The organism is Roseateles sp. P1_C1_2, from assembly GCF_056406535.1.
In genome coordinates, this window is the sequence record NZ_JBFUAB010000036.1 from 1 (window position 1) to 47,095 (window position 47,095).

A 47,095-nucleotide genomic window follows, 5' to 3' on the forward strand; every position below is an offset into this window, starting at 1 on the left:
GATGACCACGGCCGGCCGGGCACGCGGGCCGGCAAGGTCGGCGGCGAGCTTGAGGCTCTGGGCCTGCTTGGTCACATAGTGCACGCGGTCGGTCAGGCTGCGCGCCTCGCTGGCAGAGATGCGCAGCAGCCGCGCGTGCTTGATTGTCAGCTCGGTGGCCAGCTCAGCCATCGGACTGTCCAGCCAGATGGGCACGTCCAGCGGCAGCTCGCCGGCGTTGCGCAGGCGCTGCAACAGCAGCAGCAGGGCCTGGGCGCGGCCGACGGCAAAGCTGGGCAGCAGCACCGAGCCACCGCGCTTGAGTGTGTTGCGCAGGATCTGGGCCAGGCGGGCCTGGGCATCCTGGGCGGGGTGCAGGCGATTGCCGTAGGTGGACTCGATGAGCACCACGTCGGCGGCGGCCGGCACCTGGGGCACCGGCATCAGCAGGTCGCCCACGCGGCCGATGTCGCCCGAGAACAGCAGGGAGCGGCCGCCGTGGCTGACATGGATGCTGCTGGCGCCGAGCAGATGGCCGGCCGGCGTGAAGCGCACCTCGGTGGCGCCCAGCTTGAGCTTGCCGTCGCGGGGCAGCGGGGCGAACTGCTTGAGCGTGGCCTCGGCCTCGCGCACGCTGTACAGCGGCAGCGCCTTGTCGTGGCGGCTGCTGCCGTCCCGGTTGGCGCGGCGTGCGTCCTCCTCCTGCAGGTGGGCGCTGTCGCGCAGCATCACGTCGCAGAGGTCGCGCGTGGCGCTGGTCGCGTAGATCGGGCCGTGAAAGCCCTGGCGCCGCAGCGCGGGCAGGTAGCCGCAGTGGTCGAGGTGGGCATGGGACAGCAGCACGGCGTCCAGCTGTGCGGCAGGGGCTCCGAGCGCCGCCCAGTTGCGCTCGCGCAGCGCCTTGTAGCCCTGGAACAGGCCGGCATCCAGCAGCAGGCGCTGGTCGCCCAGCGTCAGCAGGTGGCGCGAGCCGGTGACGGTGTCGGCGGCGCCGAGGAAGGTCAGCTTCATGGGGCCCCCAGGGTTTGCATGGTGCCGGATTCCAGCACCTGCACGGCCGGGCCGGCTTGCGCCAGCGCAAGCCGCAGCGCGCGGGCGACGCGGTCGGCGGCGATGGGGCGCCAGGTCTTGGGGATCAGGCCGGCAACGGGGCGGACGAGGCGCAGCGTCCAGGCTTCGGCGTTGCGGCGCGGCTGGTCGAGCGCTTCGCGGTGGCCGTCCAGCAGAGAGGGCCGGGCGATGACGAGGCGCTCGAAACCCAGCGCGATCAGCGCGTCCTCGGCTTCGCCCTTGACGCGGTTGTAGAAGACCGCGGAGCGGGCATCGGCACCCAGCGCCGAGACGAGGCCGCAATGCGTGGCCCCGCGCTCGCGAGCGGCGCGCGCGACGGCGACGACGGCGTCGAAATCCACCGCGCGGAAGGCCGCCTGCGAGCCGGCCTGGCCCATCGTCGTGCCCAGCGCGATGAAGACGCGGTCGGGGGCGGGCAGGGCGGCGACGGATTCGGGGCGCGTGTAGTCCACGGTCATCGCGCCGGCCTGTGGCTTGCGCACCAGCGCGATGGCGTCGGGCAGCTCGGATCGCAGGGCGCGGCCGACGAGGCCGGTGGCACCGGCAATCCAGATGGTTTTCATTCAGTCCTCCAGCAGGGCGGCCAGGGCCGCCGCGTCCAGCGGGCTGGCCTGTTCATGGCCCTCCAGCATGCCTTCGGCCAGGCCACGCTTGTCGCGGTGCAGCTCGATGATGCGCTCCTCCACCGAGCCGGCCGTCACCAGCCGGTAGACGGTGACGGGCCGCGCCTGGCCCATGCGGTGGGCGCGGCCTGCGGCCTGGTCCTCGGCGGCAGGGTTCCACCACGGGTCGACGATCAGCACGTAGTCGGCCATGGTCAGGTTCAAACCGAACCCGCCGGCCTTCAGGCTGATGAGGAAGACCTCGCCCTCGCCATGCTGGAAGGCCGTGACACGCTTGGTGCGCTCGGCCTGCGGCGTGCTGCCGTCCAGGCGCTGGTGGTGCACGGCCATCTGCGTCAGGCGCTCACCCAGCAGGTCGAGGTAGTCGGTGAACTGGCTGAACACCAGCGCCTTGTGGCCGCCGTCCAGCAGCTCGCGAACGATGCGCTCGAACTCGGCCATCTTGGCTCCCACCAGGCCCAGCTCGGGTGCCACGAGGCGGGGGTCGCAGGCGGCGCGGCGCAGGCGCATCAGCTCGGCCAGCACCTGCATGGGCGCGGCGCGTTCGTTGCCGGCCGCTGCCGCTGCAACTGCAGCCTGGGCGTCGCGGCGCAGGGCTTCCAGGAAGTGGCGCTCCGGCTCGCTGGGCTCGACGCGGTGGACGATCTCGGTGCGCGGCGGCAGGTCCTGCAGCACCTGCGCTTTCGTGCGACGCAGCAGGAAGGGCGCAACGATGCGGCGCAGCCGGGCCCGGGCGGCGCCGTCCTTCTGGCGTTCGATGGGGCCGGCGAAGCGCTCGTTGAACTGCTGCGCCGAGCCCAGCAGCCCGGGGTTGACGAGATTCATGATGGACCACAGGTCGGCCAGCCGGTTCTCCACCGGCGTGCCGGACAAGGCCAGGCGGAAATCGGCATCGAACTCGGCCACCGACCTGGCGCGCTTGGTGGCGGCGTTCTTCAGCGCCTGGGCTTCGTCCAGCACCAGCGTGTGCCAGCGTCGCGCGGCGAAGGCCTCGGCGTCGATCTGCGCCAGCGCGTAACTGGCGACGATGACGTCACCCGGGCCGGCCGCGGCCAGCAGCGCGGCGCGGTCGGCCACGTCGCCGTAGCCTTGGGGCCTCAGCGACGGCGCGAACGTGGCGCACTCGGCCAGCCAGTTGCCGCAGACCGACGTGGGCGCGATGACCAGCGCCGGGCCGTCGTCGGCGCGGTCGATCAGCAGCGCCAGCGTCTGCACGGTCTTGCCCAGGCCCATGTCGTCGGCCAGCACGGCGCCGAAGCCGGCGGCGGCCAGGCGGCGCATCCAGGCATGGCCCTCGGCTTGGTAGCTGCGCAGCTCAGCCCGCAGCGCGGCGGGCGGGCGGGGTTGCAGCGCGCTGGCGTCGGTGAGGCGCTGAAGGCGGTCGCGCCACGGCTTGTCGCCGCGCAATTGCGTGCCGGTCAGGCCCTGTTCCAGCCAGGCCGCACCGGCGTGAGGGATCTGCAGCGCGTCCTTTTTGACGACGGCGAGCGAGTCCAGGTCGCGCAGTTGTTGGCGCAGCTGTTCGGACAGCGCCAGATAGTGGCCCTCGGCCATGCGCACAAAGCGGCTGCGGCTGTCGCGGGCGAGGGCCAGCAGCTGCTGCAGTGTCAGCACGCGGTTGTTGTCGATGGTGGCGGTGCCCGTCAGGCCCAACCAGTCTCGGCCGCTGCTGACGTCGACCTGCAAGGCTGGTGAGTCCAGCGGCTGTACGGTGACGGGCTTGCCCTTGGGCCAGTCCAGGCCAGCGATCGCGTCCAACGAGGGCAGGCGCTCCAGGGCGGCCAGGGCCTGCTCGGGGTCGAGCAGCTGCCAGGGCTGGTCGGCGGGGTGCTCGGGGTCGAGGAAGGGCAGGGCGTCGATGACAGCCTGACGATGTTGCGCTTCGGCGGCCAGGTCGCGGTCGGTTGTCAGGCTCAGGCCTTCGTGCAGGCACATCAGCCGCTCGCGGCCCTGGCCGGGCGTGACGGCGGGGCCGAACGTGCCGAAGGGCTGGGCCACCAGCTGCAGCAGCAGGCCGTCGCGGTCGGGTGTGAGGCGGGCGCGCAGGCGACTGCTGCCGTTCACGCGCTGGCCGGCTTCGGCGTCGCTGTGCAGCTGGAAGTGGCCGGCCAGCACCTGCAGCGCCGCGCCCAGCTCGGCCGTCGCGTGGGCCGGCACGCGCCAGCCTTGTGCCACCAGCTCGGCCACGCGGCGCTGCGTGGGCGTGATGCGGATCAGCCGCGCCCGGCCCGGGCCGGTGCGCTCCACGCGCTGGGTGTTGCGGCGCTCCTGCTCCAGTTCGGCCTGGGCGCCGAAACGGTCGCCGGTGGGTGCAGGCTCGGTGGTCGCCAGCGGCGGGTGGATATGGAATTCGAAGGCCGARTCAGCGGCCAGGCCGACGCGCTTGACCTCCAGCTCCGGCAGCTCTTCGCTCAGCTCGACCCATTGGCCGGGTGCGTCGGCGAACATCAGGTGCGGGTGGCCAACAAGGGCGACGAGGGCTTGCGTCACATCCAGGCRCAGGTCGCGCGCGCCGGCCCAGGCGTCGCGCTCGATGTGGCGCAGCACGAGGTTGTCGCGGTTGCGTGGCGCGCCTTTGCTCTTCAGCCTGGACAGCGTCACGTCCTTGAACTTGACGACGCCGCGCGCGCTGACGGTCATCTCCAGCGGTTCCAGCGTGCGCACGCGGCCAGCGGCGTCCAGTGCCAGTTGCCAGGCCAGGTCGGGCTGGGTGCCGGGGCCGCCGGCGGGCTTGCCGTCCTGGCTCAGCGCGGTGATGGCGGCAAGGGCGTCCTGCCAGGCTTCGCGCGGGCGACCGTAGGGGTTGGCGATGAGCGTGGGTTCGGCGCCGCCCAGTTCCAGCCGCAGCCGCGCGGCGCCCAGCACTTCGGCCAGCAAAGCCTGGGCGGAGCCGAGAACGTCTGCGACCTGCTGCGCCTGCCGAGTCGTCCAGCCGGTGGCGGGCTTGTCCAGCCAGGCCAGCAGCACGAGGCGGTCGACCGGCCTCGCGTCGCCGCCGGCCTGCGGCGCGAAGGCGGCTTCCAGCAGCGGGTCGTGCCCCAGCCGGCTGCCAATGGCGTGCACCCACAGGCCCCAGGCGTCGTAGACGCCGGGCGAGCGGCTGCCGGATTCGGCGATGGCGTATTTGCGGGCGCGCTCCCAGGCCACGGCGTCGTCCTGGGCCAGCAGGCTCAGCAGGTAGAGACGGGCGATGTCCAGGGGCAGCGCGCCGCGGCGGCTGCGGGTGGTGGTGTGAAGCGCCTTGATGGCGGCTTCGAAGCCGGCGCTGGCATCGCGCCACTGGCCGGCGGCGAAGGCGCAAGTGGCGGCCAGCACGGTGATGACAGGGCCGGTGAGGCCGTCGAGGTGGCCTTGAGCGCCTTCGAGGTCCAGCGCCAGCATCGCGGCCTCGGCCAGGCGGCCGCGCATGGCTGGCGTGGGTTTGGCGGCTTGCTGGCCGAGCCAGCCGAGCATGTCGGCGCGCAGCGAGTGGCCTGCTGGCAGCGTGCCCATCAGGTGAGTGAAGAGTTCGTCGCGCAGCTCGGCGTCGACCTGGGCGAGCGCCTGCGGCAGCCAGGGCTGGACGAGGGCCAGCGCGGCCTGGGTCGGCTCGTTCAACTTGTGCAGCGGGCCGGCCAGGTGGCCGTGGAACTCGTCGGCCGGCATGCCCGAGAACAGCATCAGCCGCAGCACCGCGTGCAGCTCCTGCTCGCTGCGGACGCTGATCCAGCCGATGGGGTCCTGCCAGTCGCCGTGCCCGTTGCCGAGCAGGTGCACGCGCTGGCGCCACAGCCGCTCCGCGTGGGGTTGCGCCAACAGGTGCTGCAGGCGCGCGGCGTGGTCTTGCACCTCGACGCTGACGCCGCGACCCGGCGATGCGTGGGCAATGCCTAGCGCCACCAACTGCTGCAGACCTTCGCGCACGTCCAGTTGTTGGAAGGACTCGCCGTTGGCGCGCTCCTTGCCGGTCATCTGCAGCCACTGCACGACATGGGTGACGGGCACGAGGCTGCCGAGCAGCAGCAGMGCGTCCAGCAGGGTCTGCAGGTCGGCCTTGAGCGTGGCGGAGGATGCGCGGTCTGGCATGGCGCGGGATTAGATCAGCGCAAAAAGAGAAACGGCCCGCACTGGGCGGGCCGCTTAGGCAACGCGTTGAAGCTCAGCGCTTCGGCTGGGTCAGGCGCGGGCCGTTGTTGTGGCGCGGCGCGCTGCCGTCACCGCGGCTGGGCTGGCTGGAGGCCGAACGCGGTGCGTGCTGCGAATGCGGCTTGGCAGCGGGCTTGGCACCGCCAACACCGGTGTGGCCGGCCGGCTTGGCGCCGCCATGACCGGCGTGTGCGCCACCCGGCTTGCCGCTCGGGCGACCGCCGTCGCGCGAACCGCCACGGCTGTCGCCACCGCGGCCAGCACCGCCGCCACCGCCACCAGGGCGACCACCACCGCCGCCACGGCCACCGCGGCCATTGGCGCCAGCCGGCGGGTTGGGGTTGCGGCCCCGGCTGCCGTTCGGGTTCAGCACGGTGCGGCCCAGCACGATGGGCTCGGCGCGCTCATTGGGATCAGGCGCGAAGCCGGCCACGATCTCGCGCGGGATCTCGCGCTTGATGAGGCGCTCGATATCCTTCAGGAAACCGTTCTCGTCGACACAGACCAGGCTGACCGCCTCGCCCTGGGCGCCGGCGCGGCCGGTGCGGCCGATGCGGTGCACGTAGTCTTCGGCCACGTTGGGCAGCTCGAAGTTGACGACGTGGGGCAGCTGGTCGATGTCGATGCCGCGGGCGGCGATGTCGGTCGCCACCAGGCAGGTCAGGTCACCGGCCTTGAAGTCGGCCAGCGCCTTGGTGCGCGCACCCTGGCTCTTGTTGCCGTGGATGGCCATGGCGCTGATGCCCTGGTCGTTCAGGTAGTCGGTCAGGCGGTTGGCGCCGTGCTTCATGCGCGTGAAGACCAGCACCTGGTGCCAGTCACCCGACTTGATCAGGTGGGCCAGCAGTTCCTTCTTGCGCTCGCGGCCGACCGGGTGGACCTTCTGCGCGATGGCGTCATTGGTCTGGTTGCGGCGGGCGACCTCGATGAGCGCCGGGGCGTTGAGCAGGCGGTCAGCAAGGTTCTTGATGTCGTCGCTGAAGGTGGCGCTGAACAGCAGCGACTGCTTCTTGGCGGGCAGCAGGGCCAGCACCTTCTTGATGTCGTGCACGAAGCCCATGTCGAGCATGCGGTCGGCTTCGTCGAGCACCAGGATCTGCACTTGCGACAGGTCCAGCGTGCCTTGCTGAGCGTGGTCGAGCAGGCGGCCGGGCGTGGCGACGAGGATGTCGACGCCGTCGCGCAGCTTGTTGATCTGCGGCTGCATGCCGACGCCGCCGAACATGACCATGCTCTTCAGCGGCAGGTATTTGCCGTAGGTCTGCACGCTTTCCTCGACCTGGGCGGCCAGTTCGCGGGTGGGCGTCAGCACGAGGGCGCGGATGGCGATCTTGCCGCGCTTGTTCAGCAGCTTCTCGCCGGTGGCGAGGCGGTGCAGCATGGGCAGCGTGAAGCCGGCGGTCTTGCCGGTGCCGGTCTGGGCGCCGGCCATCAGGTCACCGCCGTTCAAGACGGCGGGAATCGCCTGGGCCTGGATGGGGGTGGGGGTGGTGTAGCCAGCGTCTGCAATGGCCTTCAGCAGCGGAGCTGCCAGGCCGAGGGTGTCGAAACTCATCGAATCCTAAGGGGGGAGGGCACGCCAACAATCACCGGGGCTCGCCGTGCCGCCGGGGAGGCGACACCAGTCTTCGGGCAAGCCAGGCCGCGTGCGGGGGCTCTAGAAAAATGAAACGCCGCGCAAGACTGTCAGCGCGGCGTTGGCTCGCATTCTAGCGGGTGAACTATTTACGGACCGTGACCCAATCCATACTGGCCCAGTTATTGGGGGAATGCGGGATGCTGACCTCCTTGCGCATGGCCCAGGGAATGACCTGGCGGTGCAGGGGAATGATGTTGACCTGGTCGCGGTAGGCCTGCAGGGCGGCCTTGACGGCGATTTCGCGCTTCTTGGGGTCGGTCTCGATGGTGGAGGCGGCGGCCAGCGCGTCGGCCTCGTTGTTGACGATGCCGCCATAGTTGGCCACGCCCACGCCCTGCTCGCCGCGGTTGCGCAGCACCGGGGTCAGCATGATGTCGGCGTCCGTCGAGCCGCCGCCCCAGCCGGTCAGGAAGAGGCTGGTGTCGAACTTTTCGACCTTGGGGAAATACAGGGTGCGCGGCATGGCGTTGACCTTGACCCTGACCTTGACCTGGGCCCACATGCTGGCCAGCGCGATGCAGATGCGCTCGTCGTTGATGTAGCGGTTGTTGGGGCAGTCCATGGTGATGTCGAAGCCGTCGGGGTAGCCGGCCTCGGCCAGCAGCTTCCTGGCCAGCGCGGCGTCATAGGGCAGGCGGGTTTCGAGCTTGGGGTCGTTGTAGGCGCCGCGCGGCGACGAGGTCAGGCCGCCGGTGGGTGCCGAATAGCCGCTCATCAGCTTGGTCTTGATGGCCTCGATGTCGATGGCGTGATACAGCGCCTTCCTGACGCGCAGGTCCTTCAGCGGGTTCTTGTCACCCGGCGCCTGGCCGTAGAGCAGCTTGTCGCGGCTCTGGTCCATGCCGATGTAGACGATGCGGTTCTCCTGGCCGTCGACGACCTTGAGGTCGGGCATGCTGCGCAGCCGGGCCACGTCGCGGGGCGGCGGGTCGAGGACGAAATCGATCTCACCGGTGATCAGGGCCGCCGTGCGCGTCGCATCGTTGCCGATGGGCACATAGATGAACTCCTGCAGATTGCCTTCGAACTTGTTCCACCAGTTCGGATTGCGCTTGAAGACCGTCTTCACGCCGGGCTGGCGGCTCACCAGCATGAAGGGGCCGGTGCCGTTGGCGTTCTGGCTGGCGTAGGACTCTTCCTGCTGCTTGAAGTTCAGCGGCCGTGTGACGCGGTGCTCCTCGCACCATTTGCGGCTCATGATGAACAGGTTGACCAGCAGCTCGGGGACGATGGGGTTGGGCTTGTCCAGCGTGAAGACGACGGTCAGCGGATCGATGGCCTTGGGCATGCCGACGGCGTTGGCATAGACGCGCTGTGGCGCGTTGTCGTCGCGCAGGCGCTGCATCGAGAACACGACGTCGTCGGCCGTGAAGGGCGTGCCATCGTGGAACTTGACGCCGGGGCGCAGCTTGAAGCGCCAGATCAGCGGTGTGACCTGGGTCCACTCGGTGGCCAGCGCGGGCATGACGCTCATGTCCTTCTGGCGGCGGGTCAGCGACTCGTAGACCTGGTTGTTCAGGCTGTTGGTCATGACCTCGTTCTGCGAATGCGGATCGGTGGTCTGCATGTCGCCCTGGCTGGACCAGCGCAGGGTCTGGGCCGGTGCGGCGAGGGCCGTCAGCAGCGGCAGCGAGAACAGCAACGTGGAACGCAGAAACGACATGGCCACCTCATCGGCTTCGATGGGTGGCCAGTCTAGGGGCAGCGGCCGGGTGGCCGCGCGAGTTCAGGCGCGACGGCGCTTGACCAGGGCGACGCCGCCCAGGCCCAGCAGCAGCAGCGCGGCGCTGGTGGGTTCGGGCACGGCGGCCGTCAGCGTCACGTTGTCGAGGATGGCGCCCTGGTTGTCGCCGCCGGCATTGGCGAAGCTCAGGGTGTACAGGCCGGTGCTCGCCGGCGTGAAGGCCAGCGACATCGTCTGGTAGGCGGCGGCGGGGCTGCTGTCCGTCAGGCTGTAGTTCAGCGAGGCGCTGCCCAGCGTGACGACGCCGGTCTCGGTGCCGGCACCGCGGCGGTTGCCCGCGATGTCGAAGCTCAGCGTGTAGGTCGTGCCGCTGTTCAGGTTGAAGCTGCGGCTGAGCACGCCGGCCAGGCCGGTGCTGCCGTCCAGGTCGACGCACTGCCCGCTGCCGCCGCAGAGGCTGCCGAACAGGCCGCCGCCGATGACGTCCACGGTGCCGCCGGGGTTGGTGACCGTCCAGCCCGTGGGCGCGGTGTTCAGGCCGAGGGTGGCGGTTTCGAAACTGTCACTGAATACCGTCTGCGCCTGGGTGGCGGCAGAGAGCAGGGCGAAAGCAAGGGCGGCAAGGGTTTTCATGGGTGGCATTGTGCAGATCCCGTGCGGCGCCCCCATCCCGCGAGCACGGGGGGCGGGCCCCGTCATGTGCAGTCCTCACGGTCAGGTTCGCGCTGCGGCGACAATCACGCCTTTCGCGGCAACCCGCCGCGCATCACCTCCGCATTGAGAGCCATGGCCCAGTACGTCTTCTCCATGAACCGCGTCAACAAGACGGTTCCCCCCAAGCGCCACATCCTGAAAGACATCTCGCTGTCCTTCTTCCCGGGCGCCAAGATCGGCGTGCTGGGTGTGAACGGCTCGGGCAAGTCGACCATCCTGAAGATCATGGCCGGCGTCGACAAGGAGTACGAGGGCGAGGCCGTGCCGATGCCCGGCATCAAGATCGGCTACCTGGAGCAGGAGCCGCGCCTGAACCCCGACCAGACCGTGCGCGAGGCCGTGGAAGAGGGCATCGGCGGCGTGCTGGCCGCCAAGAAGCGCCTGGACGAGGTCTATGCAGCCTATGCCGAGCCGGATGCCGACTTCGACGCGCTGGCCGCCGAGCAGGGCGAGCTGGAGGCCGTCATCGCCGCCGCCGGCTCCGAGAACACCGACCTGCAGCTGGAACTGGCCGCCGACGCGCTGAACCTGCCGCCTTGGGACGCCGTCATCGGCGTGCTGTCCGGCGGCGAGAAGCGCCGCGTGGCGCTGTGCCGCCTGCTGCTGAGCAAGCCCGACATGCTGCTGCTCGACGAACCCACCAACCACTTGGACGCGGAATCGGTCGAGTGGCTGGAGCAGTTCCTGCAGCGCTTCCCCGGCACCGTCGTGGCCATCACCCACGATCGCTACTTCCTGGACAACGCCGCCGAGTGGATTCTCGAACTCGACCGCGGCCACGGCATCCCCTGGAAGGGCAACTACTCCGACTGGCTGGACCAGAAGGAAAAGCGCCTGGAGACCGAGCAGAAGTCCGAAGACGCGCGCATGAAGGCGATGAAGGAGGAACTCAAGTGGGTTCGCTCCAATGCCAAGGGCCGCCAGGCCAAGAGCAAGGCGCGTCTGGCCCGCTTCGAGGAACTCTCGGACGTCGAATACCAGCAGCGCAACGTGACGAACGAAATCTTCATCCCCGTGGCCGAGCGCCTGGGCAATGAAGTCATCGAGTTCGAGAACGTCAGCAAGAGCTTCGGCGACCGTGTGCTGATCGACAACCTGTCGTTCAAGGTGCCGGCCGGCGCCATCGTCGGCATCATCGGCCCCAACGGCGCCGGCAAGTCGACGCTGTTCCGCATGCTGCAGGGCGTGGAGCAGCCGGACAGTGGCACCGTCAAGATCGGCAAGACAGCCAAGATGGCCTTTGTCGACCAGAGCCGCGAGAGCATGGAAGCCGACAAGACGGTGTGGCAGGACGTCTCCGGCGGCCTGGACAACATCATCGTCGGCAAGTTCATCATGCCCAGCCGCGCCTATCTGGGCCGCTTCAACTTCAAGGGCAACGACCAGCAGAAGCTCGTCGGTGCGCTGTCCGGCGGTGAACGCGGCCGCCTGCACCTGGCCAAGACGCTGGCCCAGGGCGGCAATGTGCTGATGCTGGACGAACCGTCCAACGACCTGGACGTCGAAACCCTGCGCGCGCTTGAAGAAGCGCTGCTGGAGTTTGCCGGCTCGGCCATGGTCATCAGCCATGACCGCTGGTTCCTGGACCGCATCTGTACCCACATCCTGGCCTGCGAAGGCAACTCGCAGTGGTTCTTCTACGACGGCAACTTCCACGAGTACGAGGCCGACAAGAAGAAGCGCCTGGGCGAGGAAGGCGCGCGCCCGAAGCGCATGCGCTTCAAGCCGATCAAGTAAGACCCTGTCGAGAAGCTGACCGGTTCACTAAAAACAAAACCGGTCCTGCTTATCGACACAGTTCTTTACCCCACCCCCAAAGATGCCACACAGGCCGCCTGGAAGATGACCTCACTCACTCTTCTTCCAGGAGACCTCTGATGAAGTCCTTCCAGATCCAGAACCTGTTGCGCGTTGGTACGGTGGCTGCGGCGCTGGCCCTTGGCGGTGTGGCCGCCCAAGCTCAGCCCGGCCACGGTCCCGGCCACCACGGCGGCGCCGCCATGATGGCGCCCGGCGGCCTGTTCGGCGGCCATATGGAGCATCTGCTCGACCTGGTCAATGCGACGGACTCGCAGCGCAGCCAGATCGAAGCCATCTTCAAGGCGGCCCGCCAGGATCTTTCCGGCCAGCGCGAAGCCGGCATGAAGCTGCACCAGCAGATGGCCACGCTCTACACGGCCACCAATGTCGACGCCGCCGCCATCGAAGCTGTGCGCGTGCAGATCAGTGCCCAGCACGAGGCCGCCTCCAAGCGCCTGAGCCAGGCCAGCATCGACGCCGCCCGCGTGTTGACACCCGAGCAGCGTGCCAAGATCGCGGAAGTCATGAAGAAGCGCCAGGCCCGCATGGCTTCGCGTCACGCCGGCTGATTGGCCCTAGACGAGGAGTTCTGCGATGCTTGAGCCTCGTTCCACCGGCGCGGAAGCGCGCCGGATTCCTTTTTCTTCCCTCGCCCCGGTGATGAGTAGCGCCCGACTGCTGTTGATCGATGACGATGCCCGCCTGACCGGCATGGTGGGCGACTACCTCCGCTCCGCCGGCTTCGAGGTCAGCACGGCCGGCAGCCTGGCCCAGGCCCGCGAGGCCCTGGCCCACGGCCGCTTCGAGCTGCTGGTGCTGGACCTGATGCTGCCCGACGGCGACGGACTGGACTTCTGCCGCTGGCTGCGCGGCGACCCACGCTGGCGCCACCAGCCGGTGCTGATGCTGTCGGCCCGCGGCGAGCCCATGGACCGCATCCTCGGCCTGGAACTGGGCGCTGACGACTACCTCGCCAAGCCCTTCGAGCCCCGCGAGCTGCAGGCCCGCATCAAGGCGCTGCTGCGTCGCCTGGAGCCCAAGCTGGATGGCGACGAGGTGCTGCGCTTCGGCCGCCTGGAGATCGACCTCGCGGCCCGCGTGGCGCGGCTGGACGGCAAGATCTGCGACCTGACCAGCCACCAGTTCGACCTCCTCGTCGTGCTGGCGCAAAGCCCGGGCCGCGTGCTGAGCCGTGACCAGATCATGGATGCGCTGAAGGGCCACCCACTGGAGGCCTTCGACCGCTCCATCGACGTGCACATCTCACGCATCCGCGCCGTCATCGAAGACGACCCCAAGAACCCCCGTCGCGTGCTGACCGTGCGTGGAGCCGGCTATGTCTTTGCCCGCAAGCAAGACGCCGACGCGGACGCCGCCTGAACGCCCCGGCTTGAAGTCACTCTACGTCCGCATCTACCTGACGCTGGTGGCGCTGCTGCTGGCGTTCGCCTTCGGCTCGGCCTGGCTGTTCCAGCGCCACATCGAACAGGAGCGTGGCAATGTCGAGTCGGCGGCCGGTGAGAGGCTGAACGCGATGGCCGGGCTGCTCAAGCTCGCCCTGCCACCGGCCACGGCACCGCGCGCGGAGCAGGCGGCTGCCTTCGCCGACTGGGGCCAGCGCCTGCGCATGCCCATCGCGCTCGAAGACGTGGATGGCAAGCGCATCGCGACGACGCAGATGTTCCAGCGCCGTGCCGACGACCCCGGCGCCATCATCGTCAGCGCCAATCTCGGCGATGGTCGCAGCCTGGAGATGGTGCGCAGCGTGCGCCCGCCTGGCAGCCCGCAGGGCGGAGCTTCGGCAGCCTCCGGTGCGGGTGGTCCCGGCGCCCGACCGCCGCGCGTGGACGAAGGCCCGTGGACCGGCCCCTGGCTGCACCGCCCCGTGTCGCCGGGCGCGCCGGCCGTGTCGACGCTGGCCGTGGTGCTGGTGCTGCTCTTCATCGGTGTCGCGGCCGGTGCCTATCCCGTCGTGCGCCGCCTGACGCGGCGGCTCGAAGCGCTCAAGCGCGGCGTCGAGAAATTCGGCTCCGGCCAGCTGGGCCACCGCGTCGACGACGGCGGCCGGGACGAGGTGGCGGCCCTGGCCACCAGTTTCAACCAGGCGGCCGACCGCATCGAGACGCTGCTGCGCTCCCACCAGACCCTGCTGGCCAATGCCAGCCACGAACTGCGCTCGCCGCTGGCGCGGCTGAAGATGGCTTTCGCGATGTTGGACGATGCCGCGCCGGCCCAGCGCGAGCGTCTGGCGCACGAGATCGACGTCAACATCGCCGAGCTGGATGCCCTCGTCGAGGAGGTGTTGCTGGCCAGCCGGCTGGAGGCTGGCAGTGCGGTCGGCGAAACCCATCCGGTCGAGCTGCTCGCCCTGGGCGCCGAAGAGGCCGCCCGCGCCGAGGCAGCCTTCGAGCCCGAGACCGACGCGGCCCGCATCGAGGGCCAGGAGCGCCTGCTGCGCCGGGCGCTGCGCAATCTGCTCGACAACGCGCGCCGCTATGGCGGCCCCGACGTGGAGTTGGCGCTGCGACCGGTGGCCGGTGGCTATGAGTACGTCGTCGCCGACCGCGGTCCCGGCGTGCCGGCCGACCTGCGCGAGCGCATCTTCGAGCCCTTCTATCGGCTGCCCGGTCATGCCGAGATGGCGGGTGGCGTCGGCCTGGGGCTGAGCCTCGTCAAGCAGATTGCCGAACGCCATGGCGGCAGCGTGCGCTGCCTGGCGCGCGACGGTGGCGGCAGTCGCTTCGTGGTGTTCCTGCCTGCGGCCAAGTCCTAACGGTTCTCGTCGAAGACCCTGTGCAGTAGCAGGCTGAGCAGCAGGGCCGCGGCGATCAGTCCCGCGGTGGCCGCTTGCCAGAAGCCGACCGCGCCGGCGCCATCGGCACCGAAGGCCAGGAAGTAGCCGCCGCCAATGCCCAGGCCCCAAAGTGCCACGACGTAGATGATCATCGGCAGCGTCGCGACCTGGTAGGCGCGCAGCACATAGGCGGCCACCGTCTGCAGCGCATCGCCGAGGTGGAAGAACCACACCCAGACCAGCAGCGGCAGGGCGGCCGCGGCTGCTGCGGAATTGTTGGTGTACAGGGCGACGATGGGTTCCCGCGCCAGCGCGACGACGGCGCCGACGGCCGCGGCAGTCAACGCGGCCAGCGTCATCGCATGCCGGCCGACGGTGCGTGCCTCATGCTTCTCTTGGGCGCCCAGATGCTGGGCTACCAGCGTGCCGGCCGCGGTGGCCAGGGCCAGCGCGATCATGAACATCATCGCGACGAGGTTGACGGCGATCTGGTGGCCGGCCACGGGCGTTGCGCCCAGACGCGCGATGAAGAAGGCCATGAAGGTGAAGCCCGTCACCTCGACGAGGATGGAGCCGCCCATGGGCAGGCCCAGCTTCACCAGCGCCGCGAGTTCGCCCCAATGCGGCCGGGTCTGCCACAGGTGCGGGATCCTGAACGGCAGGTAGAAGGCGTCGCGTCTGAGCAGCAGCAGGGCGACGATGGCCTGGCCGATCAGCGCGATGGCCGTGGCGACGCCGCAGCCCGCGACGCCCATGGCCGGGATCGGCCCCCAGCCGAAGACGAGCACCGCGTTCAGCGGTACCTTGGCGGCCAGGCCGGTCAGCTGCATGGCCATGACGGCCTTGGGACGGCTGACGGCGGTGGAGAAGCCGCGGAAGGCAGTGAAGAGCAGGGCGGCCGGCAGCGCGAAGGCTTCGGGCCGTGTGTAGGCCCGCACCTTGTCGGCCTGGGCGGCATCGAGCTGGGCCAGTGCGGTGAACGGGTCGGGGAACCACAGCGCCAGGCAGCCCGGGATGCAGAGCAGCACGGCCAGCCATTGCGCCTGCACGAAGCTGCTGCCGGCGCCGGGCAGATCCTGGGCGCCAAACTGCCGCCCGGCGATCGGCCCGACCGCGAGGATGATGCCCATCAGCCCGACGAAGATGGTCACATAGGCCGCCGAGCCGACAGCGAACGCGGCCAGATCCTCGGGGCTGACGCGGCCCATCATCAGCGTGTCGATGGTGCTGAACATCATCACGGCGATCTGGCCGACGAGCACGGGCCAGGCCAGCGGGACGAGGCGGCGGGCGCTGTCGATGAAGCGGATGCGGGTCATCGGCCTGCTCTTTCGGCGTAGCGATTGAAGCGCCAGGCCGTGCCTTCTTGCGTGATGCGGTGCCAGACGACGCGCTTCTCGAAAGGGTCGAGGGCCGGCCAGTGCTGCACTTCGTCGAATGTCCTGCCGCAGCCTTTGCAGATGGCGTCGCCCTGGGCCGTCGAGCAGATGGCGATGCAGGGCGAGTCCGCCGTCGTCGCGTACCAGGCCAGCCAGGCGTCGAGGGCCTCGGGCTTCAGCGAGTCGGTGTCGAGTTCGGTCGCACGGCTCCAGGCCAGCAGGGCATAGGCCTCGGCCAGCGCGCGCACCTCCGGTGCGGCGCTGATGCCATCGGGCGAGGGCACGCGCTCGCGCCACCAGTTGATGGCGGCCTCGAGGTCGGTGACATGAATGGTCGAACTCAAGCCACCAGCCCCATCGCACCGCGCACCTCGCGCAGTGTCTTGCGCGCCACGGCACGGGCGCGTTCGGTGCCGACTTCCAGCGTCCACTGCACCTGCTGCGGGTCCAGGGCCGCAGCGCGTTCCCGCCAGGGCGCCTGTTCCTTCTGGATGGCCTCGATCAGGGGTTGTTTGCAGTCCAGGCAGCCGATGGCCGCCGTGCGGCAGCCGGTGTCGCAGGCGGCGCGGGTCGCGTCGTCGCTGTAGATCTGGTGCAGGGGCCAGACGGGGCAGCGCGCCGGGTCGCCGGCGTCGCTGCGGCGCACGCGCTGTGGGTCGGTCGGCATGGTGCGGATCTTGGTGGCGACCGCCTCGGGCTCGTCGCGCATCGCGATGGCGTTGTCCAGGCTCTTGCTCATCTTCTGGCCGTCCAGGCCCGGTACGCGGRCCGTCTCGGTCAGCAGGGCCTGCGGTTCGACAAAGATGGGCGCGTCGGGCGCATAGAGGCGGTTGAAGCGCCGGCCGACCTCGCGGGTCACCTCGACGTGGGCGGCCTGGTCCTCGCCGACCGGCACGCCGGCGGGCTTGTAGAGCAGGATGTCGGCCGCCTGCAGCAGCGGATAGCCGAGGAAGCCATAGGTGGCCAGTTCGGGGTCGGCGGCCACCTGGTCCTTGTAGCTGGGCATGCGCGCCAGCCAGGAGGACGGCGTGCACATGGCCAGCAGCGTGAACAGCTCGGCATGCTCGGGCATGCGGCTTTGCAGGAAGAGGGTGCAGCGCTCGGGGTCGATGCCGGCGGCCAGCCAGTCGGTGACCATCTCGTAGACATGGCGGGTCAGCGTCTCGCCACTGGGGCGCTGGGTGGTCAGCGCATGCCAGTCGGCGACGAAGAAAAAGCCGTCGTGCGTGTCCTGCAGCCGCACCCAGTTCTTGATGGCGCCGTGGTAGTGGCCGAGGTGCAGGGCACCGGTCGGGCGCATGCCCGACAGGATGCGTGGGCGGGTGGGGGAGGGTGTCGTCGACATGGGGCGCGGATTGTCGTTCAAGGGCCGACAGGCCGGCCGGCCCCTAAACTGCCGCCCCATGAAGAGGCTGGTGATTTTGATTTCGGGGCGGGGTTCCAACATGGAGGCCATCGTCAAGGCCTGCAAGGCCGAGGGGTGGCCGGCCGAAGTGGCGGCCGTCATCAGCAACCGGCCGGATGCCGGCGGGCTGCAGTTCGCTGCCTCTCATGGCATTGCGACAGCCGTCGTCGACCACAAGGCCTATGCCAGCCGCGAGGATTTCGACGCCGAGCTGGCCCGCGTCATCGATGGCTTTGCGCCCGATCTCGTCGTGCTGGCCGGCTTCATGCGCATCCTGACACCCGGCTTCACAGGCCGCTATGCGCGTCGCATGCTCAACATCCACCCTTCGCTGCTGCCTGCCTTCACCGGCCTGCATACACACGAGCGGGCGCTGGAGATGGGTTGCAAGATCGCTGGCGCGACGGTGCATTTCGTGACGGCCGAACTGGACCATGGCGCCATCGTCATGCAGGCCGTGGTGCCGGTGCTGCCGGGCGACGACGCCAAGGCCTTGTCCGCCCGCGTGCTGACGGCCGAGCACCGCATCTATCCGGAGTCGGTGCGCTGGTTCGTCGAAGAAGCGCTGGTGTGGGACGGCGAGCGCGTCGCCCACCGCGACGGCGCCGCTCAGCAGCTCTTCGTCAGCTGATCAGTCCGGCCAGGATATTGATCGACAGCGCCAGCACGCCGGTGTTGAAGACAAAGGCGAGCAGGGCCTGGACGAGCACCAGGCGCCGCATGGCGCGCGAACTGACGCAGACGTCCGATGTCTGCGAGGTGGCAGCGACCGTGATCGAGAAATAGAGGAAGTCGCCGTAGTCCGGCGGCTCCTTCTCGTCGCCCGGGAACTCCAGCCCATGTTCGCCCTTGCCTTTGCTGTGATAGCGGCTGGCGTAGGCGATGCCGAACTCCACCGGCAGCAGCAGCCACGAGCCGGCCACGGTCGTCAGCGCGAGCAGCACATAGCGCGGGTCGTGATGCTGTTTTGCGGCCTGCAACTCCAGCGTGATGGCCGCGAGGCTGGCCAATGCGCCGAGCACGGCCAGCGCCAACATCGGTATGACGCCTTCGTTCAGGCGCCGGGCGCTGGCTTGCACGTCCACGGTGCCCGCGCGGCCCAGCATCATCCAGAACGCCAGCGGCAGGTAGATCCAGACAACCAGGTTCCAGCCGATCAGCAGCCGGGTCTGCAGGCTGGTCACGTCGGGCCAGGCCGCAGCCAGCGCGCTGCCCACGAGGATCGCCGTCAGCAGGCGAGGGCGCAGGCGCAACTGGTTCCAGAGCTTCATGCAGGGACGTTGGGATAATGGGGCGATGCATCCTAATGCCCTGCTGGAGCTGTGCGCCGAGCTGATCGCCGCCGTCAACAAGCTCGACGCGCCGGCCGACTCGACCGTTTCGGCCTTTTTCCGTCAACACAAGAACCTCGGCCAGCGCGAACGTGCCAGCCTGGCCGAGACCGTCTATGCGCTGCTGCGCGAGCGGATCAAGTTCCAGAACCTGGCCCAGAGCGGCAGCGGCTCCATGCACCGCCGCCTGGCCATGCTGGCTTGGCGCGGCAATGCCGCGTTCCTGCGCGGGGCTCTCAGCCCGGCCGAGCAGCATTGGCTGGAACAGGTTCAGGCCATCGATCCGATGAGCCTGGCGTCCAAGCTGCGCCACAACATGCCGGAATGGCTGGCGGAGCCGCTGCTGGCCCGGTTGGGCGAAGAAGAGTTCTGGAAGCTCGCCACGGCCTTGAACGAGGCCGCGCCGCTGGATCTGCGTGTCAACACGCTGAAGCTCAAGCGCGAGGAGGCGCAGGCCCAGCTCAAGGCCGCCGGCATCGAAGCCACGCCGACGCCGTATTCGCCCTGGGGTCTGCGCATAGACGGCAAGCCGGCCCTGAACAAGCTGGAGCTGTTCACCAACGGTTCGATTGAGGTTCAGGACGAGGGCAGCCAGCTGCTGGCCCTGCTGCTGGCACCCAAGCGCGGCGAGATGGTGGTGGATTTCTGCGCCGGTGCGGGTGGCAAGACGCTGGCCCTGGGGGCGGCCATGCGCAACACCGGGCGGCTCTACGCCTTCGACGTTTCTGGTCACCGACTCACGGCGCTCAAGCCGCGCCTGGCGCGCAGTGGCCTGTCCAATGTCTATCCGGCCCAGATCGCCCATGAGCGCGACGACCGCATCAAGCGCCTGGCCGGCAAGATCGATCGCGTGCTGGTGGACGCGCCCTGTTCGGGCCTGGGCACTCTGCGCCGCAACCCGGACCTGAAGTGGCGCCAGTCGCCCCAGGCGGTGACGGAACTGCAGGCCAAGCAGCGCGCCATCCTGGCCAGCGCGGCCCGGCTGGTGAAGCCGGGCGGCCGTCTGGTCTACGCGACCTGCAGCCTGCTGGACGCCGAGAACGAGGTCATCGCGGCCGAATTCGCCGCCGCTCACCCGGACTTCAAGCCGCTGGCGGCGGATGAGGCGCTGGTCAAGGCCCAGGTCGAGCGCGCCGATGAACTCGTGGAAAACGGCGCACTCCGGCTGTGGCCYCACCAACACGCCACRGACGGGTTTTTCGCCGTCGCTTGGGAAAGATCGGCTTGATGCGGGTCAAAGAACGCGTCGATTCGCACGGCACCGCCTGAATACGGTGCGACAAACCCCTTGAATTTGGGGGCTCTCCCCTACAATTGACATTCCTTTGCATGGCCGCTGTGGCCGAGGTCTTGGACGCATGAATGACATCCTGAACGCGCTGATCGACTGGGTAGGCTCCGGCCTGCTGGGCCTCAGCGTCTGGCAATTGGTGATCTATACGCTGGTTGTGACCCACATCACGATCGCTTCGGTCACGATCTTCCTGCATCGTGCTCAGGCTCACCGGGCCCTGGATCTCGGGCCCATCCCGTCGCATTTCTTCCGTTTCTGGCTCTGGCTGACGACCGGCATGGTCACCCGCGAATGGGTCGCCATCCATCGCAAGCACCACGCCAAGTGCGAAACCGAGGAAGACCCCCACAGCCCGCAGACCCGCGGCCTGAAGAAGGTGCTGGCCGAAGGCGCTGAGCTTTATCGCGCCGAGGCCAAGAACGCCGAGACGATCGCCAAGTACAGCCGCGGCACGCCCGAGGACTGGATCGAACGCAATCTGTACACCAAGTACAGCTGGCAGGGCGTGGCGCTGATGCTGATCATCAACGTGGCCTTGTTCGGTGCCGCAGGCGCCACGATCTGGGCGATCCAGATGATCTGGATTCCCATCTGGGCGGCCGGCGTCATCAACGGCATCGGCCACTACTGGGGCTATCGCAATTTCGAAGCGCCGGACGCGTCGACCAATCTGACGCCCTGGACGCTGATCGTGGGCGGCGAAGAGCTGCACAACAACCACCACACCTACCCGACGTCGGCCAAGTTCTCGGTCAAGCCCTACGAATTCGACATCGGCTGGATGTATATCCGCGGCCTGGAAATGCTGGGCATGGCCAAGGTCCGCAAGACGGCGCCCAAGCTGAGCCTGGGTGAAATCAAGCCGGCCGACGCCCGTACGCTGGAGGCCTTGATCGCCAACCGCTACGAAGTCATGGCCAGCTATGCCCGCGACCTGAAGGCGGCCTGCGCCGCTGAACTGGCCAAGGTCAAGGCCGAGGGCGGCAAGCACAGCGAGCGCTTCACCCAGTTCAAACTGGCCAAGCGCTGGCTGCACCGCGACGAAGACCGCATCCCGGTCGCTGTCCATGGTGAGCTGGCCAACGTCCGCGCCGCCAGCCCGGTCATCGACAAGCTGGTGACCATGCGTGAAGAGTTGCGCCAGATGTGGACCCGCACGAATGTGTCGGCCGAGCAGCTCGTTGCCGACCTGCAGGCCTGGTGCCGCCGCGCCGAGGAAAGCGGCATTGCCGAACTGCAGGCTTTTTCGATGCGCCTGCGTGCCGCCCACGCCTGAGCGAGCGTTTCTCAGAGTAAAGGGCGCCCCTACGGGCGCCCTTTTTCTTGGCCTGGCCTAGACTCGAGGCATGCAGTCACTGAATTAGGAGGCTTGCCATGAAGACTCGTTGGATCGCCCTGGCCGTGATGGCGCTTGCATCCGCTGCCGCACATGCCGATGTGCAGGTGAACTTCATCAACCCCGAGAAGTTCTCGGACACCAAGGACAACAACGGCTTTCGCCAGCCGGATGTGCTGAAGGACATCGAGGCCCATCTGGTGGCTCAGGCCGGGAAGTTCCTGCCGGGGCGCAATATCCGCTTCGACGTGTCGGACGTCGACCTGGCCGGCGAGGTGGAGCCTTTCGTCTGGCGCGGCCAGTGGCTGCGCGTGATGCGCACGGTGACATCGCCCTCCATCGAACTCAGCTGGGAAGTCCGCGAGGGTGACAAGGTCATCCAGCAGGGCAAGAGCCGTCTGCGCGACATGAACTATCAGGATGGCTTCAACGCCTATTACAGCGGTGACTCGCTGCGCTACGAGAAGCGCATGATCGACCGCTGGATGCAGCGCGAGTTCAGCCCCGCCGTAGCCGCTGCCGCCAGCCGCTGACTTCGTCCGGCGCCCCCAAAAGAACAAACCCGCCAGCGTTGCCGCTTGGCGGGTTTTGTCTTGCTGCGTGGACTGGGCGGACAGGCCGCCCGGCATCACTTCAGCTTGATTTCCTTGTACAGGACATGCTTGCGCACCTTGGGATCGAATTTCATGAATTCGAGCTTTTCGGGCGTGGTCTTCTTGTTCTTGTTCGTGGTGTAGAAGTGGCCGGTGCCCGCAGTGGACTCCAGCTTGATCTTCTCGCGGCCGCCTTTGGATGCCATGGTCGTATTCCTTCAGTGGGTCAGTGAGCGACGATCAGAGAGCGCCCTTGGCGCGCAGATCGGCGACGACTTGGTCGATGCCGACCTTGTCGATCAAACGCAGAGCGGCATTGGTGATGCGCAAACGCACCCAACGGTTTTCCGATTCCACCCAGAAACGGCGGTATTGCAGGTTCGGCAGGAACCGACGCTTGGTTTTGTTGTTGGCGTGGGAAACATTGTTCCCGACYATGGGCTTCTTGCCCGTGACTTGACAGACGCGTGCCATGACGCTTCTCCGGTTTGACTTCGCTGACCAGCTTCCCAAGTTCCTCGGGAAGCCCTTTGACCGCAAATGCCTGCTAAATCCTCAACCAGAACGATGTTCGTGGTTTCGGATGCGATCCATACGGCAGGCAAGCCCGCGAGTGTAGCGGAAAACCCGCGGACCCGGAAGGGGCTTGGCTCAGGCTTCCTGGTCGAGGAAGCGCTGGGCGTCCAGCGCCGCCATGCAGCCCGTGCCGGCGCTGGTGATGGCCTGGCGGTAGATGTGGTCCTGCACGTCGCCGGCGGCGAAGACGCCCGGCACGCTGGTCATGGTCGCGAAGCCGTTCAAGCCGCTCTTGGTGATGATGTAGCCGTCCTTCATCTCCAACTGGCCCTTGAAGATGTCGGTGTTGGGCTGGTGGCCGATGGCGATGAAGCAGCCGTGCACCGGGATGTCGGCCTTGGCACCATCCAGCGTGCTGAGGGTGCGCACGCCGGTCACGCCCGAGGCGTCGCCCAGCACCTCGTCGAGTTGCTGGAAGAGGTGCAGCACGATCTTGCCGGCGGCGACCTTCTCATGCAGCTTGTCGACCAGGATGGGCTCGGCGCGGAACTTGTCGCGGCGGTGGATCAGGTGGACGGTGCTGGCGATGTTGGACAGGTAGAGCGCCTCCTCGACAGCCGTGTTGCCGCCGCCGACGACGCAGACTTCCTGGCCGCGGTAGAAAAAGCCGTCGCAGGTGGCGCAACCACTGACCCCGCGGCCCATGAAGGCCTGTTCGGAGTCCAGGCCGAGGTATTTGGCCGAGGCGCCGGTGGCGATGATGAGGGCGTCACAGGTGTAGACGCCGCTGTCGCCCGTTAGCGTGAAGGGGCGCCTGGAGAAGTCGACCGCGTTGATGTGGTCGAAGACGATCTGGGTCTGGAAGCGCTCAGCGTGCTCCTGGAAGCGCTGCATCAGCTCAGGCCCCTGCACGCCCATCACATCGGCCGGCCAGTTGTCGACCTCGGTCGTCGTCATGAGCTGACCCCCTTGGGCCATGCCGGTGATCAGCGTAGGCTTGAGATTGGCGCGTGCGGCATAGATGGCGGCGGTGTAGCCGGCAGGGCCGGAGCCGAGGATGAGCAGGCCGTGGTGTTGGGTCGTAGCGGTCATGGGAGGGAAGGTGAGGGTGGGCTGGCGGCTCGCAAGGTCGTCTTAGGGGTAAAAACCCCGGCCTTACCCCATGCGGGGAAGCCTGCCGCGTGTGCACAATGCACGCCATTTTAGGCAGGCGCATTTATTGCCGCTGGCCTGGAGCCCAAACCTGGAGACTGCATATGGCGATGATTTCCAACCTCGACCTGATCCGCCGTGTTCCGCTGTTCTCGATGCTGACCACCGATCAGGCCCAGTCCATCGCTGACAGCGTCGTCAAGCGCCGCTTCAAGCGTGGCGAGTTGATTGTCGAGCAGGGCACCAAATCCAACGCCCTCTTCATCCTGCTGAACGGCCGCGCCCGCGTGCTGACGGCCGACCACCGTGGCCGCGAGGTCATCCTGGCCGTGCTGCAGTCGGGCGACTATGTCGGCGAGATGAGCCTGATCGACAACGAACCCCATTCGGCCACGGTGCGTGCCGAGGTCCAGACCGACATGCTCGTGCTGGGTCGCCTGGAGTTCGCGCGCTGCCTGCCCGAGAGCAGCAGCCTGTCCTACGGCATCCTGCGTGGCCTGGTGGCGCGCCTGCGCAATGCCGACCGTCAGATCGAGTCGCTGGCACTGCTGGACGTCTATGGCCGCGTCGCGCGCACGCTGCTGGACATGTCCGAGGACGAGAAGGGCATCAAGCTGATCCGTGGCAAGGTCTCGCGCCAGGACATGGCCAAGGTGGTGGGGGCCTCCCGCGAGATGGTCAGCCGGGTCATGAAGGACCTGGAAGAGCGCGGCGTCATTGAAACGCTTGAGAACGGTTCGGTGGTCATCAAGGAACGGCTGACCCACGATTGACGGCGACAATGCGGGGATGAGTTTTCCCCTCGGTTCCCTGCTGGGCGGTGACGATGCCGCCGGCGAACCCGCCGCACCCGCCAAACCCACCCGCCGCCAGGCGCCCAAGCGCGAGGCGGCACCGCCGTCGACCGCTTCACGGCTGCTGCGCACGCCGCTGTGGCTGGCCTTGACGGCCCTGGTCCTCGCCCTGCTCGTGCTGGCACTGGCCACGCATGACCTGCGCGACGCCGCCTTCAGTACCAGCGGCCAGCGCGACCTCGTCGGCAATCGTGTCGGCAGTTTTGGCGCCTGGGTGTCGGACGGCCTGCTCTTCCTGTTCGRCTTCTCGGCCTGGTGGTTGCCTGTCCTCGCCGTGCGGGCCTGGTTGCGCGGCCTGGCTGGCCTGCTGCGCCACGACGCGCCGGAGGCCATGCGCTGGAGCCGGCGCCTGCGCGGGTGGGCCGGCGTGCTGCTGCTGGTCGGGGCCAGTTGCGCGTTGGAGTGGAGTCGGCTTTACGCCGTCGAGGCTCGGCTGCCCGGTCATGCCGGCGGCCTGCTCGGCTACGCCCTGGGTCCGCTGGGCATGAAGGGCCTGGGCTTTGCCGGCTCTGGCGTCGTCTGGATCGTGCTGTTGCTGACGGGCATGTCCTGGGCACTGCGCTTCTCCTGGGGCCAACTCGCGGAGTCGATCGGCGAGCGCATCGAGCAGTTGCGCGAGCAGCACCTCGAAAAGCGCGAAATCAAGGCCGACCAGAAGGCCGGCGAACAGGCGGTGAAGGAGCGCGAGCAGGAGGTCGAGGTCGAGCGCCAGATCGAGCGCCAGGTCGAGGCTGAACATGCACCGCTGGTCATCGAGGCGCCCGTCGTCGAAGTGCCGCAATCCACCCGCGTCGCCAAGGAGCGCCAGCAGACGCTGTTCGTCGATGCCGGCGACGCCAAGCTGCCCCAGGTCGACCTGCTGGACGCCGCACCCGGCCGCCAGGAGACGGTGACACCCGAGTCGCTGGAGATGACCAGCCGCCTCATCGAGAAGAAGCTGCGCGATTTCGGCGTGGAGGTGCATGTCGTCGCCGCATCGCCGGGCCCGGTCATCACGCGCTACGAGATCGAGCCCGCCACCGGCGTGAAGGGCTCGCAGATCGTCGGCCTGGCCAAGGACCTGGCGCGCTCGCTGAGCCTGGTGTCCATCCGCGTCGTCGAGACCATCCCCGGCAAGAACTACATGGCCCTGGAGCTGCCGAACGCGCGCCGCCAGACCATCCGGTTGTCCGAGATCCTCGGTTCGCAGGTCTACGCAGACGCGTCGTCTCAGCTGACCATGGGTCTGGGCAAGGACATCATCGGCCTGCCCATCGTGGCCGACCTGGCCAAGATGCCGCACTGCCTGGTGGCCGGCACGACCGGTTCGGGCAAATCGGTGGGCATCAACGCGATGATCCTCAGCCTGCTCTACAAGGCCGAGGCCCGCGATGTGCGCCTCATCCTCATCGACCCCAAGATGCTGGAAATGAGCGTCTACGAAGGCATCCCGCACTTGCTGGCGCCCGTCGTGACCGACATGAAGCAGGCCGGCAATGCGCTGAACTGGTGCGTCGGCGAGATGGAGAGGCGCTACAAGCTCATGTCCAAGATGGGCGTGCGCAATCTGGCCGGCTACAACAAGAAGATCGACGAAGCCAAGGCCAACGGCATCAGCATCCCGAATCCCTTCGCGCTGAACAATGAGGAGCCGGAGCCGCTGGAGCGCCTGCCCTTCATCGTCGTCGTCATCGACGAGCTGGCCGACCTGATGATGGTCGTCGGCAAGAAGATCGAGGAGCTGATCGCCCGTCTGGCGCAGAAGGCGCGCGCGGCCGGCATCCACCTGATCCTGGCCACGCAGCGCCCGTCGGTGGACGTCATCACCGGCCTCATCAAAGCCAACATCCCGACCCGCCTGTCCTTCCAGGTCAGCTCCAAGATCGACAGCCGCACCATCCTCGACCAGATGGGCGCCGAGGCGCTCTTGGGCATGGGCGACATGCTCTACATGCCCTCGGGCACCGGCCTGCCCATCCGCGTGCACGGCGCCTTTGTCAGCGACGACGAGGTGCACCGCGTTGTGGAGTACATCAAGTCCCAGGGTGAGCCCAACTACATCGAAGGCATCCTCGAAGGCGGCGTGCTCGACGGCATCGACGGCGAAGCGCCGGCGCCGGGTGAAGCCAGCGGTGAGCAAGACCCCATGTACGACCAAGCCGTGGCCATCGTCCTACAACATCGCAAGGCGTCGATCTCGCTGGTGCAGCGCCATCTGCGCATAGGCTACAACCGCGCCGCCCGGTTGCTGGAGCAGATGGAGAACTCGGGGCTTGTCGGCGCGCTGGCTGCCAATGGCAGCCGCGAATTGATCATTCCCAAGCGAGACGAATGAAGAACTTTCTGCTTTCCCTGACCCTGCTGATGGCCGGTGCGGCCCACGCCGATGCCGTTGACGCGCTGCGCGATTTCGGTCGCGAGGTGAAGAGCGGCAAGGCCAACTTCACGCAGACCGTCACATCACCCGACGGCAAGCGCAAGAAGGTCTCGTCGGGCAGCTTCGAGTTCGAGCGGCCCAATCGCTTTCGATTCGCCTACGCCAAGCCCTTCGAGCAGGTCATCGTGGCCGATGGCCAGAAGGTCTGGATCTATGACGCCGACCTCAACCAGGCCAGCTCGCGCAAGCTGACCGACGCGCTGGGCGCGACACCCGCGGCCCTGCTTGCAGGCAGCAATCTCGAACGCGACTTCACGCTGAAGGCCCAAGCGAGCGATGGCGGCCTGGACTGGGTGCAGGCCCTGCCCAAGCAAGCCGAATCGACCATCCAGGCCCTCAAGCTCGGTTTCAAGGGCAAGGAGCTGGCGGCGATGGAAATCGTCGACGGCTTCGGCCAGCGTTCGCGGCTGGACTTCAGCGCCGTGCAGGCCAATGTGCCGGTCGCGGCGGACCGTTTCCAGTTCAAGCTGCCGGCCGGGGCTGACCTGATCGAGCAGTGACCGGACTGTGAGTACAGCGTCTCTCTTCGACGCCGACCCGCCCGCACAACCGCTGGCCGAGCGCCTGCGCCCTAAGACGCTGGACGAGGTCATCGGCCAGCGCCATCTGCTCGGGCCTGGCATGCCGCTGCGTGCGTCGTTTGAAGCTGGCAGGCTGCAGAGCATGATCCTGTGGGGCCCGCCCGGCGTCGGCAAGACGACGCTGGCGCGTCTCGTGGCCGGTGCCTTCGACGCGCAGTTCATCGCCATTTCGGCCGTGCTGGGTGGCGTGAAGGACATCCGCGAGGCGGTGGACCGCGCCCAGATTGCAGCCCAGCAGGGCCGGCGCACGGTGGTCTTCGTTGACGAGGTGCACCGCTTCAACAAGGCCCAGCAGGACGCCTTCCTGCCGCATGTCGAGTCGGGCCTGTTCACCTTCATCGGCGCGACGACCGAGAACCCCAGCTTCGAAGTCAACTCGGCGCTGCTGTCGCGCGCACAGGTGCAGGTGCTGAAGAGCCTGGACGCGGGCGAGTTGCAGGAGCTGATCGAGCGCGGTGCCAGGGAGCTGGGTGTCGAGCCGCCGACCCAGCCAGCCGCTGACCGCCTCATCGGTTATGCCGACGGCGATGCGCGCCGGCTGCTGAACGCCCTCGAATCCGCCGCTGCGCTCGCCAATGGCCAGCTCATCGATGAGGCTCTGCTAGAGCGGACGCTCGGCGAGCAACTGCGCCGCTACGACAAGGGCGGCGACCAGTTCTACGACGTCATCAGCGCCCTGCACAAATCCGTTCGCGGCAGCAGCCCGGACGGCGCGCTGTACTGGTTCGTGCGCATGGTGGACGGCGGCGTCGATGCCCGCTACATCGCGCGCCGGCTCATCCGCATGGCCAGCGAAGACATCGGCCTGGCCGACCCGCGTGCACTGCGCATCACGTTGGACGCGGCGGACACCTACGAACGCCTGGGCACGCCCGAAGGCGAGCTGGCCTTGGCCGAGGCGGTCGTCTACCTCGCCATCGCGCCCAAATCCAACGCGGTCTACAAGGCCTTCAACGCGGTCAAGGCCTTCATCAAGCAGGATCAGACTCGCCCGGTGCCCGAGCACCTGCGCAATGCGCCGACGCGGCTGATGAAGGACCTGGGCTATGGCAAGGCCTATCGCTATGCCCACGACGAGCCCAATGGCTATGCGGCCGGCGAGCAATACCTGCCCGATGGGCTGGAGGACCAGCGCTGGTACGAGCCCGTGCCGCGTGGCCTGGAGCTGCGCATCGCCGACAAGCTGGCCGAACTGCGTCGCCTCGATGATGAAGCCTGAGGAAACGCTGAACAAGTTCCTCGCGGCGCGCGCATCCTGGCTGCGGGCGCATCGCGGCGTTGCAAATCCTCGCCATAGCCGTGGCTATGACTGCGGTTTGCGCCTTGCGCTGCATCCCGCACCCAGGCGCGCGCACTCGCGGGAACTCATTCAACGTTTCCTTAGCGCGGCGCTGCTCGCGCTGTGCGCGTTCGCAGCGCAGGCGGCCGACGGGCCGACGCTGACGCGGGTGCGCGACACCGGCGTCATCGTCATCGGCTACCGGCCGGCCTCCCTGCCTTTCTCCTACCTCGACGCCCAGTTGCGCCCCACCGGCTACACGGTCGAGCTCTGCGACCGCATCGTTGCGGCCGTCCGAACCAAGCTGCAGCTGCCGGACCTGGAGGTGCGCCGCGTCGAGGTGGCATCCGCCACGCGCATGCCCCTGGTCATCAACGGCACGCTGGACCTGGAGTGCGGCATCACGACGCACACCGCCGAGCGGGCGCGCCAGCAGGCCTTCTCGCTGACCATCTTCATCGCCGAGACCCGGCTGATGACGCGCGCCGCCGAGCGCGTGCAGGGCCTGGCCGACCTGCGCGGACTGCCTGTCGCGTCGACCATCGGCACCACCAGCATCCAGCATCTGGCCAAGGTCAACGACCAGCAGGGTCTGGGCATCCGCATCCTCGGCGGCCTGGACGACCCCGAGGGCTTCCAACTGCTGCGCAGCGGCCGCGCCTCGGCCTTCCTGATGGACGACGTGCTGCTGCGCGCGCTGCTGGCCCAGCAGGGCCCGGGCGCCGACGACTACCGCATCTCCGATCAGGCCTTGACCGTCGAGCCCTATGCCATCGGCCTGCGCAAGAACGATCCGCAGTTCAAGGCGCTGGTGGACGAGGTGCTCGTCGGCCTCTACCGCAGCGGCGAGATCCACGCGATCTACCGCCGCTGGTTCGAGTCGCCGCTGCCGTCGCAGGGGCTGAACCTGAAGCTGCCGATGAGTGCGGCCTTCCGCCGCGTCATTGCGAACCCGACGGATTCGCCGGATCCCGACAAATACCGCTAGCGGAAGTCGTCCAGCACGATGCCGTGCCGGTTCAGCTTGTCGTACAGCGTCTTGCGCGGGGTGCCGAGCAGCTCCATGGCGGCGGGCACTTTGCCGTGGCAGCGGCGCAAGGCCTGCTCGATCAGCGTTTTCTCGACCAGGTCCATCTGCCGCGCCAGGTTCAGCGCCGGCATGGCCTGCAGCGCAGCCTGTGGGTCGAGGTCGTCCAGGGCCAGCACGAAGCGGTCGGCCGCGTTGCGGATCTCGCGCACATTGCCCGGCCAGTCGTGGGCCATCAGTTCGCGCAGCTTCTCTGGCGTCATTTCGGGACCGGGACGTTCGTAGCGCGCGCAGGCCTGGGCGACAAAGTGCTCGAACAGCAGCGGGATGTCCTCGCGGCGCTCGCGCAGCGGCGGCAGTTGCAGCGTCGCGATGTTGAGGCGGTAGTAAAGGTCGCTGCGGAACTCGTTCTTGGCGGCCTGCTCCTTCAAATCCGACTTGCTGGCGGCGATGAAGCGCACGTTGACCGGCAGCTCCTGGTTGGAGCCCAGGCGCTCGATGCGCCTCTCCTGCAGCACGCGCAACAGCTTGATCTGCAGCGCGATGGGCATGGTCTCGATCTCGTCCAGCAGCAGCGTGCCGCCGTTGGCATGCTCGATCTTGCCGATGCGGCGCTTGGCTGCACTCGTGAAGGAGCCAGGCTCGTGGCCGAACAGCTCGCTCTCGAACAGCGCCTCGGGCAGGCCGCCGCAGTTGATGGCGACGAAGTGGCGATCGCGGCGCGCGCTCTGGTCGTGCAGGCAGCGTGCCACCAGCTCCTTGCCGGTGCCGGTCTCGCCGACGATCAGCACATCGGCCGAGGTGCCGGCCAGATTCAGCACCTGGCGGCGCAGCTGCTGCATGGCCGAAGACTGTCCCAGCAGCGCGGCCTCGATGCCGCTGGCGCGCTGCAGCTGGGTGCGCAGCTCGTCGGCCGAGTGGCGCAGCGTGCGCAGGTCCAGGGCGCGGCGGGCCACGTCCAGCAGGCGCTCGGGCGCGAAGGGCTTCTCGATGAAGTCGTAGGCGCCGGCGCGCATGGACTGCACGGCCATGGTCACGTCGCCGTGGGCCGTGATGAGGATGGTGGGAATGCTGGCGTCGGTGGCCTGCACATGGGCCAGCAGGGCACGGCCGTCCATGCCGGGCAGGCGCACGTCGGTGATGACGATGATGGGCGCGCCGGGCTGGATGTGGGGCAGGGCCTCCTCGGCCGTGCGGCAGGGCTGCACAGTGAAACCCTCCAGTTCCAGCGTCTGCGTGAGGCTGACCCGCACCGGCAGGTCGTCCTCGACGAACACGACCTTGTAGCCCTCAAACATCTTCAGACTCCCATGTTTCCACGGCGAGGTCGAACTCGAAACTCATGCCGTGCTCCAGGCGTTGGGCGCGCAGCGTGCCGCCGAACTCATTCACGATCTTGGCCGAAATCACCAGGCCCAGTCCCAGGCCTTCGCCGGCGGGCTTGGTGGTGAAGAAGGGCTCGAAGAGATGCGGCAGCTGCTCGTCGCCGACGCCGGCGCCGCTGTCCTGCACCTGCACGAGCACACGCCGCCCGCCGTCCTGTGCGGTGGCCCGCACAAGCAGACGGCGCTCGGTCTCCTGCTGCATCGCATCGATGGCATTGCCGAACAGGTTGACCAGCACCTGCTCCAGCCGGTTGGCTTCGGCGCGCACGCGCAGGCCGGCGGGCACGTCGATCTCGGTTTGCAGGTCCATCGCCCGGCTGCGGTGCTCCAGCAGCAGCAGGGCGTTGCGCACGCTGTCGAGCAGCGCCACGGCGCCCGTGACCTGTTCATCGGCCTTGCGCGCAAAGCTCTTCAGCTGGCGCGTGATCTGACTCATGCGCTCGACCATGTCGTCCATCAGCTGCAGATTGGTCGCCACCGCGTCCTGGCGGCCGGCTTCCAGCAAGCGGATCGAGTTGCGCGCCAGCGCGCGCAAGGCGGTCAGCGGCTGGTTGACTTCGTGCGACAGCCCGGCCGACATCTGACCCAGCACGGCAAGCTTGCTGGCCTGCAGCAACTCGCCTTCGGTCTGCAGGCGCTGGGCGATCTGGGTCTTCAGCGCGTCATTGGTCTGGCGCAGCTCGGCGGTGCGGCTGTCCACCAGCTGCTCGAGCAGGGCGTGGGCCTGCTGCAGCTCGGTCTGCGCCCGGGTGAGCTGGCGCAGCGCGCGCCGGCGCGACGACAGATAGAGGACGAGCAGGCCGATGCTGGCGCCAAAGGCCGCGCCGCCCCAGGCCGCGAGCTGGGCGCGCTGGCGCACTTCGGTCAGGTCGGACAAGGCGACCAGGCGCAGGCCCAGCGGCACGATCTGGCGCTGCTGGGCCAGCATGGGTTTGGCGCCGTAGGCTCCTGGCAGGGGCAGCTTCACCTGCTGGCCCTGGTGCACCTCCAACGAGGCGGGCAGCTCCAGGTCGGGCCCGATGGCCTGCGGATAGCGCGCGCTGGCTTGCAGGGCCTGGCGGCGCGAGGGATCGGCGTGGCCCAGCACAGCGTACTTCCAGGCCTGCACCGAGCTCATGATGACGACGTCCTGGTCGTCGGCGATGAGGATGCGTTCGTTCTGCGAGCGCAGCCCGAGGTCGATCCAGGTCGCCTCCAGCGGCGCGAGGTTGAAGCGCACGACGATGACGCCACTGTCCCGGCTGGCCTGGCGCAGCGGGTGCAGCAGATAGAAGTCCGTGCTGCCGGTGTTGGCGTCGGCGGCGAAGAAATGCGTGCGTCCCTGGGCCAGGGCCTCGGCCAGGCGGGCCGGCGGCGTCAGCGTCTCGCTGGCCGACAAGACCTGGCCCTTGGCATCGGCAACGAAGAGCTGGTGGGTGCCGGCACGCACATTGACGCGGGCCAGCATCTGGCTGGCGGCGCGCCGGGCCGCGGCGTCATCGGGCGCCTGCACCAGCGCCTGCAGCGTCGGCGCGATGGCCAGCAGGCTGGGCAGGGAGGCGTGGCGGCCCAGCTCGGCGGCGAGGTTGGAGGCATAGAGCTCCAGCCTCTCGGTGCTGAGCGCCGACAGCTGCTCGCGGCCGCTGCGTTCACTGAGACGGTGCGCCAGCGCGAAGCCGAGCACCATCAGCAGGCCCGTCAGGAAGAGATGGAAGCCCGGCCGGCTCAGCAGGCGGAGGAGGCGCAGCGCGCGCGGACGAAGGGAGGCAGGCACAACCATGGCAGGGGCCGTGTAGTTTGCCCATGCGGCGGGCTGCACGACAGGCCCGGCGGCAGTTTTTTCGACGCTGGCGGAGAACCGCTCGCGAGCGCTGCGGTTTGTGCGGATTTCCGCCCAGTTTTAGCGGGCCGACACTCGTGAAATCTGACCAGGCCCGCCCCCGTGGGGCGGAGCTAACGGTCGGCCGTTTCATACCGTCGGTGAATACCCTTGAAACGCCTTCATTGGCACGAGGGTTGCGATTTAACGCAGGTCGCGTAGCGCATGCTGCGCCCAACAATTATTCCAGGAGCCCTCATGGAGACTCTGATTCAACAGATCATCAACGGCCTGGTGCTGGGGAGCATGTATGCCCTCGTCGCACTCGGCTACACGATGGTCTACGGCATCATCAACCTCATCAATTTCGCCCACGGCGAGATCCTGATGGTGGGCGCCATGGTCAGCTGGACGCTGGTCACGCTGCTGGCGGATTCCGGCATCCCCGGCTGGCTGCTGATGCTGATCGGCCTGGCCGCTGCCATCGTCGTCTGCGCCACCCTGAACTTTGCGGTCGAGAAGATTGCCTACCGGCCGTTGCGCAATGCACCGCGCCTGGCGCCGCTGATCACCGCCATGGGCATGTCGCTGCTGCTGCAGGTGCTGGCGATGATCATCTGGAAGCCGAATCCCAAGCCCTTCCCGCTGCTGCTGCCGACGACGCCCTTCGACCTGGGCGGCCCCGTCATTACCGTCACGCAGTGCCTGATCCTGGGCCTGACGGTCTGCATCCTGGCCGGCCTGATGTACCTCGTGAACTACACCCGCCTGGGCCGCGCGATGCGCGCCACCGCCGAGAACCCGCGCGTGGCCGGCCTGATGGGTGTGAAGCCCGACTTCATCATCTCCACCACCTTCGTCATCGGTGCCGCGCTCGCGGCAGTGGCCGGCCTGATGTGGGCGGCCAACTACGGCACCGTGCAGCACACCATGGGCTTCATGCCCGGCCTGAAGGCCTTCACGGCCGCCGTGCTGGGTGGCATCGGCAACCTGGCCGGCGCCGTCGTGGGAGGCGTGCTGCTTGGGCTGATCGAGGCCATCGGTGCGGGCTACCTCGGTGACCTCACCGGCGGCGTGCTGGGGAGCCATTACGCCGACATCTTTGCCTTCGTCGCCCTCATCCTCGTGCTGACGCTGCGCCCCTCGGGCCTGCTCGGCGAGCGTGTGGCCGATCGCGCCTGAAGGGAGCCAAGACATGGACACCAAGAAAATCTTCACCTTCCTCGCGGCCGCCATCGGCCTGCTGGTTGTGCCGTTGTTCGCACAGCAGCTGGGCAACGGCCCGGTCCGCATCATCGACCTGGCCCTGTTGTATGTGCTGCTGGCGCTGGGCCTGAACATCGTCGTCGGCTACGCCGGCCTGCTGGACCTGGGCTACGTCGCTTTCTACGCGGTCGGCGCCTATATGTTCGCGCTGATGTCCAGCCCGCACCTGAGCGAGAACTTCGAGGCCATCCAGGCCGCCTTCCCGACGGGCCTGCACTCGCCGCTGTGGCTGGTCATCCCCGCCGGCGCGGCACTCGCGGCCTTCTTCGGGGTGATGCTGGGGGCGCCGACGCTGAAGCTGCGCGGCGACTACCTCGCCATCGTCACGCTGGGCTTCGGCGAAATCATCCGCGTCTTCCTGAACAACCTCGAGTACCCGGTCAACATCACCAACGGCCCGCGCGGCATCGGCCAGATCGACTCCTTCCACGTCTTCGGCGTGGACCTGGGCAAGTCCTGGGAGGTGTTCGGCTTCACGCTGCCGTCGGTGACGCTGTACTACTACCTCTTCCTGGCCCTCGTGGTGGGCGGGGTGGTGGTCTGCTACCGCCTGGAAAACTCCCGTATCGGCCGCGCCTGGATGGCCATCCGCGAGGACGAGATCGCCGCCAAGGCCATGGGCATCAACACCCGCAACCTGAAGCTGCTGGCCTTCGGCATGGGCGCCACCTTCGGCGGCGTGTCGGGCGCGATGTTCGCGAGCTTCCAGGGCTTCGTGTCGCCCGAGTCCTTCAGCCTGCAGGAGTCGGTCATGATCGTCGCCATGGTCGTGCTGGGCGGCATCGGCCACATCCCTGGCGTCATCCTCGGCGCGCTGATGCTGTCGGCCCTGCCCGAGGTGCTGCGCTATGTCGCCGGCCCGCTGCAGCAGATGACCGACGGGCGCCTCGACGCCTCCATCCTGCGCCAGCTGCTGGTGGCCCTGGCCATGATCGGCATCATGCTCGCCCGCCCGCGCGGCCTGTGGCCATCGCCCGAGCACGGCAAGGTCGCACCGCCGGCCGCGAAGTAAGGGAGGACGCACAACATGACCACCCACGACAACATCGTTCTCAACGTCAGCGGCGCGTCCAAGCGCTTCGGCGGCGTGCAGGCCCTGTCCGACGTCGGCATCCAGATCCAGCGCGGCCAGGTCTACGGCCTGATCGGCCCCAACGGCGCCGGCAAGACGACCTTCTTCAACGTCATCACGGGCCTGTACGTGCCGGACGGCGGCAGTTTCGCGCTGGGCGGCACGCCCTATCAGCCCCAAGCCGTGCACCAGGTCGCCAAGGCCGGCATCGCGCGCACCTTCCAGAACATCCGCCTCTTTGCCGACATGACGGCCATCGAGAACGTGATGGTCGGCCGCCACATCCGCACCAAGTCCGGCCTGATCGGCGCGGTCTTCCGCACGCCGAAGTTCAAGGCCGAGGAGGCCGCCATCAAGGCACGTGCCCAGGAGCTGCTGGACTATGTCGGCATTGGCGAGTATTCGGACTACAAGGCGCGCACGCTGAGCTATGGCGACCAGCGCCGCCTGGAGATCGCCCGGGCCCTGGCCACTGACCCGCAGCTGATCGCGCTGGACGAGCCCGCCGCCGGCATGAACGCGACCGAGAAGGTCGTGCTGCGCGAGCTGATCGACCGCATCCGCAATGACGGCCGCACCATCCTGCTCATCGAGCACGATGTGAAGCTGGTCATGGGCCTGTGCGACCGCGTGACGGTGCTGGACTACGGCAAGCAGATCGCCGAAGGCACGCCCTACGACGTGCAGCGCAACGAGAAGGTGATCGAGGCCTACCTCGGCGCCGGCCACAAGAACCATTGAGAGGGACGAACAACATGGCACAAACCCTTCTCAAAGTCAGCGGCCTCAAGGTCGCCTACGGCGGCATCCAGGCCGTCAAGGGCGTCAACTTCGAGGTGCGCGAGGGCGAACTCGTGTCGCTGATCGGCGCCAACGGCGCCGGCAAGACGACGACCATGAAGGCCATCACCGGCCTGCAGCCCATTGCTGCTGGCAGCGTGGAATATCTCGGCAAGGCCATCAAGGGCCAGGGCGCCTGGGACCTGGCCAAGCAGGGCCTGGTCATGGTGCCGGAAGGCCGTGGCACCTTCACGCGCATGACCATCACCGAGAACCTGCAGATGGGCGCCTACAACCGCAGGGATGGCGAGGTGCAGGCCGACATGGACAAGGTCTTCACGCTGTTCCCGCGCCTGAAGGAGCGCGCCAAGCAACTGGCCGGCACCATGTCCGGCGGCGAGCAGCAGATGCTGGCCATGGGCCGCGCGCTGATGGCCCGCCCCAAGGTGCTGCTGCTGGACGAACCGTCCATGGGCCTGTCGCCCATCATGGTGGACAAGATCTTCGAGGTGGTGAACGACATCCACCAGCAGGGCGTGACGGTGCTGCTTGTCGAGCAGAACGCCAGCCGCGCGCTGCAGCTCGCCAACCGCGGCTATGTGATGGAGTCGGGCGAAGTGACGATGGAGGGTGAGGGCAGTGCCCTGCTGAACGACCCGAAAGTCCGCGCAGCCTACCTCGGCGAGTAAGCGGCTAGTTCGCCAAAGAAAAACGCCCGGCACTGTCGGGCGTTTGTTTTGGTGGACCGCGCTTAGAGGCTGGCCACCACGCTCACATCCGTCACGCCGGCCGCGACACGAACGGTCTTGACGCTGGCGACCGGGCTTGCCGGTGCCGTGCCGCCGACCTGGCGCGCCATCTTCTTGAAGGTGCAGAGCAGCTCGGTCTTGCTCAGCGACACGACGGCATAGCCCTGGGCGTCGCTGTCGACGTGCTTGATCCAGGGGTTGTTGACCGTCGGCGGCACGCCCGTCGTCGAGTTGGCGAAGGGGTTGAGGCGCTTGACGATTTCCGAGGCTGGCACGAAGTTGGCCGGGATGCCCAGGGCCGTGGCCAGCGACTGCTGGATCAGGCCGTAGAGCGTCATCGCGGCGACCGACTTGGCGGCGCCGGCCAGGCCGGCGATGGTGCCCGCGACGATGGTGCCCATATTGCCGTTCTGGGTCTCGTCGAAGGTGTTGATGATGGCTCTGGACAGTGTGGCCGTCGGCGCGAAGGCCGCGGCCGGCACCTTGCCCGCGAGGATGGCGCCCTGCACGGCAGCCTGGATGGCGGCCGTGTTGCTCAGGTCGGTCACGCCCGCGGCGATGGCGACGGCCGCGCTCAGCATCTGGATGGCGATGCCCTCGGCTTCGGCCTCGCTCGTGGCCACCAGCGGCTTCAGCGCCGCGAACGCCGGCTGGGTGGCCGCGCTGTAGAAGTAGCTGAAGTTGGAGTTGCTGGACACGCCGGCCGTGACGAGGTCGACCATCGCCGGCACAGGCGTGGCGGCGTCGTAGTCGGCCATGACCACGCCGGCATAGAAGGCGTGGATGTCACCGGTGACGGCCACGACGTTCTTCACGCCCTTGGCGAGCAGCTGGCCCATCAGGTATTTGCGCTCGGCGTTGAAGCCGTCCCACTGGTCGGCGTTCAGCACGAACTTGGCCTTGAAGGCGGCCGGCGCGGTCGGGATCTTGTTGCCGTCCATGCCCATGCGCAGCAGCGAGACCTCGTTGCCCCAGACCTTCCACTGGGCGGTCGACGTCGTCATCGTCTGCACCCACCACTGGCGCTGGGCGCCACCGAGCACGCTGACCAGGGCCAGCGGATCGGGCAGGCCGGCACCGGCCGCCAGCTTGGCGGCCTCGACGCCGGCCAGCGTGGCCTGCGGCACCAGATAGCGCGCGCCGATGGAGCCGACGGCCTGGCCCGTCAGCGGGCTGGGGGCGGCTTCGGGAATCAGGTGGTCGGCGCGGTAGAGGCGCTGGTCGGTCATGACCAGGTGCATCAGCTTGCCGAACTTGAGGTCGCGGTAGATGCGGATGCCGGTGATGCCCTGGCCAGGGTCCAGCGTGAAGCTGATGTCGGCCGGCATGTTCTCGAACCAGGCCTGGTTGGCCGACATGCGGCGCGAGGTCTGGGCCGTGTTGTCGCCGACCTGGGTGGTCGCGTTGAAGGTGCCGTTGTCGTAGGTCTCGCGGTCCTGCCAGCAGTCGTCGCTGAACTCGTGGTCGTCCCAGACGGCGACGAAGGCGAAGCGCTCGTGCAGGTTCTGCAGGCGGCGGTCGGTGCGGTAGCGCTTGTAGAGGTAGCGGTAGTCGGCCAGCGTCGTCGCGTACTTGCCGCCCGTGGGCAGGGTCGTGCCGGCGGGCAGGGCCAGCGCGGTGTGGGCGCTTTCGACGCCACCCGCTTGGTAGTCGGCGCCGACGGCCTCGTAGATGTAGTCGCCGAGGTGGACGACGAAGTCGATGTTCTCCTGGGCCAGCGTGTCCATGCCGGCCCAGTGGTTCACGCTCCAGTCCTGGCAGGACACGAAGGCGAAGTTCAGCGCGCTGATGTCGGCGTCGGCGGCCGGGGCCGTCTTGAAGCGGCCGATGCGCGAGACGCTGCTGCCGGCGGTGAACTGGTAGTAGTAGACCGTGGCCGGCTGCAGGCCGCTGATGCGGTGGCGCAGCGTGTGGTCGTAGAACTCGTAGACCGGCACGTCCGCGGTGGCGTCGGCGGTGCCCGTCAGCGCCGACGTGGTGCCCAGCAGTGCGGCATTGCCGGCGGCGCTGCTGATCTTCAACGTCACGTTGTAGCTGCCGCCACCCGTGGCGCTGGTCACGTCATCGGCGCTGCTGGGCACCACGCGGGCCCACAGCACCGCGCCATCGGGCTTGGGGTCGCCCGAGGCGACCGACTGCGGGAACTTGAACGTGCCGCTGGCGGCGGCCGTCGTCGGCAGCGGCGTGCTGCTGCCGGGGAAGGTGGCGGGCAGGGGCTCGATGGGGGCCCCGGCATCGCCGCCACCGCCGCAGCCGACGAGGCTGGACAGGGCGGTGGAGGCGGTGATCAGGGCGCCCGCTTGAGCGGCGCTGCGGCGAAGAAAACTGCGGCGATCCATGATGTTCGCCTCCTCAGAACTTGTAGTTGAACTGGACACCGAAGATGGTGGCCTTGGTGGTGTAGTTGCCGCGCGCGGTTGCGTAGGAGCAGTTGCACGGCGTCTCGCCCTCGGCGTCATCGGTCGCGTTCATCGCGGCGTCCTTCAGCTTCACCTTGCCGAAGGAGAAGTCGACGCTGGCGCTGTCCGTCACGGCCAGGTTGGCTCCCAGGGCGACCCAGGTGCGGTGGGCATCGGGCAGGGCCGGGCTGCGCGTGGCCGAGGGCACCGGCGACAGGTCCTTGCTGTAGCCGGCCCGCAGCAGCAGCGACGGCAGGGCCTGCCAATGCGCGCCGACGGACACCTTGGTGCTGTCCTTCCAGTGCTCGGGCGTGATGGAGTCGGCCGTCGAGTTGGCGAAATCGATGCGTAACTGCTGCAGGCGCGAGTCGCGCGTCCAGGTGAAATCGGCCATCACGGCGATGGTCGGCGTCAGCTGCTGGAAGCCGTGCAGCGAGACAGACTCGGGCGTGCGCACGGCAAGGCTGACGTCGGAGTCGTTGTGGTCCAGCGCCGACGTGCCGTTGTAGGGCTTGCCGGTGATCGCGGCGAGCACTTCGGGCGGCAGGTTGCTCGGCTGCGTCCAGTCGGCCGTCCCCTTGAGCTTGTGACTGACGCTGCTGCGGTAGGCCAGGCCCACGCGCGTGCCGGCGGCCGGCTCCCACAGCGCGGACAGGTTGAAGCCCAGGCCCCAGTCCTTGCCCTCGACGGCGATAGAGCCGTCATAAGCGCTGTTGCCGAAGATGACAGCCGCCTGCTGCTGCAGCTGCAGGGCCAGGCCCGGCGCGCCGGCCGCGGCGGCCTGTTGTGCGGCACCGAGCAGGCCCTTGGCATAGGCCGAGGCGTAGGGCACAGCGCGCTTGAGCTTGCCTTCCATGTATTGCAGGTTGATGCCGCCGGCCAGCGACAGCTCGGGCGTGGCCTTCCACGCGATATTCGGGTTCAGCGCGAAGGACTTCAGTTCGACCTTCTGCAGGTTGTAGCGGCCGCCCCAGTCATCGCGGTACTCGAGCTTGGTGCCCCAGGGCACGAAGAAGCCGACGCCGTAGGCCAGCGTGTCGGAAGCCCTGTAGGAGGCATACATATGGGGCACGACGGCGGCCTTGGCGAAGCTCATCGTGTCACCGGTGGTGCCGGTCGGGCGCGACTGCAGGCCGGTGCCGGGCAGGGAGATGTAGGAGCCCTGGTCGGTGAACTTGGTCTTGGGGTCGACGTAGTCGATGACGCCGGAGAAGTTCCAGCCCGACAGCCGCGTCATGCCGGCGGGGTTGGCGAACAGCGTGCTGGCGTCGGCGGCCTCGGCGCCGTTGGCATTGGCTGTGCCTTCGGCAGCGGCGCTCTGGGTGCCGAAGCGGTAGCCGGCGGCCTCGGCCGTCAGGGCCAGTGGCAGCAGCGCCATGGCGACCAGCAACGGGCGCAGCGCGCCCGCGGGACGTGGGGTCTTCATGATGTATTTGTCTCCGTAATCGTGCGTAACCGATGCGAATTGTGCGCATCGGTCGTGTCACGTCGAGGACAAAACCGGTCGAGACAAACCCTGGACTGGGGAGAGCTCTCTAGGTGTTGGCTGGGCGCAACCGCCCAGCCAACTTAGGGGCTGGACTCAGGCCAGACGCACGAGCTTGGAGCGCGCCCAGTCATCGGCCACGCGAGCGGGCGTCGAGTCGGCAGTCTGCACGCGCTGCAGCAGCTCTTCGACGCGCTCGGCGATCTTGCTGACCTCGGCCATCACGGCGGTCTCTTCGCCCTCGTTGCGGTACTCGCGGGCCACGCTGATGATGCCGCCGGCATTCACCAGGTAGTCGGGCAGGTAGCAGATGCCGCGGCGCTGCAGCGCGTCGCCGTCGTCCGGCGTGGCGAGCTGGTTGTTGGCCGCGCCGGCGATCAGCTTGGCGCGCAGCGTCGGCACCGTCTTCTCGTTCAGCGAGGCGCCCRGTGCGCAGGGGGCCAGCACGTCGACGTCGGCAGCCAGGATGTCCGCCACGCTGGCGGCTGTGGCGCCGAACTGCGCCACCGCGCGCTCGACCTTGGCGGCGTCCACGTCAGCCACGACCAGCTTGGCGCCGGCCTTGTGCAGGAACTCGGCCAGATGCCAGCCCACCGCGCCCAGGCCCTGCAGCGCGACGCGCACGCCTTCCAGCGAATTGCGGCCCAGCACGAGGCGGGCACCGGCCTGGATGGAGACGAACACGCCCCAGGCCGTCTTGGGGCTGGGGTCGCCACCGAAGGCGGCTTCGCGCGGGATGCCGCTGACGAAGGGCGTCACGGCCTGCATGCCACGCATGTCGGCGGTCGTGGTGCCGACGTCTTCAGCCGTGATGTAGGCGCCTTGCAGCGACTGCACGGCGCGGCCGAAGGCGGCGAACAGGGCCGGGCGGTCGAAGGCGCCCTCGGGCTTCAGGATGACGGCCTTGCCGCCGCCGAAGGGCAGGTCGGCCAGCGCGTTCTTCAGGCTCATGCCCTGGGACAGGCGCAGCGCGTCGTTCAGCGCCGCGGCTTCGGATTCGTAGTGCCACAGGCGGCAGCCGCCGAAGGCGGGGCCGCGGGCGGTGCTGTGCACGGCGAGGATGGCCTTGAGGCCGGTGGCCGGGTCGGTGGCGAGCAGCACGCGCTCATGGGCAGCTTGCTCGGGCAGGCCGAAGAGGGAGGTCGGGTTCATGCGTTGGGCGCTTTTGGCGCGGCAGTGAGGGAGGGCAGCCACGCTTTTGGCGCAGCCGGCGGCGATTTTAAGGGGCCACCGCGCCGCGGCCTCGGCAGGCCCGCAGCGCGGTTAACCTTCGCACCCGTGACGACATAGGCGCGGATGACAGCGCCAAGGGGAGTTGGACGTGCGGGCCCTGTTGATCGACGACGAGGATCTGGTGCTGGAGGGGCTGGAGGCTTTCCTCCAGGTGAGCATGCCCGACCTCAGCCTGGACAAGACGGCTGAGCTGGCGGTGGCCGTCGAGCTGGCCGCGAACGTGCCCTATGAGCTGACGCTGCTGGACTGGCATCTGACGGGGGCGGACGGGCGGCCACAGGACGGCCGGGCGGTGATCGAAGCCCTGCGCGCGGCCGGGTCGCGGGCGCCCATCCTGGTGGTGTCGGGCGGTGACCCGACGCCCTGGCCGCAGCGGGTGTTTGACCTGGGGCTCGCCGGCTTCGTGCCCAAGCGCGCCAGTGGCGCCACGCTGCTGGAGGCCATCAGGATTGCCCTGGGCGGCGGCGTTTTCCTGCTGGACCGGGCCTTGCAACAGCGCGCGCATGTGGCGACCGTGCCGCCGCAGGACACGCCGCCCTCTGCCGATGACGTGGTCGCCCTGCAACTGCGCTTCCCCGCGCTGACCGAACGCCAGGCCGAGGTGTTTCGCGTCATGTTGCGCGGCGCCAGCAACAAGGAGATCGCCCGCGAACTCGACATTGGCGTCAACACCGTGCACACCCATGTGCGCGGCGTGCTGGCCGCCGTGGGGGCGCAAAGGCGCGGCGAGGCGGTGTTCCGTGTCGTCGGTGGCGGCCAGGCATGACGCCTGAAACGGCGCAGTCGGCGCTGGCGCGCCGGCTGGTCATGGCGCGCGCGCAGGTGCTGCGGGCGCAGTGGCCCATCACGCTGGCGCATGCCCTTGTGGCCTGGGTGCTGTGGCGCGATGGCCTGGCGACTGCCGCGGCCGCCTGGTTCGTGGTCATGACGGGCGTCAACCTCGCGCGCAGCTGGCAGTTGCCCAAGCTGTCCGCCGTCACCGAGGAGGAAGCGCAGCGGGTCAGCCGCATTGCTTTCAACTGGCTGGTGGCCATCGGCCTGCTGCGACCGGTCCCGGTGCTGCTGACGCTGCTGGGTCATGACGCGCAAGGCCTCTACCTGATCACCATGGTCATGCTGGGCCTGACGGTGGGCGGCGCACCCAATCTGGCGGGCCTGATGCACCTCTACGACGTCTGGGCGGCGCCGCTGTTCCTGGCCTTCTGCGGCGTCTGGCTGGCGCGCGCTGATGTCGAAGGCATTGCGATCGCGCTGCTGCTGGCCATGTTCTTCTTCGTGCTGCGTTCCTATGTGCGGGACTACGGCGCCGTGCTGGCCCGCGAGATGACCTGGGCCGAACAGCTGCGCGTGGAGCGCGACCGGGCCGAGGAGGCCATCGTGGCCCGGGGGCGCTTCTTCGCCGCGGCCAGCCACGATTTGCGCCAGCCCATCGCCGTGATGCGCTGGTATGGCGAGGCCGTCGAGGAGCACGCCCGGCAGCTGGATCATGCGGGGCTGAATCAGATTGGTGAGGGCATCGCCCGGGCGATGGCGCGCGCCGATCCGCTGCTGGCGCAGTACCTGGAGATCTCGCGGCTGGAGGCGCATGAGGCGGCCTTGCCGCTGAGCGCCGTCGACCTGAGGGCGCTGTTGCAGCAGACGGCCGAGGCCTGGGCGCCCCAGGCCCGCGAGCGCGGCTTGGCCGTGGTGGTCGATGCGCCCGAGGTCGCGACCCTCGCCTTGGGCAACGAGGCCGCGCTGCGGCGCATCCTCGACAACCTGGTGGCCAACGCGATCAAGTTCACGCCGGCCGGCACGGTGACGCTGGCGGCCGAGGCCGGAGCGCCCGGGCGCTGGCATGTCAGCGTCAGTGATACCGGCATCGGCATCGCCCCTGCCGACCAGCATCAGGTCTTCGACGACTTCTTCCAGATCGGCAATGCCGCGCGTGCCGGCGACAAGGGCGTGGGCCTGGGGCTGTCCATCGCGCGGCGCCATGCCGAGCGCCTCGGCAGTTCATTGCGGTTGAGCAGCATGCCGGGCCAGGGCAGCCGCTTCGAGTTCGAGCTGGCGGCGGCCGGTGGCGGGTCGGGGCGCGTCGCGGCGGTTGCCGAGGATGCGTCGGACCGCTTGCCGGCCGCGCTGAAGTTCCTCGTCGTCGATGACGATGTCGATGTCCAGCAGGCCTTGAAGGCGCGCCTGGAGGCCAGGGGTTCGACGGTGCGGACGGCTTCAGCCTCGGGCGAGGCGCTGAGCGTCTGGCGCGGCGGCTATCGGCCGGACCTCGTGCTCGCCGACTACCGTCTCGGTGACGAGAAAACCGGCGCCGAGCTGATCGCCGCGCTGCGCGCCGAAGGCTGCGAGGCGCCCGCCCTCATCATCACCGGCGATACCGCGCCGGACCGCCTGGCCGCGCTCGCCCGCAGCGGGCTGGAGGTGCTGCACAAGCCGGTCAACGACGCCTTGCTGGTGCAGACCGTGCAGCGGCTGCTGGCCAAGGCGCCCGCCTGACGGCTCAGGGCCCCTGGAAACCGCCACTGCGCAGCGTGAGGACCAGGGTGTCGCGCCAGCCGCGCTCGCCGGCGACCAGCGGCTGGATGGGCGTGGTCTCGTGGATGACGCGGGCGTCGTCCAGCAGCAGCGTCGTCCAGGGCTGGGTCATCGTGAAGCGCTGGCCCGCCGGGCCGTCGGCGTCGAAGACGCGCGATTCGCCACCCTTGATGCCGTGGCGGCCGACGAAGAGCACGGCCACCAGGTCGACGCCGTCGCGGTGGGCTCCCTCGGGCGTCGGGCGGCCGATGCCGTCGCTGGTGTCGATGCGAAACGGATGGGCCTCGATGAACCAGGGCTGCTCGCCCTTCAGGGCCGAGGCGGTCCTGGCCAGGCCCAGCAGCAGCGCGGTCCATGCGGGTGAATTGACCATCTCCTGGGCCAGCGGCACGAACCAGCGCTGGATGCCGCCGTGCAGGGCGTTGTAGTCCAGCGGCTGCCAGTGGGCGCGATGGGGTTGAAGAGTCAGCGTGCCGCCGTCGGCGACGAAGCAGCCGTGGCGGCGGAAGCGGTAGCGGCCGCCGTCGCGCAGATAGCCATCGGGCGGCAGGTCGTCCCAGCAGGGCTTGAGGGCATCGAGATCGGTCGCCGATGCACCGAGCACGCTCAGCGAGCTCGGCGCCAGCACGGCCTCGCCGTCGCGCCTCAGCGCGTCGACGACCTCAGCGGCAGCGGTCCATGGCGGCTCGAACATCAGTGCTTGTCTGCTTCAGAGGTGAAGGCATCCGCATAGAACTCCTCGTCAGGCAGCTTGCACTGCGCGACGAAGTCCTTGTGAGCGGACTCGACCATGATGGGCACGCCGCAGGCATAGACCTGGTGGCCGGAGAGATCGGGCTGGTCCTGCATGACGGCACGGTGGACGAAGCCGGTGCGGCCCGTCCAACCGGCATCGGGCTCCGACAGCACGGGCACATAAGTCAGCTGTGGCCACTCGGTGGCGGCCTGCGCGGCCCAGTCGTTCAGGTAGAGGTCGGCCTGCTTGCGCGCGCCCCAGTACAGCACCATGGGCCGGGTCGACTCGATGTGGCGGGCACGCTCGATGATGGCCTTGATGGGCGCGAAGCCCGTGCCGCTGGCCAGCAGCACGATGGGTTTTTCGCTGTCCTCGCGCAGGAAGAAGCTGCCGAAGGGGCCTTCCATGCGCAGGATGTCCTTCTCCTTCAGCGCGCCGAAGACGTGGTCGGTGAACTTGCCGCCGGGCATGTGGCGGATGTGCAGTTCGATCTGGCCGGGCAGGCTGTGCGGCGCATTGGCCATCGAGTAGCTGCGGCGCGAACCGTCGCGCAGGATGAATTCGACGTACTGGCCGGCGCGGAACTGGAAGTTCTGGTTGGCGGCGAGTTGCATCGTCAGCACGGCGACGTCGGCAGCGGGGCGCAGGATGGTGGTCACGCGGCTGGGCAGCTTCAGCACCGGGAACTCGCCGGCGCCGGGGACCGTGCGGGCTTCGATGGTGCAGTCGGTCTGGGGGCGGGCGCAGCAGGTCAGCACGAAGCCCGCGGCCTCTTCCTCAGCCGACAGCGCCTTGGGCTGGTGGTTGCCGTGGATGACGGCGCCCTCCAGCAGCTTGCTCTTGCAGGAGCCGCAGGCGCCGTCCTTGCAGCCATAGGGCAGGCCGACGCCATTGCGGATGGCCGCGGCGAGCAGGGTGTCGTCGCCCTCGGTCTGGTAGACGCGGCCGGCGGGCTGGATGGTGATCTGATGGGACATGAGCTTCCGAAAAGGCAGCGGCCCCGCACGAGATGCCCGGGGCCGTAGACTGCGCCGCATTTTGCCCGAGGCATGAAATCCCGACTCTTGATCATTGGTTGCGGCGACGTCGGCCTGCGTGTGGTGAAGCTGTTGGCCGGTCGCTGGCGGGTGTTCGCGCTGACGTCCAGCCCGTCGCGGGCCGATGCCTTGCGCGCTGCGGGTGCCGTGCCGCTGGTCGGCAATCTGGACGAGCCGGCGACCTTGGCCCGCCTGGCCGGGCTGGCCGATCTCGTGCTTCACCTCGCACCACCGGCTCGCGATGGCGAGGCGGACGCGCGCACCCGAAATCTGCTGTCGGCCCTGGGGCGCCGGCCACCGGCTGCCCTGGTCTACGCCAGCACGACCGGCGTCTACGGCGATTGCGCCGGCGCCTTGATCGACGAGACGCGGGCCCTCGAGCCGTCGACCGACCGCGCCCGCCGCCGCGTCGACGCCGAGGCCCAGCTGCGCGCCTTCGGCCGCCGCCACGGCACGCGCGTCAGCCTGCTGCGCATCCCCGGCATCTACGCCCGCGACCGCGAGGGTGGTCATCCCCGTGAGCGCCTGGCGCGTGGCACGCCGGTGCTGCGGCGCGAGGACGATGTCTTCACCAACCACATCCACGCCGACGACCTGGCCCATGCCTGCCTGCTCGCGCTGCTGCGCGGCCTGCCTCAGCGCGCCGTCAATGTCTGCGATGACAGCCAGCTGCTGATGGGCGACTACTTCGATCTGGCCGCCGACCTGACCGGTCTGCCGCGACCTGTGCGCATCAGCCGCGCCGAAGCGGCCGAAAGGATGTCGGCCATGCAGCTGAGCTTCTGGAGCGAATCGCGCCGCCTGGGCAACTCGCGCCTCAAGCGCGAACTGCGGCTGCGGCTGCGCTACCCGACGCCGAAGGAAGGCCTATAGGGCCCGTTAGCGTCACGGCAGTGGGTCGCGAAGGCCGTCCGCCAGGGGGCAATCAAGGCGCAGCGCGACGCCCGCATTGATATGCGGGCTAGCGGTGCAACGCGGAGTGGCTCCTGGCGGATGGCCTTCCCTTCGGGTTGTGGCCAGAAAGCCCGCGCGC

40 protein-coding genes are annotated in these 47,095 nt (G+C 68.5%); 20 read left to right on the top strand and 20 right to left on the bottom strand.

Annotation, left to right across the window (positions count from 1 at the left end; translation table 11 throughout):
• The 6 genes from AC1D2H_RS28140 to AC1D2H_RS28165 form a co-directional block, all read right to left on the bottom strand.
• The coding region (locus AC1D2H_RS28140) for an MBL fold metallo-hydrolase (RefSeq protein ID WP_478013173.1) at positions 1 to 990 on the bottom strand (990 nt) is incomplete at its 3' end.
• Positions 987 to 1,613 carry a Rossmann-fold NAD(P)-binding domain-containing protein gene (locus tag AC1D2H_RS28145; RefSeq protein ID WP_477932154.1) on the bottom strand — a complete coding sequence of 209 codons (627 nt, stop codon included), beginning with the start codon at positions 1,611 to 1,613 and terminating at the stop codon, positions 987 to 989. The genes AC1D2H_RS28140 and AC1D2H_RS28145, both read right to left, overlap by 4 nt.
• On the bottom strand, positions 1,614 to 5,738 hold the full coding sequence (locus AC1D2H_RS28150; RefSeq protein WP_478013174.1) for a DEAD/DEAH box helicase: 4,125 nt from the start codon (positions 5,736 to 5,738) through the stop codon (positions 1,614 to 1,616).
• A gap of 73 nt (positions 5,739 to 5,811) precedes the next feature.
• Positions 5,812 to 7,353 (bottom strand): DEAD/DEAH box helicase, encoded by a 1,542-nt coding sequence (locus AC1D2H_RS28155; RefSeq protein ID WP_478013175.1) that lies wholly within the window; start codon positions 7,351 to 7,353, stop codon positions 5,812 to 5,814.
• 166 nt (positions 7,354 to 7,519) lie between these two features.
• A complete protein-coding gene (locus AC1D2H_RS28160; protein ID WP_477932160.1) occupies positions 7,520 to 9,100 on the bottom strand; it encodes an ABC transporter substrate-binding protein in 1,581 nt (526 codons plus the stop codon).
• Between the two features lie 63 nt (positions 9,101 to 9,163).
• Complete coding sequence (locus AC1D2H_RS28165; RefSeq protein ID WP_477932162.1) at positions 9,164 to 9,754, bottom strand: DUF642 domain-containing protein; 591 nt, start codon at positions 9,752 to 9,754, stop codon at positions 9,164 to 9,166.
• Between the two features lie 153 nt (positions 9,755 to 9,907).
• Here AC1D2H_RS28165 and ettA point away from each other — a divergent pair, with 153 nt between their 5' ends.
• The 4 genes from ettA (at position 9,908) to AC1D2H_RS28185 (ending at position 14,408) form a co-directional block, all read left to right on the top strand.
• Positions 9,908 to 11,572: an energy-dependent translational throttle protein EttA gene (ettA, locus tag AC1D2H_RS28170; protein ID WP_477932164.1), complete on the top strand. Its 1,665-nt coding sequence runs from the start codon at positions 9,908 to 9,910 to the stop codon at positions 11,570 to 11,572.
• A 140-nt stretch (positions 11,573 to 11,712) separates the two neighbouring features.
• Positions 11,713 to 12,204, top strand: coding sequence for a Spy/CpxP family protein refolding chaperone (locus AC1D2H_RS28175; RefSeq protein WP_477932166.1), 492 nt, complete (start codon positions 11,713 to 11,715; stop codon positions 12,202 to 12,204).
• A 91-nt stretch (positions 12,205 to 12,295) separates the two neighbouring features.
• Positions 12,296 to 13,015, top strand: a complete 720-nt coding sequence (locus AC1D2H_RS28180) for a response regulator (protein ID WP_477932168.1) — start codon at positions 12,296 to 12,298, stop codon at positions 13,013 to 13,015.
• Between the two features lie 10 nt (positions 13,016 to 13,025).
• Positions 13,026 to 14,408, top strand: a complete 1,383-nt coding sequence (locus AC1D2H_RS28185; RefSeq protein WP_477932170.1) for a sensor histidine kinase — start codon at positions 13,026 to 13,028, stop codon at positions 14,406 to 14,408.
• Here the strand turns inward: AC1D2H_RS28185 and AC1D2H_RS28190 are convergent.
• From AC1D2H_RS28190 to trpS, 3 genes are read right to left on the bottom strand one after another with little or no spacing between them, the layout of a single operon-like run.
• The gene (locus tag AC1D2H_RS28190; protein WP_478013176.1) at positions 14,405 to 15,748 is read right to left on the bottom strand and encodes an MATE family efflux transporter; all 1,344 of its coding nucleotides are present in this window, start codon (positions 15,746 to 15,748) and stop codon (positions 14,405 to 14,407) included. The genes AC1D2H_RS28185 and AC1D2H_RS28190 overlap by 4 nt on opposite strands.
• Positions 15,745 to 16,152: a DUF3717 domain-containing protein gene (locus AC1D2H_RS28195; RefSeq protein ID WP_478013177.1), complete on the bottom strand. Its 408-nt coding sequence runs from the start codon at positions 16,150 to 16,152 to the stop codon at positions 15,745 to 15,747. Before AC1D2H_RS28195 ends, AC1D2H_RS28190 begins: the two co-directional genes overlap by 4 nt.
• Positions 16,149 to 17,153 (bottom strand): tryptophan--tRNA ligase, encoded by a 1,005-nt coding sequence (gene trpS, locus AC1D2H_RS28200; RefSeq protein WP_478013178.1) that lies wholly within the window; start codon positions 17,151 to 17,153, stop codon positions 16,149 to 16,151. Before trpS ends, AC1D2H_RS28195 begins: the two co-directional genes overlap by 4 nt.
• Positions 17,154 to 17,211: 58 nt before the next feature.
• On the opposite strand from trpS, the gene purN reads away from it, so the two are divergent.
• Entirely contained in the window at positions 17,212 to 17,844 is a 633-nt protein-coding gene (gene purN / locus AC1D2H_RS28205; RefSeq protein WP_478013179.1) for a phosphoribosylglycinamide formyltransferase, read from the top strand.
• Here the strand turns inward: purN and AC1D2H_RS28210 are convergent.
• Positions 17,837 to 18,484, bottom strand: a complete 648-nt coding sequence (locus AC1D2H_RS28210) for a DUF1345 domain-containing protein (RefSeq protein ID WP_477932180.1) — start codon at positions 18,482 to 18,484, stop codon at positions 17,837 to 17,839. The two genes, purN and AC1D2H_RS28210, sit on opposite strands and share 8 nt — an antisense overlap.
• A 25-nt stretch (positions 18,485 to 18,509) precedes the next feature.
• On the opposite strand from AC1D2H_RS28210, the gene AC1D2H_RS28215 reads away from it, so the two are divergent.
• From AC1D2H_RS28215 to AC1D2H_RS28225, 3 genes are all read left to right on the top strand, one after another.
• Positions 18,510 to 19,772, top strand: coding sequence for an RsmB/NOP family class I SAM-dependent RNA methyltransferase (locus AC1D2H_RS28215; protein ID WP_478013180.1), 1,263 nt, complete (start codon positions 18,510 to 18,512; stop codon positions 19,770 to 19,772).
• A 130-nt stretch (positions 19,773 to 19,902) separates the two neighbouring features.
• Complete coding sequence (locus AC1D2H_RS28220) at positions 19,903 to 21,114, top strand: DesA family fatty acid desaturase (protein WP_478013181.1); 1,212 nt, start codon at positions 19,903 to 19,905, stop codon at positions 21,112 to 21,114.
• Between the two features lie 98 nt (positions 21,115 to 21,212).
• A complete protein-coding gene (locus AC1D2H_RS28225; RefSeq protein ID WP_478013182.1) occupies positions 21,213 to 21,707 on the top strand; it encodes a DUF3016 domain-containing protein in 495 nt (164 codons plus the stop codon).
• Between the two features lie 95 nt (positions 21,708 to 21,802).
• Here AC1D2H_RS28225 and rpmG read toward each other — a convergent pair whose 3' ends face one another.
• From rpmG to trxB, 3 genes are all read right to left on the bottom strand, one after another.
• Complete coding sequence (gene rpmG / locus AC1D2H_RS28230; protein ID WP_056274272.1) at positions 21,803 to 21,973, bottom strand: 50S ribosomal protein L33; 171 nt, start codon at positions 21,971 to 21,973, stop codon at positions 21,803 to 21,805.
• A 34-nt stretch (positions 21,974 to 22,007) separates the two neighbouring features.
• The gene (rpmB, locus tag AC1D2H_RS28235; protein WP_478013183.1) at positions 22,008 to 22,241 is read right to left on the bottom strand and encodes a 50S ribosomal protein L28; all 234 of its coding nucleotides are present in this window, start codon (positions 22,239 to 22,241) and stop codon (positions 22,008 to 22,010) included.
• Between the two features lie 177 nt (positions 22,242 to 22,418).
• Positions 22,419 to 23,375 carry a thioredoxin-disulfide reductase gene (trxB, locus tag AC1D2H_RS28240; RefSeq protein WP_478013184.1) on the bottom strand — a complete coding sequence of 319 codons (957 nt, stop codon included), beginning with the start codon at positions 23,373 to 23,375 and terminating at the stop codon, positions 22,419 to 22,421.
• A 164-nt stretch (positions 23,376 to 23,539) separates the two neighbouring features.
• Between trxB and AC1D2H_RS28245 the strand changes: the two genes are divergently transcribed.
• The 5 genes from AC1D2H_RS28245 to AC1D2H_RS28265 all read left to right on the top strand — a co-directional run bounded on the left by AC1D2H_RS28245 (position 23,540) and on the right by AC1D2H_RS28265 (position 29,553).
• Positions 23,540 to 24,208 carry a Crp/Fnr family transcriptional regulator gene (locus AC1D2H_RS28245; RefSeq protein WP_056196243.1) on the top strand — a complete coding sequence of 223 codons (669 nt, stop codon included), beginning with the start codon at positions 23,540 to 23,542 and terminating at the stop codon, positions 24,206 to 24,208.
• A 16-nt stretch (positions 24,209 to 24,224) separates the two neighbouring features.
• Positions 24,225 to 26,603 carry a DNA translocase FtsK gene (locus tag AC1D2H_RS28250; protein ID WP_478013185.1) on the top strand — a complete coding sequence of 793 codons (2,379 nt, stop codon included), beginning with the start codon at positions 24,225 to 24,227 and terminating at the stop codon, positions 26,601 to 26,603.
• Positions 26,600 to 27,205 carry an outer membrane lipoprotein periplasmic chaperone LolA gene (gene lolA, locus AC1D2H_RS28255; RefSeq protein WP_478013186.1) on the top strand — a complete coding sequence of 202 codons (606 nt, stop codon included), beginning with the start codon at positions 26,600 to 26,602 and terminating at the stop codon, positions 27,203 to 27,205. Before AC1D2H_RS28250 ends, lolA begins: the two co-directional genes overlap by 4 nt.
• A 7-nt stretch (positions 27,206 to 27,212) precedes the next feature.
• On the top strand, positions 27,213 to 28,505 hold the full coding sequence (locus tag AC1D2H_RS28260; RefSeq protein WP_478013187.1) for a replication-associated recombination protein A: 1,293 nt from the start codon (positions 27,213 to 27,215) through the stop codon (positions 28,503 to 28,505).
• A gap of 97 nt (positions 28,506 to 28,602) precedes the next feature.
• Entirely contained in the window at positions 28,603 to 29,553 is a 951-nt protein-coding gene (locus AC1D2H_RS28265; protein WP_478013188.1) for an amino acid ABC transporter substrate-binding protein, read from the top strand.
• Here AC1D2H_RS28265 and AC1D2H_RS28270 read toward each other — a convergent pair.
• Together AC1D2H_RS28270 and AC1D2H_RS28275 are read right to left on the bottom strand one after the other, a co-directional pair.
• A complete protein-coding gene (locus tag AC1D2H_RS28270) occupies positions 29,550 to 30,890 on the bottom strand; it encodes a sigma-54-dependent transcriptional regulator (protein WP_478013189.1) in 1,341 nt (446 codons plus the stop codon). The genes AC1D2H_RS28265 and AC1D2H_RS28270 overlap by 4 nt on opposite strands.
• A complete protein-coding gene (locus tag AC1D2H_RS28275; protein WP_478013190.1) occupies positions 30,883 to 32,736 on the bottom strand; it encodes a sensor histidine kinase in 1,854 nt (617 codons plus the stop codon). Before AC1D2H_RS28275 ends, AC1D2H_RS28270 begins: the two co-directional genes overlap by 8 nt.
• Before the next feature lie 297 nt (positions 32,737 to 33,033).
• Here AC1D2H_RS28275 and AC1D2H_RS28280 point away from each other — a divergent pair, with 297 nt between their 5' ends.
• From AC1D2H_RS28280 to AC1D2H_RS28295, 4 genes are read left to right on the top strand one after another with little or no spacing between them, the layout of a single operon-like run.
• A complete protein-coding gene (locus AC1D2H_RS28280) occupies positions 33,034 to 33,957 on the top strand; it encodes a branched-chain amino acid ABC transporter permease (RefSeq protein WP_025564063.1) in 924 nt (307 codons plus the stop codon).
• Between the two features lie 13 nt (positions 33,958 to 33,970).
• Entirely contained in the window at positions 33,971 to 35,053 is a 1,083-nt protein-coding gene (locus tag AC1D2H_RS28285; protein ID WP_477932203.1) for a branched-chain amino acid ABC transporter permease, read from the top strand.
• Positions 35,054 to 35,068: 15 nt separating this feature from the next.
• Positions 35,069 to 35,854 (top strand): ABC transporter ATP-binding protein, encoded by a 786-nt coding sequence (locus tag AC1D2H_RS28290; protein ID WP_477932205.1) that lies wholly within the window; start codon positions 35,069 to 35,071, stop codon positions 35,852 to 35,854.
• A gap of 14 nt (positions 35,855 to 35,868) precedes the next feature.
• Positions 35,869 to 36,582: an ABC transporter ATP-binding protein gene (locus tag AC1D2H_RS28295; RefSeq protein WP_477932207.1), complete on the top strand. Its 714-nt coding sequence runs from the start codon at positions 35,869 to 35,871 to the stop codon at positions 36,580 to 36,582.
• A gap of 62 nt (positions 36,583 to 36,644) precedes the next feature.
• Here AC1D2H_RS28295 and AC1D2H_RS28300 read toward each other — a convergent pair whose 3' ends face one another.
• From AC1D2H_RS28300 to AC1D2H_RS28310, 3 genes are all read right to left on the bottom strand, one after another.
• Complete coding sequence (locus tag AC1D2H_RS28300) at positions 36,645 to 38,981, bottom strand: alkaline phosphatase D family protein (protein WP_478013191.1); 2,337 nt, start codon at positions 38,979 to 38,981, stop codon at positions 36,645 to 36,647.
• Between the two features lie 13 nt (positions 38,982 to 38,994).
• The gene (locus tag AC1D2H_RS28305; RefSeq protein ID WP_478013192.1) at positions 38,995 to 40,467 is read right to left on the bottom strand and encodes an OmpP1/FadL family transporter; all 1,473 of its coding nucleotides are present in this window, start codon (positions 40,465 to 40,467) and stop codon (positions 38,995 to 38,997) included.
• Positions 40,468 to 40,623: 156 nt separating this feature from the next.
• Positions 40,624 to 41,679 carry a Leu/Phe/Val dehydrogenase gene (locus AC1D2H_RS28310; RefSeq protein WP_478013193.1) on the bottom strand — a complete coding sequence of 352 codons (1,056 nt, stop codon included), beginning with the start codon at positions 41,677 to 41,679 and terminating at the stop codon, positions 40,624 to 40,626.
• 169 nt (positions 41,680 to 41,848) lie between these two features.
• On the opposite strand from AC1D2H_RS28310, the gene AC1D2H_RS28315 reads away from it, so the two are divergent.
• Positions 41,849 to 42,526: a LuxR C-terminal-related transcriptional regulator gene (locus tag AC1D2H_RS28315; RefSeq protein ID WP_477932215.1), complete on the top strand. Its 678-nt coding sequence runs from the start codon at positions 41,849 to 41,851 to the stop codon at positions 42,524 to 42,526.
• Positions 42,523 to 44,250 (top strand): sensor histidine kinase, encoded by a 1,728-nt coding sequence (locus tag AC1D2H_RS28320; protein ID WP_478013194.1) that lies wholly within the window; start codon positions 42,523 to 42,525, stop codon positions 44,248 to 44,250. The genes AC1D2H_RS28315 and AC1D2H_RS28320 overlap by 4 nt, the downstream gene beginning before the upstream one ends.
• A gap of 4 nt (positions 44,251 to 44,254) precedes the next feature.
• On the opposite strand, the gene AC1D2H_RS28325 is transcribed toward AC1D2H_RS28320, so the two are convergent.
• Together AC1D2H_RS28325 and AC1D2H_RS28330 are read right to left on the bottom strand one after the other, a co-directional pair.
• Positions 44,255 to 44,983: a 2OG-Fe dioxygenase family protein gene (locus AC1D2H_RS28325; protein WP_478013195.1), complete on the bottom strand. Its 729-nt coding sequence runs from the start codon at positions 44,981 to 44,983 to the stop codon at positions 44,255 to 44,257.
• Entirely contained in the window at positions 44,983 to 46,002 is a 1,020-nt protein-coding gene (locus AC1D2H_RS28330; RefSeq protein WP_478013196.1) for a CDP-6-deoxy-delta-3,4-glucoseen reductase, read from the bottom strand. The genes AC1D2H_RS28325 and AC1D2H_RS28330 overlap by 1 nt, the downstream gene beginning before the upstream one ends.
• A gap of 72 nt (positions 46,003 to 46,074) precedes the next feature.
• On the opposite strand from AC1D2H_RS28330, the gene AC1D2H_RS28335 reads away from it, so the two are divergent.
• Positions 46,075 to 46,935, top strand: coding sequence for an NAD-dependent epimerase/dehydratase family protein (locus AC1D2H_RS28335; protein ID WP_478013197.1), 861 nt, complete (start codon positions 46,075 to 46,077; stop codon positions 46,933 to 46,935).
• Positions 46,936 to 47,095: the final 160 nt, after the last annotated feature.

Coding starts and splice junctions, on each gene's coding strand:
- AC1D2H_RS28325 (WP_478013195.1), bottom strand. CDS start 44,983: ATGTTCGAGCCGCCATGGACCGCTGCCGCTGAGGTCGTCGACGCGCTG.
- AC1D2H_RS28270 (WP_478013189.1), bottom strand. CDS start 30,890: ATGTTTGAGGGCTACAAGGTCGTGTTCGTCGAGGACGACCTGCCGGTG.
- AC1D2H_RS28220 (WP_478013181.1), top strand. CDS start 19,903: ATGAATGACATCCTGAACGCGCTGATCGACTGGGTAGGCTCCGGCCTG.
- rpmG (WP_056274272.1), bottom strand. CDS start 21,973: ATGGCATCCAAAGGCGGCCGCGAGAAGATCAAGCTGGAGTCCACTGCG.
- AC1D2H_RS28300 (WP_478013191.1), bottom strand. CDS start 38,981: ATGGATCGCCGCAGTTTTCTTCGCCGCAGCGCCGCTCAAGCGGGCGCC.
- AC1D2H_RS28320 (WP_478013194.1), top strand. CDS start 42,523: ATGACGCCTGAAACGGCGCAGTCGGCGCTGGCGCGCCGGCTGGTCATG.
- AC1D2H_RS28275 (WP_478013190.1), bottom strand. CDS start 32,736: ATGGTTGTGCCTGCCTCCCTTCGTCCGCGCGCGCTGCGCCTCCTCCGC.
- AC1D2H_RS28160 (WP_477932160.1), bottom strand. CDS start 9,100: ATGTCGTTTCTGCGTTCCACGTTGCTGTTCTCGCTGCCGCTGCTGACG.
- AC1D2H_RS28290 (WP_477932205.1), top strand. CDS start 35,069: ATGACCACCCACGACAACATCGTTCTCAACGTCAGCGGCGCGTCCAAG.
- AC1D2H_RS28335 (WP_478013197.1), top strand. CDS start 46,075: ATGAAATCCCGACTCTTGATCATTGGTTGCGGCGACGTCGGCCTGCGT.
- ettA (WP_477932164.1), top strand. CDS start 9,908: ATGGCCCAGTACGTCTTCTCCATGAACCGCGTCAACAAGACGGTTCCC.
- AC1D2H_RS28175 (WP_477932166.1), top strand. CDS start 11,713: ATGAAGTCCTTCCAGATCCAGAACCTGTTGCGCGTTGGTACGGTGGCT.
- AC1D2H_RS28285 (WP_477932203.1), top strand. CDS start 33,971: ATGGACACCAAGAAAATCTTCACCTTCCTCGCGGCCGCCATCGGCCTG.
- purN (WP_478013179.1), top strand. CDS start 17,212: ATGAAGAGGCTGGTGATTTTGATTTCGGGGCGGGGTTCCAACATGGAG.
- AC1D2H_RS28165 (WP_477932162.1), bottom strand. CDS start 9,754: ATGAAAACCCTTGCCGCCCTTGCTTTCGCCCTGCTCTCTGCCGCCACC.
- AC1D2H_RS28155 (WP_478013175.1), bottom strand. CDS start 7,353: ATGAGTTTCGACACCCTCGGCCTGGCAGCTCCGCTGCTGAAGGCCATT.
- AC1D2H_RS28145 (WP_477932154.1), bottom strand. CDS start 1,613: ATGAAAACCATCTGGATTGCCGGTGCCACCGGCCTCGTCGGCCGCGCC.
- AC1D2H_RS28225 (WP_478013182.1), top strand. CDS start 21,213: ATGAAGACTCGTTGGATCGCCCTGGCCGTGATGGCGCTTGCATCCGCT.
- AC1D2H_RS28210 (WP_477932180.1), bottom strand. CDS start 18,484: ATGAAGCTCTGGAACCAGTTGCGCCTGCGCCCTCGCCTGCTGACGGCG.
- AC1D2H_RS28280 (WP_025564063.1), top strand. CDS start 33,034: ATGGAGACTCTGATTCAACAGATCATCAACGGCCTGGTGCTGGGGAGC.
- AC1D2H_RS28295 (WP_477932207.1), top strand. CDS start 35,869: ATGGCACAAACCCTTCTCAAAGTCAGCGGCCTCAAGGTCGCCTACGGC.
- trxB (WP_478013184.1), bottom strand. CDS start 23,375: ATGACCGCTACGACCCAACACCACGGCCTGCTCATCCTCGGCTCCGGC.
- lolA (WP_478013186.1), top strand. CDS start 26,600: ATGAAGAACTTTCTGCTTTCCCTGACCCTGCTGATGGCCGGTGCGGCC.
- AC1D2H_RS28190 (WP_478013176.1), bottom strand. CDS start 15,748: ATGACCCGCATCCGCTTCATCGACAGCGCCCGCCGCCTCGTCCCGCTG.
- AC1D2H_RS28245 (WP_056196243.1), top strand. CDS start 23,540: ATGGCGATGATTTCCAACCTCGACCTGATCCGCCGTGTTCCGCTGTTC.
- AC1D2H_RS28180 (WP_477932168.1), top strand. CDS start 12,296: ATGAGTAGCGCCCGACTGCTGTTGATCGATGACGATGCCCGCCTGACC.
- AC1D2H_RS28330 (WP_478013196.1), bottom strand. CDS start 46,002: ATGTCCCATCAGATCACCATCCAGCCCGCCGGCCGCGTCTACCAGACC.
- AC1D2H_RS28305 (WP_478013192.1), bottom strand. CDS start 40,467: ATGAAGACCCCACGTCCCGCGGGCGCGCTGCGCCCGTTGCTGGTCGCC.